The 57,442-nt window shown below is 60.7% G+C and carries 49 protein-coding genes (1 of these 49 cut by a window edge); 23 read left to right on the top strand and 26 right to left on the bottom strand.

Annotation, left to right across the window (positions count from 1 at the left end; all coding sequences use genetic code 11):
• Together ACN0SY_RS18600 and ACN0SY_RS18595 are read right to left on the bottom strand one after the other, a co-directional pair.
• A protein-coding gene (locus tag ACN0SY_RS18600) for an aldo/keto reductase (RefSeq protein WP_417689832.1) crosses the window boundary here: on the bottom strand, positions 1-886 show its 5' portion. The gene continues 119 nt to the left of window position 1, outside the view; the window shows 886 of its 1,005 coding nt (coding positions 1-886); its start codon is at positions 884-886; its stop codon lies off the left edge, out of view.
• Between the two features lie 169 nt (positions 887-1,055).
• Positions 1,056-2,003, bottom strand: a complete 948-nt coding sequence (locus ACN0SY_RS18595) for an AraC family transcriptional regulator (protein ID WP_417689830.1) — start codon at positions 2,001-2,003, stop codon at positions 1,056-1,058.
• A gap of 183 nt (positions 2,004-2,186) precedes the next feature.
• On the opposite strand from ACN0SY_RS18595, the gene ACN0SY_RS18590 reads away from it, so the two are divergent.
• Entirely contained in the window at positions 2,187-2,558 is a 372-nt protein-coding gene (locus ACN0SY_RS18590; RefSeq protein WP_417689828.1) for a hypothetical protein, read from the top strand.
• Between the two features lie 188 nt (positions 2,559-2,746).
• Positions 2,747-3,232 carry a YHS domain-containing (seleno)protein gene (locus ACN0SY_RS18585; protein ID WP_417689826.1) on the top strand — a complete coding sequence of 162 codons (486 nt, stop codon included), beginning with the start codon at positions 2,747-2,749 and terminating at the stop codon, positions 3,230-3,232.
• Between the two features lie 86 nt (positions 3,233-3,318).
• Here ACN0SY_RS18585 and ACN0SY_RS18580 read toward each other — a convergent pair whose 3' ends face one another.
• Entirely contained in the window at positions 3,319-4,191 is an 873-nt protein-coding gene (locus tag ACN0SY_RS18580) for a bifunctional helix-turn-helix transcriptional regulator/GNAT family N-acetyltransferase (protein ID WP_417689824.1), read from the bottom strand.
• Between the two features lie 1,668 nt (positions 4,192-5,859).
• On the opposite strand from ACN0SY_RS18580, the gene ACN0SY_RS18575 reads away from it, so the two are divergent.
• Positions 5,860-7,074 carry an NADP-dependent isocitrate dehydrogenase gene (locus tag ACN0SY_RS18575; RefSeq protein WP_417689822.1) on the top strand — a complete coding sequence of 405 codons (1,215 nt, stop codon included), beginning with the start codon at positions 5,860-5,862 and terminating at the stop codon, positions 7,072-7,074.
• A 104-nt stretch (positions 7,075-7,178) separates the two neighbouring features.
• Here the strand turns inward: ACN0SY_RS18575 and ACN0SY_RS18570 are convergent, their stop codons facing one another.
• From ACN0SY_RS18570 to recA, 4 genes are all read right to left on the bottom strand, one after another.
• Entirely contained in the window at positions 7,179-8,549 is a 1,371-nt protein-coding gene (locus ACN0SY_RS18570; RefSeq protein ID WP_417689820.1) for a cyclic nucleotide-gated ion channel, read from the bottom strand.
• Between the two features lie 94 nt (positions 8,550-8,643).
• On the bottom strand, positions 8,644-9,912 hold the full coding sequence (locus tag ACN0SY_RS18565) for a GGDEF domain-containing protein (protein ID WP_417689818.1): 1,269 nt from the start codon (positions 9,910-9,912) through the stop codon (positions 8,644-8,646).
• A 159-nt stretch (positions 9,913-10,071) separates the two neighbouring features.
• Entirely contained in the window at positions 10,072-12,732 is a 2,661-nt protein-coding gene (gene alaS, locus ACN0SY_RS18560; protein WP_417689816.1) for an alanine--tRNA ligase, read from the bottom strand.
• A gap of 344 nt (positions 12,733-13,076) precedes the next feature.
• Positions 13,077-14,153, bottom strand: a complete 1,077-nt coding sequence (gene recA / locus ACN0SY_RS18555; RefSeq protein WP_417689814.1) for a recombinase RecA — start codon at positions 14,151-14,153, stop codon at positions 13,077-13,079.
• Positions 14,154-14,486: 333 nt separating this feature from the next.
• Here recA and ACN0SY_RS18550 point away from each other — a divergent pair, with 333 nt between their 5' ends.
• From ACN0SY_RS18550 to ACN0SY_RS18525, 6 genes are all read left to right on the top strand, one after another.
• Positions 14,487-15,422, top strand: a complete 936-nt coding sequence (locus ACN0SY_RS18550) for a PfkB family carbohydrate kinase (RefSeq protein WP_417689812.1) — start codon at positions 14,487-14,489, stop codon at positions 15,420-15,422.
• Between the two features lie 34 nt (positions 15,423-15,456).
• Complete coding sequence (locus ACN0SY_RS18545; RefSeq protein ID WP_417690060.1) at positions 15,457-16,443, top strand: pseudouridine-5'-phosphate glycosidase; 987 nt, start codon at positions 15,457-15,459, stop codon at positions 16,441-16,443.
• Positions 16,444-16,632: 189 nt separating this feature from the next.
• Positions 16,633-17,847, top strand: coding sequence for a cell surface protein (locus ACN0SY_RS18540; RefSeq protein ID WP_417690058.1), 1,215 nt, complete (start codon positions 16,633-16,635; stop codon positions 17,845-17,847).
• A gap of 56 nt (positions 17,848-17,903) precedes the next feature.
• Positions 17,904-18,833: a DUF6384 family protein gene (locus ACN0SY_RS18535; protein ID WP_417689810.1), complete on the top strand. Its 930-nt coding sequence runs from the start codon at positions 17,904-17,906 to the stop codon at positions 18,831-18,833.
• A gap of 40 nt (positions 18,834-18,873) precedes the next feature.
• Positions 18,874-20,322, top strand: coding sequence for a hypothetical protein (locus ACN0SY_RS18530; protein ID WP_417689808.1), 1,449 nt, complete (start codon positions 18,874-18,876; stop codon positions 20,320-20,322).
• A gap of 190 nt (positions 20,323-20,512) precedes the next feature.
• On the top strand, positions 20,513-21,001 hold the full coding sequence (locus ACN0SY_RS18525; protein ID WP_417689806.1) for a hypothetical protein: 489 nt from the start codon (positions 20,513-20,515) through the stop codon (positions 20,999-21,001).
• A 6-nt stretch (positions 21,002-21,007) separates the two neighbouring features.
• Here ACN0SY_RS18525 and ACN0SY_RS18520 read toward each other — a convergent pair whose 3' ends face one another.
• From ACN0SY_RS18520 to ACN0SY_RS18505, 4 genes are all read right to left on the bottom strand, one after another.
• A complete protein-coding gene (locus ACN0SY_RS18520) occupies positions 21,008-24,427 on the bottom strand; it encodes an autotransporter domain-containing protein (protein ID WP_417689804.1) in 3,420 nt (1,139 codons plus the stop codon).
• Between the two features lie 469 nt (positions 24,428-24,896).
• Complete coding sequence (locus ACN0SY_RS18515) at positions 24,897-25,655, bottom strand: ABC transporter ATP-binding protein (protein WP_417689802.1); 759 nt, start codon at positions 25,653-25,655, stop codon at positions 24,897-24,899.
• The gene (locus tag ACN0SY_RS18510) at positions 25,649-26,713 is read right to left on the bottom strand and encodes a FecCD family ABC transporter permease (RefSeq protein ID WP_417689800.1); all 1,065 of its coding nucleotides are present in this window, start codon (positions 26,711-26,713) and stop codon (positions 25,649-25,651) included. Before ACN0SY_RS18510 ends, ACN0SY_RS18515 begins: the two co-directional genes overlap by 7 nt.
• 10 nt (positions 26,714-26,723) lie before the next feature.
• A complete protein-coding gene (locus tag ACN0SY_RS18505) occupies positions 26,724-27,824 on the bottom strand; it encodes an ABC transporter substrate-binding protein (RefSeq protein ID WP_417690056.1) in 1,101 nt (366 codons plus the stop codon).
• Positions 27,825-27,988: 164 nt separating this feature from the next.
• Here ACN0SY_RS18505 and ACN0SY_RS18500 point away from each other — a divergent pair, with 164 nt between their 5' ends.
• Positions 27,989-28,792, top strand: coding sequence for a class I SAM-dependent methyltransferase (locus ACN0SY_RS18500; protein WP_417689798.1), 804 nt, complete (start codon positions 27,989-27,991; stop codon positions 28,790-28,792).
• A gap of 40 nt (positions 28,793-28,832) precedes the next feature.
• Here ACN0SY_RS18500 and ACN0SY_RS18495 read toward each other — a convergent pair whose 3' ends face one another.
• From ACN0SY_RS18495 to flgB, 8 genes are all read right to left on the bottom strand, one after another.
• A complete protein-coding gene (locus tag ACN0SY_RS18495; protein ID WP_417689796.1) occupies positions 28,833-29,234 on the bottom strand; it encodes a cupin domain-containing protein in 402 nt (133 codons plus the stop codon).
• 38 nt (positions 29,235-29,272) lie between these two features.
• Positions 29,273-31,825: a cell cycle histidine kinase CckA gene (gene cckA, locus ACN0SY_RS18490; RefSeq protein ID WP_417689794.1), complete on the bottom strand. Its 2,553-nt coding sequence runs from the start codon at positions 31,823-31,825 to the stop codon at positions 29,273-29,275.
• 96 nt (positions 31,826-31,921) lie between these two features.
• Positions 31,922-33,001, bottom strand: coding sequence for a flagellar biosynthesis protein FlhB (flhB, locus tag ACN0SY_RS18485; RefSeq protein ID WP_417689792.1), 1,080 nt, complete (start codon positions 32,999-33,001; stop codon positions 31,922-31,924).
• Positions 33,002-33,010: 9 nt separating this feature from the next.
• Positions 33,011-33,784, bottom strand: coding sequence for a flagellar biosynthetic protein FliR (gene fliR / locus ACN0SY_RS18480; protein ID WP_417689790.1), 774 nt, complete (start codon positions 33,782-33,784; stop codon positions 33,011-33,013).
• 16 nt (positions 33,785-33,800) lie between these two features.
• Entirely contained in the window at positions 33,801-34,070 is a 270-nt protein-coding gene (fliQ, locus tag ACN0SY_RS18475; RefSeq protein WP_417689788.1) for a flagellar biosynthesis protein FliQ, read from the bottom strand.
• 21 nt (positions 34,071-34,091) lie between these two features.
• On the bottom strand, positions 34,092-34,406 hold the full coding sequence (locus ACN0SY_RS18470) for a flagellar hook-basal body complex protein FliE (RefSeq protein WP_417689786.1): 315 nt from the start codon (positions 34,404-34,406) through the stop codon (positions 34,092-34,094).
• A gap of 61 nt (positions 34,407-34,467) precedes the next feature.
• Positions 34,468-34,878, bottom strand: a complete 411-nt coding sequence (gene flgC / locus ACN0SY_RS18465; protein WP_417689784.1) for a flagellar basal body rod protein FlgC — start codon at positions 34,876-34,878, stop codon at positions 34,468-34,470.
• 42 nt (positions 34,879-34,920) lie between these two features.
• Complete coding sequence (flgB, locus tag ACN0SY_RS18460) at positions 34,921-35,325, bottom strand: flagellar basal body rod protein FlgB (RefSeq protein WP_417689782.1); 405 nt, start codon at positions 35,323-35,325, stop codon at positions 34,921-34,923.
• A 397-nt stretch (positions 35,326-35,722) separates the two neighbouring features.
• Between flgB and ACN0SY_RS18455 the strand changes: the two genes are divergently transcribed.
• From ACN0SY_RS18455 to ACN0SY_RS18445, 3 genes are all read left to right on the top strand, one after another.
• Entirely contained in the window at positions 35,723-37,117 is a 1,395-nt protein-coding gene (locus ACN0SY_RS18455) for a hypothetical protein (protein ID WP_417689780.1), read from the top strand.
• A gap of 119 nt (positions 37,118-37,236) precedes the next feature.
• The gene (gene fliP / locus ACN0SY_RS18450) at positions 37,237-37,911 is read left to right on the top strand and encodes a flagellar type III secretion system pore protein FliP (RefSeq protein ID WP_417690054.1); all 675 of its coding nucleotides are present in this window, start codon (positions 37,237-37,239) and stop codon (positions 37,909-37,911) included.
• A gap of 170 nt (positions 37,912-38,081) precedes the next feature.
• Positions 38,082-39,146 carry a DUF2336 domain-containing protein gene (locus tag ACN0SY_RS18445; protein ID WP_417689778.1) on the top strand — a complete coding sequence of 355 codons (1,065 nt, stop codon included), beginning with the start codon at positions 38,082-38,084 and terminating at the stop codon, positions 39,144-39,146.
• Positions 39,147-39,269: 123 nt separating this feature from the next.
• On the opposite strand, the gene ACN0SY_RS18440 is transcribed toward ACN0SY_RS18445, so the two are convergent.
• From ACN0SY_RS18440 to ACN0SY_RS18420, 5 genes are all read right to left on the bottom strand, one after another.
• The gene (locus ACN0SY_RS18440; protein WP_417689776.1) at positions 39,270-43,529 is read right to left on the bottom strand and encodes a hypothetical protein; all 4,260 of its coding nucleotides are present in this window, start codon (positions 43,527-43,529) and stop codon (positions 39,270-39,272) included.
• A gap of 94 nt (positions 43,530-43,623) precedes the next feature.
• Positions 43,624-44,331, bottom strand: coding sequence for a hypothetical protein (locus ACN0SY_RS18435; RefSeq protein WP_417689774.1), 708 nt, complete (start codon positions 44,329-44,331; stop codon positions 43,624-43,626).
• Positions 44,328-44,930 carry a DUF6468 domain-containing protein gene (locus tag ACN0SY_RS18430; protein WP_417689772.1) on the bottom strand — a complete coding sequence of 201 codons (603 nt, stop codon included), beginning with the start codon at positions 44,928-44,930 and terminating at the stop codon, positions 44,328-44,330. Before ACN0SY_RS18430 ends, ACN0SY_RS18435 begins: the two co-directional genes overlap by 4 nt.
• Positions 44,930-46,165 (bottom strand): flagellar motor switch protein FliM, encoded by a 1,236-nt coding sequence (gene fliM, locus ACN0SY_RS18425; RefSeq protein WP_417689770.1) that lies wholly within the window; start codon positions 46,163-46,165, stop codon positions 44,930-44,932. Before fliM ends, ACN0SY_RS18430 begins: the two co-directional genes overlap by 1 nt.
• 22 nt (positions 46,166-46,187) lie before the next feature.
• Positions 46,188-46,697, bottom strand: a complete 510-nt coding sequence (locus ACN0SY_RS18420) for a flagellar basal body-associated FliL family protein (RefSeq protein ID WP_417689768.1) — start codon at positions 46,695-46,697, stop codon at positions 46,188-46,190.
• A gap of 279 nt (positions 46,698-46,976) precedes the next feature.
• On the opposite strand from ACN0SY_RS18420, the gene flgF reads away from it, so the two are divergent.
• From flgF to flgH, 4 genes are read left to right on the top strand one after another with little or no spacing between them, the layout of a single operon-like run.
• Entirely contained in the window at positions 46,977-47,717 is a 741-nt protein-coding gene (gene flgF, locus ACN0SY_RS18415) for a flagellar basal-body rod protein FlgF (RefSeq protein WP_417689766.1), read from the top strand.
• A gap of 21 nt (positions 47,718-47,738) precedes the next feature.
• Positions 47,739-48,521 carry a flagellar basal-body rod protein FlgG gene (flgG, locus tag ACN0SY_RS18410; protein WP_417689764.1) on the top strand — a complete coding sequence of 261 codons (783 nt, stop codon included), beginning with the start codon at positions 47,739-47,741 and terminating at the stop codon, positions 48,519-48,521.
• A 12-nt stretch (positions 48,522-48,533) separates the two neighbouring features.
• On the top strand, positions 48,534-49,514 hold the full coding sequence (gene flgA, locus ACN0SY_RS18405) for a flagellar basal body P-ring formation chaperone FlgA (protein ID WP_417689762.1): 981 nt from the start codon (positions 48,534-48,536) through the stop codon (positions 49,512-49,514).
• Positions 49,511-50,263 (top strand): flagellar basal body L-ring protein FlgH, encoded by a 753-nt coding sequence (gene flgH / locus ACN0SY_RS18400; protein WP_417689760.1) that lies wholly within the window; start codon positions 49,511-49,513, stop codon positions 50,261-50,263. Before flgA ends, flgH begins: the two co-directional genes overlap by 4 nt.
• A 260-nt stretch (positions 50,264-50,523) precedes the next feature.
• Here the strand turns inward: flgH and dksA are convergent, their stop codons facing one another.
• Together dksA and ACN0SY_RS18390 are read right to left on the bottom strand one after the other, a co-directional pair.
• Positions 50,524-50,940, bottom strand: a complete 417-nt coding sequence (dksA, locus tag ACN0SY_RS18395) for an RNA polymerase-binding protein DksA (RefSeq protein ID WP_417689758.1) — start codon at positions 50,938-50,940, stop codon at positions 50,524-50,526.
• Between the two features lie 176 nt (positions 50,941-51,116).
• On the bottom strand, positions 51,117-51,536 hold the full coding sequence (locus ACN0SY_RS18390) for a flagellar assembly protein FliX (protein ID WP_417689756.1): 420 nt from the start codon (positions 51,534-51,536) through the stop codon (positions 51,117-51,119).
• Between the two features lie 263 nt (positions 51,537-51,799).
• Between ACN0SY_RS18390 and ACN0SY_RS18385 the strand changes: the two genes are divergently transcribed.
• The 6 genes from ACN0SY_RS18385 (at position 51,800) to ACN0SY_RS18360 (ending at position 57,429) form a co-directional block, all read left to right on the top strand.
• Positions 51,800-52,915, top strand: coding sequence for a flagellar basal body P-ring protein FlgI (locus ACN0SY_RS18385; RefSeq protein WP_417689754.1), 1,116 nt, complete (start codon positions 51,800-51,802; stop codon positions 52,913-52,915).
• A complete protein-coding gene (locus ACN0SY_RS18380) occupies positions 52,915-53,229 on the top strand; it encodes a rod-binding protein (protein WP_417689752.1) in 315 nt (104 codons plus the stop codon). The genes ACN0SY_RS18385 and ACN0SY_RS18380 overlap by 1 nt, the downstream gene beginning before the upstream one ends.
• Positions 53,226-53,714 carry a flagellar protein FlgN gene (locus tag ACN0SY_RS18375; protein ID WP_417689750.1) on the top strand — a complete coding sequence of 163 codons (489 nt, stop codon included), beginning with the start codon at positions 53,226-53,228 and terminating at the stop codon, positions 53,712-53,714. The genes ACN0SY_RS18380 and ACN0SY_RS18375 overlap by 4 nt, the downstream gene beginning before the upstream one ends.
• 384 nt (positions 53,715-54,098) lie before the next feature.
• Complete coding sequence (locus ACN0SY_RS18370) at positions 54,099-54,485, top strand: hypothetical protein (protein ID WP_417689748.1); 387 nt, start codon at positions 54,099-54,101, stop codon at positions 54,483-54,485.
• Positions 54,486-54,915: 430 nt separating this feature from the next.
• On the top strand, positions 54,916-56,076 hold the full coding sequence (locus ACN0SY_RS18365; RefSeq protein ID WP_417689746.1) for a flagellin: 1,161 nt from the start codon (positions 54,916-54,918) through the stop codon (positions 56,074-56,076).
• A gap of 189 nt (positions 56,077-56,265) precedes the next feature.
• Entirely contained in the window at positions 56,266-57,429 is a 1,164-nt protein-coding gene (locus ACN0SY_RS18360; protein WP_417689744.1) for a flagellin, read from the top strand.
• The last annotated feature ends 13 nt before the right edge of the window (positions 57,430-57,442 follow it).

The following is a 57,442-nucleotide window of genomic DNA, read 5'->3' as shown; positions in this document are numbered from 1 at the left end:
CCACATCCGCACCGCGGGCGTTCTCGGCTAGATGATCCAGACTGGTCGTGCCGGGAATGGCAACCACATGCTCGCCGCGCGACAGAACCCACGCCAACGCCAGCTCCGCCGGCGTGCATCCGACCTCCTCGGCAATGGCGTTATAGGCTGCAAGCAGCTCCAGGTTCCGGGCGTAATTCTCCGGCGCGAAACGGGGCATGACCTTGCGCATGTCACCTTCGTTCGGGTTGCGCACATCATCAAGGCCAAGTTTGCCGGTCAGGAACTTGCGGGCCAGCGGCGAGAAGGCGACGAACGCAATACCGAGTTCGCGGCAGGTCTCGAGCGTCGCGATCTCCGGGTTCCGGGTCCAGAGGGAATATTCGGACTGGAGCGCGGTCACCGGATGCACGGCATGGGCCCGCCGAACGGTATCCGCAGACATTTCCGACAGCCCGTAAGCCCTGATCTTGCCTTCCCTGATCAGGTCCGAAAAGGCTCCCGCGCTGTCCTCGATCGGCACGTTCCAGTCGATCCGATGCAGATAGTAGAGATCGATTACATCGGTCTTCAGGCGCCTGAGGCTGTCCTCGCAGGCCTGCTTGATCCGCTTCGGATCGCCATCGATATCGCGCGCCGCACCATTCTTGCCGGGATAGAGGCCGCACTTGCTGGCAAGGAAATAATCGTCGCGGCGGCCGGAAATCGCCTCGCCGATGATGCTCTCGCTGACGCCGCCACCATACATCGTCGCCGTGTCGAAATGGGTGTAGCCGAGATCGAGAGCTGCCCGGAGCAGCTTTACACTGTCGTCCCGGTTCAAACCGTTGCCATAGCCATGGGCATAGTTCATGCAGCCAAGGCCGATTGCGGACACGGAGGATGAACCGATCTTGCGTTGTTTCATCAAATGAATCTTCCAGAAGGGGCGAGCCATGAGCCGTCTCGGGCAGGCACTCAGTCAGATACTCAGGCAGGCACTCAGTCACCCACCTTTCATCCGGCACATCACCATCCCCGCGCCTGCGATGCAAGTGCACTCCCGGGCGATGTGCGGCCATGCCGGTTGGCATGCTTCAAGCGAAAGCCGGCACGCCGCTCCTTCGGATTTGCCCCGGAGTCACGTCGAAATGTCGTTTGAAAGCCCTGTTGAAAGCAGCTTCTGACGTATAGCCGACGGTTTCGGCGATATCGATCAGCGGCAGGTCGGTCTCGGCGATCTCCCGGCGCGCCCGTTCCATGCGCCAGTGGGTGACATAGGCGAGCGGCGTCATGCCGACCAGTGACGTAAAACGCTCGGCAAATACCGTTCGCGACATGCCAGCCTCCCGCGCCAGCGTTTCGACGGTCCAGGAGCGCTCGGGCGCCAGGTGGATTTTTGACATGCAGCGGCCGAACCGCGGATCCAGCACCGCAGCGAGACAGCCCGCCTTGTCGCCCTCACGATCCACGAAGGTCCGCACCACCTGGATGAAGATGATTTCCGTCAGCCGATGAATGACAGCATCCGACCCGGGCAGGGTCGCATGGACCTCGCTGGCTACGAAACGCATGACCGCGTCCAGCCAATGGGCGTTCATGGTCTGGGTATTGGGTACATGAATAACGGACGGCAGGGCATCCAATATGGGATGGACCGAGCCCTCTTCGAATTCGAAATGGCCGCAGAACAGCTTGCAGGCCTGGTCCTCCTCTGCTCCGCCGAAGTAGAGCGCGCCCTCGCCACTATATCCGGTTTGACGCACGACCTCGTCGACCGAGGAAACGGGACGGTCCAGCTCATCGCTCAATACATGCGCAGTCCCATGGGGGATGACGGCGAGGTCGCCGGTAGACAGGTGGATCGGCCGGTCCTGACCCTCGACCTGAAGCCAGCAGGAGCCGCGCATGGCCATATGGAAACGCGCGACGTTGCCAAAGGCAGGCACGCCGACACCGAAAGGGGCCGAAAAATTGGTGTGAAAGTAGACCGATCCGCGCAATTTGAGCGCATCGAGGATCTGGCTTAGCGCGTCGTGCTTCATGACTGTCCATCCTGGTGATCGACGGGAGGTCTTCAGGGACACCGTTTTGTCGCCACCGGCAAGGCTCCCGGACGATCGGTCAAGAATCCGGGACGTACGTGCATGGATCGAACGGCGACAGGGGCTCATCTTGTCCCCGGAACACAATCCCCGTCACTTCACATCCTCGAAAGGACTGACAAGATGAGCATACGTTTCGTGACAAAGACCATTCACGCCTATCTCGACTACCCGGTTGCCCTCGGACTCATGGCCGTGCCGATGGTTCTGGGATTGGGACAATCGAACCCGCTGGCCTTCTGGCTCTCGGTCTGTACCGGGGTCGCGGCTCTGGTGCTGACCATCCTCACAGATCATGTCACCGGCATCGTTCGGATCATCCCGTACCAGGTGCACCTGATGGTGGACGCGGCTGTCGGCGCTGTCTTTCTGGTCGCACCGTTCGTGCTCGGTTTTGCCGGACTGGACAAGGCCTACTACCTCATCAATGCGGCCGCCGTCCTGACTGTCGTCAGCCTGCACAAGGGTGAGGAAGGGTTGCCACAGCCTGCCTGACCTGGAGACCCGAAAACTCCTTCGCAAGACACCGGCCATTTGGCCGGTGTTTTCGTTTCGGCAAACCTCCGGACGATTGGCAAATCCTGAGGGACGCTGGAGCATGGAGAACCCGGCGGATCGGACGGATAGTCCAGTCACCGGACAACATCCGGCCCCAAAGCAAACACTGGCAACAGGAGCCAAACATGCAGACTATCAAGACGATTGCAGCCGCGACCCTTTTTGGGCTTGCCGCGCTGACGGGCACGGCCCACGCCGCCGACGAGTACAACACCTCCAGCGGTCTGACTGCCGCGGGCAAGCCTCTCGGTCTCCACGGCGTCGATCCTGTGGCCTTCGTCGATCTCCACAACCGCATTGACGGCGCTGCACGCTTCACTGCGGTTCACGATGGCGTCTCTTATTATTTCGCCTCCGAAGAAGCCAAGGCGAAGTTCGAGGCACACCCGGCCGACTACCTGCCGCAAAACGGCGGTTTTTGTACCTTCGGCGTCTCTGTCGGCAAGAAGTTCGACGGCAACCCGAAGTTCGCTGCCGTGGTCGACGACAAGCTGTACCTCTTCCTGAACGAGGCGATCTTCCACGAATTCCAGAAGGACCAGGCTGGAACCATCTCCAAGGCGGCAGCCAACTGGAAGAAAATCCGTTCGGTCGCAGCAGCCGAGCTCTGAGCCACATTGGTGAAAGCCGGAACGGTGTATCCCGATCCGGCATCCCCTGTACCAAGGGCAGCCACCCGGCTGCCCTTGTTCTGTGCCTAAAGCGCCTTTTCGAAGAAATGGTCCGGATAGGGATCATCGTTGAAGCGGTCGATCTCCGTCCATCCCGACGTCTGGTAGAGCTTCACGGCTTCGGGAAGCCTGGAATTGGTATCGAGCCGCAGGAGCGATATGCCGAGGCCTCGCGCACGAGCTTCCACATCCTCCATCAGGCGCTTGGCCATCCCGAGACCACGAGCGGCGGGAGACACCCAGAGCCGCTTGATCTCCGCATAGCCCTTGTCGGTTCCCTTGAGGCCAACGCAACCGATCGGAAGGCCATCCGAAAAGCAGACGAGAAAACAGCCTCGCGGCGCCAGCATGTCTTCCGCGTCCGGATCAGCGGACAGCGTGACGTCGAAACCGGTATCGAAACGGCTGTTCAGCTCGGCGTAATATTGTTCGAGGCAGTGCACGCTCGCCGGATCCCGAGGGTCCATTTCGCACATGTCCCACCCCTCCTTGCCAAGAGCCGAGGCGATCAGGTCCATGGCTGCCAGCAGGGCATCCGGCCGGGCATGGCGGGACAGGATTTCTCTCGCCCGCTCGTCTGAAAGACGTTCGTATTCGGCGAACTCTGCCTCACCCTTGCCGGTCAGACGCGCCCGGCGCCTGCGACCGTCCTCCTCGTCGGCATCGACCGTCACAAGGCCTTCCTCCTCAAGAGACCTGAGAAGGCGGCTCATCAATCCGGAATCAAGTCCGAGGTAGGCTCGGATTGCCGCCACATCGCCCCGGCCATGGCCGATGGCATTGACAACGCGGGCGGCGCCAAGCGGCCTGCCCCGCCCGAGGAAAGAGGTATCCAGGGCCCCGACCTCTGTGGTCACGGCCCGGCTGAAGCGTCGGAAGCGGAAGATATCGTCGATCATGATTTATCTGACTTAAGTCAGATAAATTCGCCTGTCAATTGGCCTCACCAGCACAAATAGCGCCGCGAGGCTTGCCTCCGGCGTTCCGGCAGTGTGTCTCCGCTCGATCCGAACGGGATGGCAGGCACCCGGCGCTTGCCGGGCGAATTGGGTTGGTTGGGTGAGTGGCAAGGCGTCCCGCCTGCCCGAAGGCCTGTCCCAGGCATCTCGCCGAGCGCTAAGGTTTCCATCCGCGTGCCACTGCGGACTGCGGGGAGGGCTGTCAATTCTCCCCGACCCGTCGCCTCTCTGACCGGGCTGCCCCACGTCTGTCACCCGTGGCGCCTTCGGCTTGAGCGATCCGCCGGAGCGCGCTACCGGTCCGTTATCCCGGATAGGTGCTCCTGACCTCCGGCTCCCGCCGCCCCGAACGGTCGGTCCACTCAGGGCCCCGTGACGGCGAGAACAGCACCAAGTGTAAGCCAGGTCAGAGGGGTGGGGGACAAAGGATTTCGGAGGCAATGATTTCAGAAGGTTGTGGGAAATCGAGGAGGCACAAGGGTGTTTCGGAGCTCTTGTGCTGCCTTGTCCTGAGTGAGGAAAAGCTGTGCCGCACTGCCCTTGCATCGATCCGCAAGTCTCTGCTCACTGTCAGCATGAGGCCGGCATTCGAATTTGCCCCCCATCCATTGTCATTCCAGCGAAGGCTGGAATCCAGTATCCGCTTTCGGTGGTTGATTGCATTGAGAGGTCTCCGCGTACTGGACCCCAGCCTTCGCTGGGGTGACAAGTCTGGGCTTGGGGCCTGCCCTTGCCAAAGATGCTTCCGTCACCCCGGACGACGGCGTAGCCGGAGATCCGGAAACCCTTACGCCGCAACCTTTCGTTTTGCGTGCCCCGCCGAATTTCCTGGTCCCGGATCATGTCCGGGACGGCACCTAGCGTGTGGCCGGGGCTGTACTCCGCATTATCACCGTCACCCCGGACGAAGGCCCAGCCGGAGATCCGGGGCCCACTCGCTTGCAGAGCGGATCAGGTGAGGAATTGTCGTACGGAAGGCCGTGTCACAACACGCCAGCGCTTCAGCACGCGGGCCTGCAAGTGGGTCCCGGATCTTCGCTTTGCTGCGTCCGGGATGGCGGCCGGGTTGGTGTCGTGGTTTTGCCACATGCTCACGTCATTCTCGGAGTTGAACCAATCGGGCGACCCGCCCTTGCGCATTCCCGGAGGAAGCGCAGCGGAGATCCGGGAACCCTTGCACCGCAAGGTCTCCTTAGCTCTGACCCCGTCAAACTCTCTGGTCCCGGATCAAGCCCGGGACGGCGTTTGGTGTGTGGACTGGGCTGTGCTCCGCCTCGCTGCGTCCGGGATGACGGCCGGGTTGGTGTCGTGGTTTTGCCACATGCTCACGTCATTCTCGGAGTTGAACCGATCGGGCGATCCGCCCTTGCGCCTTCCCGGAGGAAGCGGAGCTGAGATCCGGGAACCCTCGCACCGCAAGGTTTCCTTCGCTCTGACCCCGTCAAACTCTCTGGTCCCGGATCAAACCCGGGACGGCGTTTGGTGGGTGGACTGGGCTATGCTCCGCTTCGGGGCGTTGGGGACGATCGCACCAGGTGTTGCATCGCAAAAAATAAGATTGTATACCATCGCACACAATTATTGCCGAACCCAGAATGAGGCCCTCCCATGGCGAAGATCAAGGTAGCGAACCCGGTTGTCGATATCGATGGCGACGAGATGACCCGGATCATTTGGCAGTTCATCAAGGACAAGCTGATCCATCCGTACCTCGACATCGATCTGGACTATTACGACCTGTCGATCCAGAAGCGCGACGAGACCGACGACCAGATCACCGTTGATGCGGCAGAGGCAATCAAGAAGCACGGCGTCGGCGTGAAATGTGCGACGATCACCCCGGATGAGGCCCGTGTCGAAGAATTCGGCCTCAAGCGCATGTACCGCTCTCCGAACGGCACCATCCGCAATATTCTTGGCGGCGTGATCTTTCGCGAGCCGATCATCATGCAGAACGTACCGCGCCTGGTGCCGGGCTGGACCCAGCCGATCATCGTCGGCCGCCACGCCTATGGCGACCAGTACCGCGCCACCGACTTTACTTTCCCCGGCAAGGGCAAGCTGACCATCAAGTTCGTCGGAGAAGACGGCCAGACCATCGAACGCGATGTCTTCGACGCCCCCTCCTCCGGGGTCGCCATGGCCATGTATAACCTGGACGACTCGATCCGCGATTTCGCCCGGGCCTCGATGAACTATGCGCTGAACCGCAAGGTGCCCTGCTACCTGTCGACCAAGAACACGATTCTGAAAGCCTATGACGGCCGTTTCAAGGACCTGTTCCAGGAAATCTACGAGGCGGAGTTCAAGGACAGGTTCGCCGATGCCGGCATCTGGTACGAGCACCGCCTGATCGACGATATGGTCGCCAGCGCGCTGAAATGGTCGGGCGGTTATGTCTGGGCCTGCAAGAACTACGATGGCGATGTCCAGTCCGACACGGTGGCGCAAGGCTTCGGCTCCCTCGGCCTGATGACATCCGTTCTCATGTCTCCGGATGGCCGGACCGTGGAAGCGGAAGCGGCGCACGGCACGGTTACCCGCCACTACCGCCAGCACCAGAAGGGCGAGAGCACTTCGACCAACTCCATCGCCTCTATCTTCGCCTGGACCCGGGGGCTTGCCCACCGTGCCAAGCTCGATGGCAACGACCAGCTAGCACGCTTCGCCAAGACGCTCGAGACGGTCTGTATCGATACGGTTGAAAGCGGCTACATGACCAAGGATCTGGCGCTTCTGGTCGGACCGGATCAGGGCTGGATGACGACAACCGGCTTTCTCGACAAGATCGACGAAAACCTTGCCAGGGCGATGGGCGTCTGAAGCCTCGAATAACCTCCTCCCAAACACCTTGCAGGCGGCCTACGGGCCGCCTTTTTTCATGGCCGCTTCAGATCGGATCTCAAATGCAGACCGATCGGCCAGTCTTACGATGACCGGTTCCCGGTCTCTCGGGTCTCCGCACTGTCACCTGCGTCGCCGTCTCCCTGCGAGGCAGCGCCATCGAATTCTTCACCCGCGGTCCCGTCCGCGCGATCCTCCTTGCCGACAAAAAGCTCAGGCTCGTCAGACGAATTCTCGTCTTCCTGCACCACGTCGGCCTGGGCGATTTCCTCGGAAACAAGGTCGCCCATGGCGTTCAGGGTTTCCGCGTGGCGACGGCCGGCTTCGGCAAGGATCTTCGCCGCCAGATCCGGCTTCTTCTCCATGAGGTGGTGCAGGGACTGGGCCTCCAGAACCAGCAGTTCCGTGTCGTGGAACGCCTTGATTCGCGCCGTGCGGGGCCGTTGGTGGATCATCGACAGCTCCCCGAAGAAATCGCCTGCATCCAGATAGACAGTCTTGTGACCGAGCTCGATCTCGATATTGCCTTCGGAGATGAAGAACATCCTGTCCGCGACATCGCCCTTGTCGGCGATCACGGAGCCCGCCTTGACCTTCTGGGCGCGGAGCAGCTTGGCAACCTCGGCGATTTCGGCGGCCTTGAGATCCTCGAAGATCGGCACCCGCGCCACCATCGACCAGCTTACGACGAAGTCGCGGCTGTGCATTTCACGGGCAAATGCCGAGGCGATAATGCCCACCGGCAGCGCGATAAGTCCGTAACCGAGCAGCATGAAGAAGCTGCCGATCATCTTCCCAAGCCCGGTGACCGGTACGACGTCGCCATATCCCACCGTCGTCACCGTCGCAATTGCCCACCACATGGCATGGGGAATGCTCTGGAACTTGTCCGGCTGGGCCTCGCCTTCAACAAGATGCATGACGGTGGCGGCAAGCAGAATGACGCCCGAGACGATCAGCGTTGCACCCATGAGCGCCCAGCGTTCGCTGGCCAGCGCCTGCAACAACGAGCGGATCGCGGGCGAGTAGCGCGCGAGCTTCAGGAACCTCAGAAGCCGGAGGATGACGATGACGGTCACCGCGTTGGTCGGCAGCAGCAGCACCATCACCAGAGGCAGGGCCGCGATCAGGTCGATGATGGCATCGGGCTGGACCGCATAGCGCAGCCGGGCACCGAGCGGTCCGTAGCGCCGCAACGGCGGGTGCATGTCGGCAACATAGAGCCGGACCAAATACTCCAGAAGAAAGATTGTTCCCGAAACGATCTGGATCCGGGACATGAGGCCGCCATGGGCCTCTCTCACCGCGGGCAGCGTTTCAATCACGGCCAGCACGACGTTGACGACAATCAGCATCACCAGGGCCTGCTGGATGAACTGCGACGCCACCCGGTTGACGGCGGTTTCCTCGAACAGGTGATAGAGGTGGTATTTTAAGGTCTTGTCTGTGGTCAAACCCGGGCCCGTCCCATGCGTGCGTTCGCTCATCAATACATGATGAGAAAATGAGCGCAAAGGTGTCCGCGTTTACGCGGAACATCCGGCAGGGTCAGGCGATAAGGCGAAGGGCCTTGCGCATGGACGACTGGAAATCCTTGACCTTCAGGTCCGGCGAGTAGGCACAGCAGCCGTTCCCGCCCCGCCTGCGCGCTTCATGCAGGCCGCAATTGGCATGGGCGTACAGCGTGTCGAAGTCCCGGCCGGAGCGCTCCGTATCGGAAAAACCGATGCTGACCGAAAGGCTGAAAGGCTTTTCGTCCAGTTCCGGCTTCAGGAGGCATGTGCCAAGGCACAGTTGCTGCGCAAGCAGTTCGACCGGCTTTCCGGCAAGCCCCGGAATATAGAGCCCGAACTCGGCTTCTCCCAACCTTGCGCAGGTCATTGTCTCCCCCGCCACGGTTCTCAGGAAGCCGGCAAATGCTACCAGCACCAGATCTCCGTCCTTGCGGCCATGATTATCCGTGATCTCGCGGAAATCATCCACCTGCAGCACAAGGAAGGCGCCGGCGAAATGATCGTCGCGCTTCAGGTCGGCCTCGACGGCTTCTATGAAGGCATGGCGTGTATTCAGTCCTGTCAGCTCGTCTTCGGTCCGGAACACATGGAGGCGCAGATCAGCCCGTTCCCGCGCGAGCTGCAGCGCCACAAGCGGGGCAGCAACCAGATGAATCAGCACGAGAACCAGCCAGGCGAACAGCCAGACCGGGCCGCCATCGCCGAGCGCCCTCAGCGTCAGGGGTTGCCACACAGCGAAAGGCACCACCGCAACAAGCGTGAAGCTGAAGCTCTTGCAGACGAGGATGGCATCGCCGGCGCTTTTCAAGGGTTCGGTGCAGCGGCCGTTTTCCAGCTCGATGACGGCAAGATGAAGGAACAGCGCGGCCCCGAGCAGGAGATAGAGTTCACGCACCAGCGCTGCGCCATGGCCGCTCCCGCCGAAGACGGGTTGAAGCGCCAGCAGCGTTGCAATCAAGGCGCCGACCAGCCACCACCTTCCACTCTTGCCATAAAAGGCGCGGGTTCCGCGCCAGGCATATCCGAAACCGGCAAGGATCAGCATGTAGCCGGGTTCGTCCCCGCGCCAGCGATAGCCTGCGATCTCCAGCGCATTTCCATCGGCTCCCGTCCACCCGCTCACAAGCGCATGAACACCGATCACGAGAATGCCGAAAGCAGGAGCCCAGAACGCCAAAGCCCACGAGACAGCGGAGGTCGAGTTTTCGCCCGCCACCACACGGCGCCAGGTCGCGGCCAGCAAAAGGGCGAAGACGGCACCGAGGCAGACAAGCCCGGCAGGCACGGATAGCATCACGTCCATGAAAAAACGCCGCTTGCTGCGATAGCCGAAATCCTGTCCGTCTGGGCCATTCTACTCCGCACGAAAAACATAAGACCCCGCGGAGCCTATCCGCGGGGTCTTATTAATCCTTAAAGACGCAAAGTCAGTTTTTGCCGTTCATGGCGCGATGCCGGAAAATCAGAGAGCCGACAGATGGGCCTCGATCGCGGAGATCGCGGTGTCCGCCTTGTCTCCGTCCGGGCCGCCGGCCTGCGCCATGTCCGGACGTCCGCCGCCGCCCCGGCCGCCAAGAGCCTCCGAGCCGATACGAACCAGATCGACAGCACTTACCTTCTCGGTCAGATCCTTGGTCACCGCAGTCACGATGGCGGCCTTGCCGTCTTCGGCAACGTTGATCAGCACCACGACGCCGGAGCCGAGCTGGGTCTTGGCTTCATCGGCCATGCCCTTCAGGTCCTTCGGGTTGATGCCTTCCACGGTGCGGGCCATGAGCTTGAACGAACCGGCGTCCTTGACGGCTGCTCCGCCACCTTCGCCGCCGCCGCCCATGGCAAGCTTCTTCTTGGCGTCCGCCAGTTCCTTTTCCAGCCGCTTGCGGTCGTCCACAAGCTGGGCCACGCGGGCTGTGACATCACCTGCACCGACCTTGAGGAGGCTGGCGAGTTCGCGAACCCGCTTGTCCTGCTGGTCCAGGTATGCGCGCGCGGCCTGACCGGTCAGCGCCTCGATGCGGCGAACGCCTGCGGCAACGGCACCTTCATTGACCAGGGTGACAAGCCCGATATCGCCGGTGCGGCTGACGTGGGTGCCACCGCAAAGTTCGACCGAGTAGGCCTTGCCGGCCTTGTTGCCATGAAGCGCGGTGCCCATGGTCACAACGCGGACTTCATCGCCATATTTTTCGCCGAAAAGCGCCATGGCTCCGCTTTCGATGGCCTCGTCGACAGCCATCAGGCGGGTTTCGACGGGTGCGTTCTGGAGCACGATTTCGTTGGCGTAAGCCTCCACGATCGCAAGCTCGTCGCCTTCCATCGGCTTGGGATGCGAGAAATCGAAGCGCAGGCGGTCCGGGGTGACCATTGAGCCTTTCTGAGCCACGTGGCTGCCGAGCACTTCGCGCAGCGCCTCATGCAGAAGGTGAGTGGCCGAATGGTTCGACCGCACGGCGCCCCGGCGCGTATGATCCACCGTCAACTGGACCGCGCGGTTCAGGGTCAGCTTGCCTTCCTCGACACTCACCAGATGGACGAACAGCCCATCGGCCTTCTTCTGAACGTCGGTCACGCGCACCTTCAGGCCGTCCGCAATCGCGACGCCGGTGTCACCGACCTGACCGCCGGATTCGCCGTAGAACGGCGTCTGGTTGACGATCATGGCGCCGGATTGACCTGCCGTGATCTCGTTGACTTCGGCGCCATCGGCGACAAGCGCCGTGACGACGCCCTCGGCGCTTTCCGCGTCGTAGCCGAGGAATTCGGTCGCGCCGAGCTTTTCCTTGAGCGCAAACCATACGGTCTCGGTCGCAGCCTCGCCCGACCCGGACCAAGCGGCACGGGCCTCGGCCTTCTGCCGCTCCATCGCAGCGTCGAAACCGCCGGTGTCGACGGTGATGCCACGGGCACGCAGCGCGTCCTGGGTCAGATCGAGCGGGAAGCCGTAGGTGTCGTAAAGCTTGAAGGCTGTCTCGCCATCCAGTTCACCGCCTTCGGACAAGCCGTCGGTCGCCGTGTCGAGCAGGCCAAGGCCACGCTCAAGGGTCTTGCGGAAACGGGTCTCCTCAAGCTTCAGCGTCTCGGTGATCAGCGCTTCTGCCCGCACCAGTTCCGGATATGCCCGGCCCATTTCGCGGATCAAGGCCGGAACCAGCTTCCACATGAGCGGCTCGCTCGCACCGAGCAGATGGGCATGACGCATCCCGCGGCGCATGATGCGGCGCAGGACATAACCGCGCCCTTCGTTGGACGGCAGGACACCGTCCGCGATCAGGAAGCTGGTCGAACGAAGGTGATCGGCAATGACCCGGTGGCTGGCGCGCGCGGCACCTTCCGCTTCGACACCGGTCGCATGGACCGACGCGCCGATCAGCGCCTTGAACAGGTCGATGTCATAGTTGTCGTGAACGCCCTGCATGACGGCGGCGATACGCTCAAGGCCCATGCCGGTATCGATGGACGGCCGCGGCAGGTCGAGACGGGCTTCCTTGGTCTGCTCATACTGCATGAAGACCAGGTTCCAGATCTCGATGAAGCGGTCGCCGTCTTCTTCCGGCGATCCCGGAGGTCCGCCCCAGATGTGGTCGCCGTGGTCGTAGAAGATTTCCGAACACGGACCGCAGGGACCGGTATCGCCCATGGTCCAGAAGTTGTCGGAGGTCGGGATCTTGATGATCCGGTCTTCGCCAAGCCCGGCGATCTTCTTCCAGAGGTCCGCTGCTTCCTGGTCTTCCGAGTAGACCGTGACCAGCAACTTGTCCTTCGGCAGGCCGTACTCCTTGGTGATCAGGTTCCAGGCCAGCTCGATGGCCCGGTCCTTGAAGTAGTCACCAAAGGAGAAGTTGCCCAGCATCTCGAAGAACGTGTGGTGGCGGGCCGTGTAGCCGACGTTGTCCAGGTCGTTGTGCTTGCCGCCGGCGCGCACGACTTTCTGGGATGTGGTTGCGCGGGAATAATCGCGCTTTTCAAGGCCCGTGAACACGTTCTTGAACTGAACCATGCCCGCATTGGTGAACATGAGGGTTGGATCGTTGCGCGGAACCAGCGGTCCGGACTCGACGACCTGGTGGTCGTTCTTGGCAAAATAGTCCAGAAACGCGGATCTGATTTCATTCACGCCGGTCATGCGGTGGTCTGCCTCGGTCCTGCCTGCCCGTTGGGTCGGGGCGGTCAATCTTGGGGCCGGAACTGAGACTGTCTCCCGTCCCGGTCGAACCAGCCTTTTATCCGGCCCGATTGAACGTGTCCAGAACGGCAAAGGCGAAGAAACGCCGGTTTTCAAGGGATGTCGGCACCGGCAGCGCGCGACGCATGCGGGCAAGTCAAAAGCGACGTCGCAAAAGCGCTGCCGAAATGCAAAACCCCCTCGCCTCAGACAAGGCGAAGGGGTCGTAACCAGCTTGGTTCAAAGGGGTCAAAATCCGAAGTGACCGGGCACAAATGCCCGGACAGAGGCAGAGTGCAGGACGATCAGGCGTCCATGTCGCCCTCGTCCTCGCTGCCGTCAGGATCGATGATCTTGTCGGCGATGAGGCCGGCGTTCTGGCGGATGGCCAGTTCGATCTCATCAGCGATTTCCGGGTTTTCCCGCAGGAACTGCTTTGAGTTTTCGCGGCCCTGTCCGAGGCGTTGGCTGTTGTAGGAGAACCACGCGCCGGACTTCTCCACGATGCCACCCTTGACGCCAAGGTCGATGAGCTCGCCCATCTTGGAGACCCCTTCGCCGTAAATGATGTCGAATTCGACCTGACGGAACGGAGGAGCGAGCTTGTTCTTCACCACCTTGACGCGGGTCTGGTTGCCGACGACCTCGTCACGGTCCTTGATCGCACCGATACGGCGGATATCGAGGCGCACGGACGCATAGAACTTGAGAGCATTACCGCCCGTGGTGGTCTCGGGAGAACCGAACATCACGCCGATCTTCATGCGAATCTGGTTGATGAAGATCACCATGCAGTTCGACTTGGAGATCGAGGCGGTCAGTTTGCGCAGCGCCTGGCTCATCAGACGTGCCTGCATGCCTGGCAGGCTGTCGCCCATTTCACCTTCCAGCTCGGCCTTCGGCGTCAGGGCGGCGACCGAGTCGATCACCAGAACGTCGATCGCGCCGGACCGCACCAGCGTGTCGGCAATCTCAAGCGCCTGCTCACCTGCATCCGGCTGGGAGATCAGGAGATCATCAATGTTGACGCCGAGCTTGCGGGCATAGATCGGGTCGAGCGCATGTTCCGCATCGACAAAGGCGCAAATGCCGCCCTTCTTCTGGGCTTCCGCAACCGTGTGAAGCGCAAGGGTCGTCTTGCCCGAGGATTCCGGACCGTAGACCTCGACGATGCGGCCACGCGGAAGGCCGCCGATGCCAAGGGCGATATCGAGCCCGAGCGACCCGGTGGAAACCGACTGGACCTCCACGGCCTGACCCTGGCCCATTTTCATGATGGAGCCCTTACCGAAGGCCCGTTCGATTTGCGACAGCGCTGCGTCGAGCGCCTTGGTCTTATCCATCTGGCTGCTTTCTACGAGACGAAGTGAACTTTGCGACATGGCTTGCGCTCCTTATTCCACGATGGACCCGCCATTTCAAACTGCGCATTTGTACCTTTTTTGTTCTCATTTGACAAGATCCTCTGCAGCATTGTTTTTTAACGTTTATTTTCAACATGTTCGAAATATGTTCTCACTTGCCCACGACAAATATGACGTAGCGTTATTTTCTCGCCTCGAAAAGTTATACCCAGAATCACTCGCCGCCCGGATGCGCTTGTATCGGGCACTCAGCTTGCCCGGCGCAGCGCGGGCTGATAGGCACGCTCCTTCGGCGCTCGTTCTGGCGAACCGCCTCTCCCTCTCCATGAATATCGGTTCGGCAAGGACAGCATGACCGTTTCAGGCCAAATTGATCAGGATTTGCTTGCATCGCCCCGTGCAGTCACGGCATTCGGTGCAGTTCACTGGGATACGATTGCCCATGCGGGACGCGTGATCCGGCGCGAAACGTCCACTCCGGCCGAGCTTTCCCAAAAGCCCGGCGGCGTCGCCACCAACGTTGCGCGGGCGCTTGTAAGGCTTGGAATCACGACCGGACTGAACGGCGTTATCGGCAACGATCCGGCCGGCCGCGTGGTGCGCGATCTGCTGCGGGACGAAGGCATCACGACCAACCTGCTTGCGCGCGAGGGCTTCTCGACGGGCCAGTATCTTGCCCTTCACGATCCCGACGGCAGCCTCGCCGCCGCCTGCATCAACGACCTGGTCCTGACCACGGCAGACCCGGCCTTCTTCAACGAGGCCGTGGGGAAGGCCGACCGCAATGCGCTCTGGTTCGTGGATGCCAACCTGCCCGGCGAGGTCCTGACGGCGATCGCCGACCAGGCCCCGGCCGGACAACTCGTCGCCGACGCGGTCTCCATCGCCAAGGCGCAGCGCCTCTCGGCCATACTTCCGAAGATTTCGCTGCTCATCCTGAACCGCGCGGAAGCGGCTTCCATTGCAGGCGCTGGAGAGGATACCCCTCCGGCGGAGCTTGCTTCGAAGCTCCATGCGAACGGCGTCAGCGCTGTTGTCGTCACCGATGGTGCGAACCCGGTGCATATCCGATCAGACGAGCTGAACTGCGCGCTCCAGCCGCCCAGCGCAGACATAATAGACGTGACCGGTGCCGGCGACGCCCTGATTGCCGGCACCCTCTGCGCCCTGGCGCATGGCCACGACCTGAGATCCAGCGTCGGCGCAGGCCTCCAGGCCGCGCGGCTGACCCTTGGAAGTCCCGGCGCCGTGGCCGACACCTTGTGCTGGGATTCAATCTCACCCTGATCTCCCTGGCATTATGCCTCCTTCCTCTTTTCCCATGCGCCCCGGCCCACTATTTCTGGTTTGCCCCGGTCCGCCTGCCTCCCCTTCCCGATCTGAAAGGCCACCTGTGACCCACACCGATTTCATCCTCCCGACCGAAGAAGTCCGCGCAGCCCTTGCCGATGGCAAGCCGGTCGTTGCGCTGGAATCCACCATCATCACCCATGGCATGCCCTTTCCCGACAATGTCGAGACGGCTCGCCTGGTTGAAGCGGACATCAGGGGCGAAGGCGCGATCCCGGCGACCATCGCCGTGCTCGACGGCAAGATCCGCATCGGCCTGGACGACGACGATCTGGACAGGCTGGCGAAGGCCGACAATGTGATGAAATGCTCGCGAGCCGATCTGGCCTTTGCCGTCTCCAGCGGACGGCCCGGCTCGACGACGGTTGCTGCGACGATGATGGCGGCCCATGCCGCAGGCATCAAGGTCTTCGCCACCGGCGGCATTGGCGGCGTTCACAAGGGCGCCGAGGAAACCTTTGACGTTTCGGCCGATCTGGATGAACTCGGCCGCACCCCCGTTTTGGTCGTTTGCGCCGGCGCCAAGGCCCTGCTCGACATTCCGAAGACCCTGGAAGTGTTGGAAACCCGCGGCGTTCCGGTCATTGCCCATGGCACAGACGAGCTGCCGGCCTTCTGGTCACGGGAAAGCGGCATCAAGGCACCGTACCGTCTCGACGATACCGGCGAAATCGCCAGGCTCCTTGTCACCCGTGCAGCCTTCGGCGATCACGGCGGTGTTTTGATCGCCAACCCGGTGCCCGCCGAGAATGAGATCCCGCAGGCGGAAATGGCCGGCTATATCGATACGTCCATTGCAAATGCGGTCAAGCAGGGCGTCAAGGGCAAGGATGTCACCCCCTTCGTCCTGGGCGATATCCTGAAACTTACCGGCGGGCGCTCGCTCGTCACCAACATCGCGCTTGTGCGCAACAATGCACGCCTTGCCGCGAGGATCGCGGTCGCCGCGGCCGCATAGGCCACGGCGATCCGGTAACGGAAGGTGTCGCAGGCGGGTCACAACGCCTGTGCTTTTCTGTCCCTCGCTGCTCGCCGGGCGGATAAGCCGTTGACTCCATGGCGGCACCCTGAACTAGATGATGCGCTGCGGGATGAACGTCCGGCGTCAAGGACTGCCGCTACGAAGGAAGAATCGGGAGACATGTCGATGGTGGATGGGACATCACAGGAAACCGCCGGGGCCGTCGCGCCAGCCGCGCCGACCGGGATCAGCCCCTTGCAGTATCTTGACCGGGCCCTGGGCAAGCTGCGCGAGATCGGCATTGCTCCGGAAACGGAAACCGATGCACCGATCAACGCGCTCCTGGAGCAGATTTCCGACCTGTCGCCGGACAAGATCCTGATCATCACCCGGACCCTCGGTCAGGCCTCCCAGTTCAACGAGGTCGTGCGTTCGCAGGTCCAGCAGATGGATATCGGCCAGCGCTACGAGGAAATCACCGACGCGTTCAACACCATTCGCGACGACGCCAAGGCCCTGGTTGATCAGCTGGCCGATGGCAAGATCTCCTTCACCGAGACCCTGTCGAACAAGTGGCGCGACCTGCGCCGCGGCACGATTTCCGACCGCTTCGACGACATTCGCGGCACCTACAAGGAAGTCGCCCGGGCAACGAAAGACCAGATCGAGCGCGAACAGACGATCCTGGAAGCCTACCGCGATTTCCGCGGCGCCCTGAAACAGGCTGAAGTCCATGCACTGGAGGTGCTGAATGTCGCAACGGACAAGCTGAACGGCGCCAAGGCAGCCCTCGAAGCAGCCTCGACCGACGTCGCAGGCTATGCGGGCGACGATCCGGCAGCCAAGGCCCGCCTCGAACTTGCCCGTGACGAGAAGCTTCGCGAGATGCAGGACGAGGAAAAGCGCTACCAGGTCGCCAAGGATCTCTCCGACAACCTGACAATCGGCTACAACACGTCGGAAGTCATCATGGCGCGCCTGATGCAGACGACCAATGCCAAGGAACGGGTCTATGCCCAGTCGGTCAGTTTCTTCTCGACAAACGAATCCGTACTGACCGCACTCAATGCCTCCTTCACCGGCCTGCAGGGCCTGCATGAGAGCACCGAAACGCTCAATGCCATGAAGGAAGGCGTCAACAAGAGCCTGGAAACCCTCGCCGAAATCGGCGACGCGGTTCAGAAGAAGGCTCTGGAAGCGGGCTATGGACCGACCGTTGCCGCAGCTTCGGTCAAGAAGCTTGTGGACTCGGTCGTCAACTTCCAGGTCCAGTCGCGTGAGATCATCAACGAGATGCGCGACATGTCGACCAAGAACTCTGAAGAGATCCGGACCGCGGTGGAAGACGGCAAGCGCCGCCTTGCCAAGCTCGCGGCCGAAGGCAACGCGCTTCGTAGCTGAAGACAAGCAGCCGCGCTGCATTGCGGATGCGCGGCTGCCAGCGGAGACTGAGCTTTATGGCGGAAAAGGCTGAAGCCCCGCTCGACGACCTGATGATGGCCATGGACGTGGTGGATACTCTCCGCCACGACGAAGTGCTTGTGCAAAAGGAACTCAGCGCGGACACCCGTGACGAGGGCATGATCAAGCGCCTGAAGGACCTCTATGCCGCACAGGGCATCGACGTCCCTGATCACATCCTGCAAGCCGGCGTCGAGGGCCTGAAACAGGATCGCTTCGTCTATGCGCCGCCCGCGTCCGGGTTTTCAAGATCCCTCGCCCTTCTCTATGTCACCCGCGGCTCCTGGTCGAAGTGGCTGGCCGGACTTCTCGTGGCGGCAATCATCGGGATTGCCGGATGGCAGTTCCTTGTGGTCGCACCGCGTGAGCGGGCCGCCGAAGCGCTCAGGATCGAGCTCACCCAGGACCTGCCCGCGCGGCTCGCCGAGCTAAGCGACCGGGTCAAGGGCCTGACGGACAACCAGGCCCTCCAGACAAGAGCCGATACCTTGCGAGCAGACGGCCTGAGCGCCGCTGCAGATGGCAAGGCGGAAGCAGCGCGCAAGGCGGCGAGTGACCTCCAGGCTCTCGCGGCCACATTGGCGCAGAGCTACGACGTTCAGATCGTGTCCCGGCCGGGTACGCCCACCGGCGTAACCCGCATCCCTGACGCAAACCGGAACGCCAAGAACTACTATCTCGTCGTTGAGGGAATCGATGCCGACGGCAAGGCAGTGCCCCTTCCTGTTGTCTCCGAAGAAGATGGCAAGTCGGAATTGGTGACCATCTGGGCCCAACGTGTCAGCAAGGCCGTCTTCGACCGCGTCCGGCGCGACAAGGAAGACGACGGAATCGTTCAGCAGACCCGGCTGGGAACGAAGAAGCGTGGGGAAACCGACATCGACTGGATTTCAGGCGTGGAGACGGGAGCAATCACGAAATGGTAGCCGCCCTTTTCCCGGAAAACGCTGACAAGGCAGGTTTGTCATGCTGAGCGGACGTCAGACCCTCTCGAGTATCGAGCAGGCCCTTGGCGACTTGCGGCGCGAGGAGACGGAGCTGAGCGGTCAGATCGACCGGGCAACCCGTTCCCTGACCGATATCCAGACACGGCAGAGCGAAGCCTACAAGGAGCTCGCGCGGTTCCGTCTCGACAATCATTCCGCGGAAACCCTGGACACGCGGCTCGACGAGGCAGCGCGCGAGGCGCGCCGCCTCATGGAAAAGCGCGCGCGCGACTACAAGACACTGTCGGACCAGCTTCGCGAGAAGGAAACCTCCTACGCCGACCTGAAGAAAAAGCGAGAAGCCCTGGCCGAGGAGGAGGAGGCTGCCGCGAGCCGCATGGACGACCTCATGGAAGAGGTAGACGGACGGCTGGAAAAGAATACGGACTATCAGGCCCAGCGCGAGCGCGCAGAGCGGGCAGCGAGCACCGCCGAGGCTGCAGACGGCAAGGCCCGGACGTCCCTCGCCGACCGGGAAGAGAAGGGCAAGGCCTACGAGTCCGACCGGCTTTTCATGTACCTTTGGGAGCGCGGTTTCGGGACACCCGACTACACGACCCGCGGCATCATCCGGTCCCTTGATCAGTGGGTCGCCGGACTGATCCGGTATCACGATGCCAGAGCCAACTACGCCATGCTGACCGGCATTCCGGAGCGCATGGCGCGGCATGCGGAACGTTGTGCGGAAATTGCTGCGCAGGAAGAAGCCCGCCTTGCACAGATGAGCCGTGACGCCCTGTCAGAAACCGCAGGCGAGGACATTGCCGGGCGCATCGACGCACTTGGGCAGGACATCGCCGAAACGGATCGCGAGATCGAGGCACTGGAACGCTCGACCGATACGCTGGCCGAAGCTCTGCAGGACTTCTCTCGCGGCGAAGATGAAGGCTTCGTCAAGGCCGAGGAACAACTCTCGGTCTCGCTCAAGGCTGACGATCTCAAGGATCTGTGGCGCGAAGCGCTCGACACCCCGTCACCCGAAGACGAAAAGATCGTGCGCCGTATCGAGGACCTGATCGAGCGCGGCGAGGATCTTGAGCGGGAAATCAGGCAGGATCGGGAGCTGCTGCGTGATATCTCCCGACGCCGCGCCGAACTGACCTCGGTCAGCCAGAACTTCCGCCGCAGCGGTTATGACACGTGGGATTCCACCTTCTCCGATACGTCCCTGACGACAATTCTGCTCGGCGAGCTGGTCAAGGGCGCGATTTCCGGCGCGGACTATTGGGCACGTGCGCAGCGCTCGCACAAGCGGCGCAAGCCAAAGGGTGGCCGCGTGGCCTTCCCGAAAGGCCGGGGCCTTCCCAGATCGATGGGCGGCGGCTTTGGCGGCGGTTTCGGAGGTGGCTCGTCCTCGTCCGGAGGCGGCGGTTTCCGCTCCGGAGGCGGTTTCGGCGGCGGCGGCTTCAAGACCGGCGACACGTTCTAGGGCGCGTAAGGCCAGCCTGGCCCGCATTTGTTGCCCGCATGCGCGGAACCGCCCTGCCGGCAGAGACGTTACTTCGGCAATGCCCGATCGATTACAAAGTGTTAACCTAGGCAATGGTTGCATGGGATGCTCGAACAACCCACGACCGCCAGAACAGATTGTCCGTTAACCGCGACATTCAAGGACCGTCATGCAAAAGCTGATCGCCATCGCCCTTCTCCTGACCCTGGCCGCCTGTCAGGGTTCAACAACGCGCCGGAGCGACTTGCCCCAGCAGCCGACACTCGACGTGCCGAGCGGCGCACAAAGCGTGGCGATTGCTGCGAGCCCGATTGCCGTTCGTGCCGCACTGGTTGCCAGCGCCATGGAAAAGGGCACTCCGGTCGTTCAGGATGAAGCGAACATGGTCGTGATGGAACGTACGATGACCGATGCCAATCCGGCACTCGATGCAGAGTTTGGCCCGTCCGACAATGGCAACCGGGTTATCCGCATCCGTGTGCGCTTCACCGGTGACCAGTGCCGCACGCTGGCGGTTCAGGACGTGGCGGTGATCAACAACGCGCGCACGGCCCTGGAACAGAGCTTCGTACTCCCTGGCAATGCCAATACGATGGAAAGCCTGCGCGGCCTGAAGTCCCGCGCCGAGCAGGGGAGCCCCTGCCCGCCGGTATCCTGATCGGCTTTAGAACCGGTAGCGGAAGCCAAGGCGGCCTGAATGGTCCTGGGAGGTCTCACCGATCTCTCCCAGATAGGTCACTTCCATGTCGAATGCGCTGTCCTTTTGCAGGGACAGCCCCGCCTCGAAGGACGCCGTGTTCTGATCGATCGGCGCACCTGCGACCGAGAACGCATCCCCGCCAGAGGCAAAGCGCATGGTCGAACTCGGGTTCACATCGCCCAGCGCATGCCGCCACGCCAGCGAGCCGACAAGCGATGCAGTGACGCCGTGGACTTCGCCGAGGATTGTTTGTGCGCGCACCCCGACCGTTGTAACTCCGAGAAGGTTGTCGGTGCTCTGCGACGTCAGTGCCGAAGCCCCGCCGGTTTCGGTAAATCCATCGGTGTGCTGGTTTACCAGCGCAATCCCGGCAAACGGTTCCATGACAGCCGATGAGATGCCGACAGCAAAGCCAAGTTCCGCAAAGGCCTGAGACGTGGAGGCGTTGTAATTGGCAGTCACGCGGTCCGAGAAGCCGGTGAAGGCCACGGTGCGCGCGGTATCGAGAGAATGCAGCGTGTAGCTTGTCCCGACACGGAGGCCGAGAGCACCTCCGGACAGATCCCAGCTCGTGCCGGCGTAAGCGCCCAGATGGTAGCCGTCGGCCGATCCACCGGAACTGTTGGACGGGGAATCGAACTGGCTTCGGGAATAGCCAGCCATTACGCCGATGCGCCAATCCGGTACGATCTCCGCGTCGAATCCTACCAGGAAGCCGCCGCCATAGCTCGTAACACCCTTGGTGTTGGACGTAGCTGCCGTTTCGGCCCAGCCGCCATAGGCGCGGCCCCACATCTGCGCGCCGATCTGCTCCAGCAGAGGCACTTCCCCGTCGCCATGGAACGCGACAGCAACCTGTCCCCCGCCGCCGCCACTGCCAGCGCCGCCCATTACATTCATCAGGCGCTGGTTGACGGTCGAGCGGTTTATCCCGGCTCCCTGCATGAAGGCGCCCTGCATGGTCGAATGGCTCTCCCCCGAGAGCGCGTTGAAGGCCTGCTCCGGTTCACCCGCCGGCAGACTGCGAACGGCATTGTAGAGCGCATTGCCCGAACCAAGGCTGGTGACCGCGCTGGCTGCCCCCTTCTGGTTCACGGTCTTCGCAAGCGTCGAAAAATTGACGTCGTTGCGTTCCAGCTTCAACGTCGCCTGCGTTCCCGTGTAGGCGACCGAGGCATCCAGATAGGCGAAGTTGTCCGTTACCGTTCCAAATGTACCGGTCAGCGTACCTGCCGTCAGGATCGTATAGTCGGTCCTGTCGCCATAGGTCTTGCCGTCATCGGTGCCGTTCTCCGCAACCACGGAAAGACTTGCGCCGCTGTCGATGGTGATGGACCCGGTGGCTGCGATCCGGTCGGCGTTGCCATTCTTGTCCACCTCGACCTGATAGACAGAGCCGGAGACGAGGCCAAGGTTCCCGGAAACGTTCAACGTGCCGATGGAATTACCCGGCGCAATCTTGCTCCCTGAGGCCAGTGTTACATTGGACACCGTCCCGGATCCGCCCAGCGTTCCGCCGCTCTTGACGGAGATCGCGTTATTGGCAGATCCGTTGACGGAAAGGACGCCGCTGTAGATATCAATTGCACCGGTATAGCTGGAGGTGAGGTCCAGTGTGCCGCCCCGCATCTCCGCTGTGCCGGTGAACGACGAATAATCACCACTGAGTTTCGTCGTCCCGGCGTGAAGTGCGATTGTTCCCGAGCCTGAAACCTTGCGGTCGAAATCGTAGGCGGAATTGGTATGGTTGAACACCAACGTACCGGAACCCGCTCCGAACTTGATGCTGTCGGCACCGATTGTCCCTGCGGCCGCTGCCGCCTGCCCCACTCCGGCTCCAACGTTGAGCGTTCCCGTGCTGCCGGCATTTTGCCCGATGAAGACGTCATCTCCTATGTCCAGCGATGCGCCATCGGCGAGGGTCAGGGTGCCCGTCCCGCTTTCCCCGACGACCAGGTCGTATTCGTCTATCCATCGGGACCCGCTGCCGGTTACCAGGGCTGTGCCGGTCGAACCAGCGTATCGGCCGATTTGCGAGTTGGTACTATCCACCTTGCCGCCGTTTGAAACGGTAATCGACCCGTCCGCATTCCGGCCGACGGTCATGTCGCCACCAACCGTCAGGGACGACGTGCTTCCCGAGACCTCGAGCACGCCATCACTTCCTGCCCCGTCACCCACAAAGACCTGATTGACCGAGAAGGTGCCGCCGTCAGTGAGCTTCAGCGCGCCCCCGTCTGCAATCATCTTGGCGGAGTTGCCGCCGGAAAAATCGGCTGTACCCGTAAGCGACGTGGTTCCGGACACGTTCCGGATGGTCAAGTCTCCGGACGTGTCGATGCTCATGTTCTGACTGAACGTATAGTCGCTGTTCGTATGGTTGAACACGAGGGCCGTTGTGCCTTGACCGAAGGCAATGCTGGCTGCACTCAAGGATCCGGACGCCGCGGCGCTCTTGGACGCATCCGCCCCGATATTCAGGGTGCCGGTCGAACCGATGGCACGGCCGACATACAAGGTGCCCGTACCCGAGGACACGTCAACCGACCCGCCATCTGCAATGGTCAGGCTTCCCGTTCCCGAATTCCCGACATACATGTCGTACGGCCCAGCCGAAAGCGAAGACCCGGCGCCAGTCACGAGAGCTGTCCCGTTGGAGAATGCGTTCTCGCCGATTCGCAAATAGTTCTGGAAGTAGGCAGCGGCTCCATCGGAGAGAATGAACTTTCCGGATCCTGAGTAGCCTATGGACGTATCGTCATATGCCCGCCAGGAGGATCCGCTTCCGGTCACGGTGAGCGTTGATGCTGGTACGCCGGACGAATAGCCGATTTTCGTGTCGAAACGGCTTCTCAGACTGCCACCGTTCTCCACGGTCACGGAGGCTCTCCCCCCCTGCCCCATCCGGAAGCTGTTGGTCGCGGTCAATCTCGACCCTGTGCCATCTACCGTAACCGTGCCTGACGAGCCTGACATCGCCCCGACATTGAAGTCGGAAATTGTAGTGGTGGCACCGTTTTCAAGAATGAGTGTGCCTGTGCCGTGGTTGCCGACGGTGATCCCGCTACCGTTCGACCACATGGACGGGCCACCGTTGATACGGACCGTACCGTCCGACCCCGAGATATTTCCAATAATGCCGCTATCGCTGGTAACCACCCCGCCTTGGGAAATCGTCAGCGTGGACGTGGCCGTGTCGCCGACATACAGCCCGCCACTGACAGTCCAACTGGCGCCTTTCGTGCCGCCGCCGGTTCCAATTACGGTTTCGTTGGTCCCGTCAATGATCTCGTCGGCAAGAGAGAATGCCGGGACCAGCGCAGCTGCTCCAACCAGAGCAGTTCCGGACAGCAGGCCGGCACGGAAAAAAGACTTCGCACTCATCGATGCTCCCGCAACCGAATTTTCGGCAGCCCCCTACATGACGTTGCGAAACTTTCAAAAAGACGGAAATAATCAAGAGGAAACAACTACATAAGCCAGGAAGCGCAAATTCTTTAGATTCAGCGAGCTTTTTGCAAGTGCATGTTGCAGTTATTTCCGGCGAGCGGGAAATACCTCAGGAAATCGAGGCCTTGGCAGGGCATAAGAGACAATTCCCACGCTCCGGAAAGCACGCAGGAGACCTAAAGGGACCAGGCTCAACCCGTCGGGCAGCGAATCAGATATCCACCGGCGCCCAATGTCGCACGCTGGCGTCTCAGGACGCCGCACTGATCAACACCGCGCGCATGGCTCTGGAACAGCGCTTCGTGCTGCCCGGCAACCCCGGCCTGCCGGTTTCCTGAACCAGCCACAATTGACGAAATAGCGGAACGCCCGGAGAGATCCGGGCGTCATTGGAACAGATCGCTCAAGCGGCTGATCGGTCGATGATGATGTGCCGCTCACCGCGAGAACAGGCTTCGATCCTGGCTTCAACCTTGTAGATTTCGCGCATGAGCTCGGGCGTGATGACGTCACCGGAGCGCCCCGCCGCCGCCAGGCGGCCGCCCGCAATCACGATCGTGTTGGCGCAGTATCGCAAGGCATGATTGAGATCGTGCAGGGCGATCAGAACCAGCATTCCCTTCTGCCGTGCGAGATCCTGCATGAACGTCAGCACTTCGACTTGGCGATAGAGATCCAGCGCGGAAGTCGGCTCGTCCATCAGCAGAACTTCCGGATCGCGCACGAGCGCCTGGGCAATCGAAACGAGCTGACGCTGGCCTCCCGACAATTCCCCGAGGTTGCGGAATGCAAGATCTGAGATCTGCAGGGCCTGCAGCAGCCGGTCGATTTCCTGAAGTTCGTGGTTCTGCACCCGCCATCCGCCGCCCTGCTTTGCTGCGAGAAGCACGGATTCATAGACCGTCAGGACCGCGTTGGCGTTGGTATCCTGAGGCATGTAACGGATGGCGTCTGCCGCCGGAACCTGCGCCTCTTCGAGAACCACCGTCCCCGGGCCCTTGAGAAGACCGGCGACACGCTTGAACAGTGTCGACTTGCCGGCAGCATTGGGCCCGATGACTGCGGTCAGTTCACCGCCCTTCAGGAGTGGTGTCGAGACCCCCTCCACGGTCAGGCCTGCTCCATAGCGGGCGCCGAGATCATTCAGCGTAATTGCTACCATGAGTTTCTCCGGTCGGCGAAGATGAGAGCAAAGAAGAACGGCACGCCGACGAGGGCGGTGATGACCCCGATGGGCAGGACCGCGCCAGGCAGCAGGATCTTCGATACGACGGAGGTGGCCGACAGCATCAGCGCTCCACACAGGATAGCCGCCGGAAGGAAGAAGCGTTGGTCCTCACCGACCAGCATCCGGGCGACATGCGGCCCGACCAGTCCGACGAACCCGATGGTACCGACGAACGAGACCGGTATGGCAGCAAGAAAACTCACGCCAATCAGCGTCTTCAGGCGCAAGGAACGGATATTCACCCCGAAACTCTGAGCCTTGACGTCGCCAAGACGCAGCGCCGTCAGAGCCCAGGAGTTCCGCACGAAGAACGGGATGCAAACAATCAGGACGGCAAAGGTCGCGTAGACCTTTCCCCAGGTCGCCTTGGTCAGTGATCCCATCGTCCAGAAGACAACAGCAGCAAGCGCCTGTTCCGACGCAAGGTACTCCATCAGCGACAGAAGGGCGTTGAAAGTGAAGACCAGCGCAATGCCGAGCAGAACGATTGTCTGAACCGTCACGCCCCGGAAGGTCGAGAAGAAATAGATGAACAGGGACGCAGCCATCGCCATGACAAACGCATTGAGCGGGATCATGTAGTGAACGGCGGCCGGAATGATGGCGACCCCGAGGACAAGGCCAAGAGCCGCTCCGAAACCTGCGGCTGCCGAAATGCCCAGGGTAAACGGGCTCGCCAGAGGGTTGGCCAGTATTGTTTGCATCTGGGCTCCGGCAAGAGACAGGCAGGCCCCAACGGAAATCGCCATCAAAGCGACGGGCATGCGGATATCCCAGATGACGACCCGAATCTGTAACTCGGCGGCATCGGGAAACAGCAGAGCGGAGATCACGTCCGCAAGCGGATAGTTGGCCGGTCCGAGCGCCAGGTCCACGGCGAAGGACAACGCCAAAGCAGCCAGGAGAGCGGTAAGCAAGAGGATTCGCCTAAGCGCAAGGGCGCGGTACAGACCGCGCCCCGTTGTGCCTTGGACCGCATCGGTTGCGGACATCTCGATCATCCTATTTCAATGAAACGAAATAGCCGGGCCGGTAGTCGACCGGCAGGAAGCGGTTATGCAGCTCCTGGAAGCTCGCCTCCGGATCAAGATCCGCAAACAGATCCGGATGAAGCCACTTTGCGATCTGCTGAACCGCAATGAACTGGTAGGGGCTGTTGTAGAACTGGTGCCAGATCGCGTGAACGTTCTTGTCGGCAACCGCCTTGACGCCGGTGAAGCCCGGACGCTCCATGAGCTTCGCCAGTTTCTGGCCCGTCACTTCAGGATCCGCGCCACTGCCGACCCCGACCCAGTTGCCGCCCGGAACATAAAGCTCCCAGTTTGCGCCGGTCACGATGATCTGGTCCGGATTGGCAGCAATGATCTGCTCCGGGTTGACCGTTCCGAAGGTCCCCGGAATGATCTCGCTTGCCATGTTCACCCCACCGGCAATCTCGACCATCTTGCCGAAATTCTCGTTGCCGAAGGACATGCAGCAATCATCTGAGTAGCCGCCTGCGCGCTCAATGAAGACGACCGGACGCTTCAGATCGCTTTGGGCTGCCAGTTTGTCTGTAACGGCCTTGATCGCATCGGCGCGGAACTTGATGAATTCCTCGGCCTTTTCTTCCTTCCCGAACAGCTTGCCGATCAGACGCATGGACGGCTCGGTATTGACCATCGGCTTTTCGCGGAAGTCGACATAGACGATCGGAATGCCGACCTTGGCGAGCTTCTCCGTGTAGCCGCTGTCTTCCGTCGCCGCCTTGGCGTCGAGGTTCAGGATGATGACGTCAGGATCGAGCGCAACAGCCTGTTCGACATCGAACGTACCGTCCTTCATACCGCCGAAGGTCGGCAGCTCTTCCATCTGCGGAAAGCTTTCAAGGTACTGGTGATACCCGTCATTGTCGGCCTTCTTGAAGTCATCGCGCCAACCGACGACGCGCTTGAACGGGTCTTCGCTGTCGAGCGTCGCGGTAAAATAGATCTGGCGTCCTTCTCCAAGGATGACCTTTTCCACCGGCACCTGAACCTCGACATTGCGTCCGGTGATATCCGTCACCGTCACGGTTTCGGCGGCATTGGCGCCCACAGGCAAAAAGCCGACGGCCAACAGCATGGCTCCTGCCCAAACCCTGATTTTCATCCCGATCATCCCGAATTGAAGAATTGATAAAAGTGGAGTATTTGACTCCTAAATTTGAGCTATATTTCTTGAGTTATTTGGTCAAGAAATATCTTTTAGAGCCCTTCTAACCAGCTCGTCAGCCCGGCGTGAACCCCATGGAAACACTTGCGAATTTTAACCTGAAAGACGAGATCAGAGATTACTGGAGTCAGCGTGCAGAGACGTTCGACAGCCAGCCTGGTCACGAGATCTTTTCGGAAGACGAGAGAGCAGCCTGGCATGCTTTGTTTCATCGTCATCTCGGTTCGGGGAAGCAGCGGACTGCTCTCGACCTTGCATCAGGCACCGGAGTGATTTCGCATCTCCTCGACGATCTCGGCTTCCATGTCACAGGCCTCGACTGGGCCGAGCCAATGCTCGAGCGGGCACGCGAAAAGGCCAAAATCCGCAAGCGCGATATCCGATTCGTCATGGGAGATGCGGAGCGCACACTGGAGAATCCGGACAGCTACGATGTGGTCACCTGCCGGCACCTAGTCTGGACCCTCGTCGATCCACTGGCGGCCTTCCACGAGTGGTTCCGGATTCTCAAGCCAGGCGGCCAGGTTCTCATCATCGATGGAGACTTCGTCAATCCGGGTCTTTTCAACCGGATCATCGCGCGCATTTCGGCCATACTGGGCATGGCCTCAAGATCAAGCGCCCGTGGAGACGGCCACAAGCCGGCGAACATGATGGAAACCCACCGGAGCATTGTGTCCCGGGTCTATTTTTCAAAGGGCGCTCGCGCACAAGATGTAGCTGCCCTGCTGGAACAAGCCGGCTTCACCGGCATCGCAATCGACACCAACATGCGCCGGATCCATCGCACGCAGGCCCGCAACTTCAGCCTGCTGAAAGGACTGGAACGGGCGACACAGCACCGCTACGCAATTTGCGCAAGAAAGCCGGCGACTTAGGAGGTCGGGGGCACTGCCCCAGCTCGCCGGAACAAACCATTCAGACGGAGCGCAGATAGTCCTCGTCCGAGACAGGCTCAGCCCAGTCGACCACGGAACCGTTTTCGGCTTCGGCGATGGCGACATGGGCCATCGAGGTGCGATCGGTCGCACCATGCCAGTGCCGCTCACCGGGTTCGAACCAGACCACGTCGCCGGGACGGATTTCATGAATCTCGCCACCGTCGCTCTGAGCCCAGCCAAGCCCGCTCGTCACGATGATCAACTGACCTTTCGGATGGGTGTGCCAGTTGGTACGCGCACCGGCAGTGAAGCTGACCACTGCGCCGCTGAATCCCGCCGGTTCTCCTGCGGCAAACGGAGTATCCAGGGACACCATGCCGGTGAACCAGTCGGCCGGACCTGTGCGTGTCGGGTTGGTTCCGTTAGGCGTGATCTTCATCATTTCCTCCGCAGGCAGGCCGCCTTTGACGTGCCGTCCTAGCTGTTCAGGACTTCCTTCACCGTCGTTGCCAGCTGCTTCAGCGTGAACGGCTTGGGCAGGAAGAAGAACTTCTCGTTGGCCGGAAGGTTTTCCTCGAAGGCGTCCTCAGCGTAGCCGGAAACAAAGATGATCTTGAGATCAGGGCGGGTCTTGCGCAGCTCGACAAGGAGCGTCGGACCATCCATTTCCGGCATGACCACGTCGGAGACGACAAGGTCAATATTCCCGCCCGTTTCCTCCATGACCTCAAGCGCTTCGGTGCCTGATCCTGCTTCGTGCACGGTGTATCCGCGCGACGCCAGCGCTCGTGCACCGAAGGCCCGTACCGCCTCCTCGTCTTCGACAAGGAGAATGGAAGCAGACCCGGTCAGATCCGCGACCTTTTCCGGTTCGGCTTTCACTTCCTTGACCGGCTCGTCGACGACAGCGGGAATATGGCGCGGCAGGAACAGACGGAACGTGGTTCCAACGTCCACTTCCGAGGTGCAGAAGATGAAGCCACCCGTCTGCTTGACGATGCCGTAGACGGTCGACAGGCCGAGACCGGTTCCCTTGCCCACTTCCTTGGTCGAGAAGAACGGATCGAAGATCTTTTCCATGATCTCCGGCGGCATGCCATGACCGGTATCCGTGACTTCGATCAGCGTGTACTCCCCGGGAGGCATCCCGCGGGTGTTCTCGAACTGGGTCGACTCGGCCTCGGTCACGTTGCCCGTGCGAATCGTCAGCTTGCCGCCGTCGGCCATCGCATCGCCAGCGTTGACCGCCAGGTTGACTATCACCTGCTCAAGCTGGTTGAGATCGGCCATCACCGGCCACAGGTCGCGGCCATGGACGACCTTCAGCTCGACCTTCTCGCCCAGAAGCCGGTCGAGCAGGATCGACAGATCGGCCAGAACATCATTCAGCGCCAGCTGCTGCGGGCGCAGGGTCTGACGCCGCGAGAAGGCCAGAAGCTGACGGACCAGCCCCGCCGCACGGTTGGCGTTCTGCTTGATGTTCATGATGTCCTGGAAGGACGGGTCGGTCGGGCGATGGCTCGCAAGCAACAGGTCGGAGAAACCGATGATGGCGGTCAGCACGTTGTTGAAGTCATGGGCAACGCCACCGGCGAGCTGCCCGATCGCCTGCATCTTCTGGCTCTGGGCGAACTGGGCCTCGAGCGCACGCTGCTGCGTCGTCTCCAGAGCATAGACGATGGCGGCTTCACCGTCGCCCTCGCCTTCCTGCACGGCCGAGACATAGAAGGTCGCAGAACGCGGGTCGGGACCGGTCTCGTTGAGCGGGATGTCGATCGGAGCGATCTCGCCGATGCCGTTGGCCGCCGCCGAGAGCGCCCTGCCAAGTTCTTCCCGTCCGCTGGCGGCGATGAAGTCCTCAAGCTTGGGCGGCTCCCCAGACAGGTCGACCGGTCCGAACAGGCGTAGGAACGGTGCGTTGGTGCGAAGAACCCGGCCCTCCGTATCGAGCGAAGCGATGGCAATCGGCGTGTTGTTGAAGAAGCGGGCAAAGCGCACTTCCGCCGCTCGCAGCGCTTCCGACGCTTCTTCTCCGCGCGAACGGTTGAGAACGAGGGTACGGCTGTCGCCTGCATGCCCGCTTTCGCCGAACGGTACGCGGTGGAGCAGCCGAACCGGGAAACTGCGGCCACTCTTTGCCACGAAATCGAGATCGAAGGTCTCGCTCTTGACCTCGCCGGCCTGTCCCTTGACGGAGCGGATCAGCTCGGTTCCGTCCCCCTGGACAATCTCGCCGAGGCCGAGTTCTCCGGCTTCGAACTGGGCAAGGTCGTAACCTAGCCAATCTGCAAGTGTCGCATTCAGATAGACGATCCGACCCGCACCATCGCAGGAGAAGAAACCGGCAGGGGCGTGGTCGAGGAAATTGATGACCCTTTGAAGTTCCTGGAACGAGTTTTCCTGCTCGGCCCTGTCGCGGGTGATATCAGCCAGTTGCCAGACCGCCAGACGTTTTCCGCTGCCGCCGTCCTGCCGCTTGAGCACCAGTGGCCGGATCGATACGCGGTACCAGCGCGCCCCGCCCTCGGAGCGCCCAAGCGGTACCGGCATGCGGATTTCTTCCTGCGCTCTCAGGCCGTCGCGCATAGCCTGTGACAGACGGAAGATCGCATCGGCAGCGTCCGGATCGCTGGAGAAAACGCGCTCAAGGACACGAATGTCGGCTTCGGTTTCCGCACCGGTCAGATCGCCGTAGGACTGGTTGGCGTAAACCAGGCGTCCCTCGGTATCGGTGATCAGCGCACCGTCATCGAGAGAATTGAGAAAGGCGGCCGCGATCGGACTGCCACCGCGTCCGGTTCCGAAGCGCAGGAACCCGATGGCACCGGCGAACAGGCAGAAAACGCCGACGACCGCAAGAATGCCGAGGAGGCCGAGGACGAACGGCTGAGACTGGTCCTTGCCCAGCACCGCAAATGCAGCCGCAGCGACCACCAGCGCCAAGGCCAGACCGATCAGCAGCCAGATATTTCCGGTCCTTTCCGGCCGGTCGATCATCGGCTCAAGAGCTGCGCCGTCCAGATCATTCATACCCCAAAACTCCCTGACCCGAATCGACACGCCGGGTCCACGCCAAGCATTCTGTGCAATGCCCGGAAATTCAACCAATCCAAGCCCAATTCGCGCCTAATTCGCGCGCCATCCAGAGCGTTTGCGCATTTTGAAGACGAAGCCGATGACCTCGGCGACCGCCTTGTAGTGTTCTTCCGGAATTTCCTGGTCGATTTCGACAGTCGCATAGAGTGCACGCGCCAGCGGCGGGTTCTCGATAATTGGAATGTCGTGACCCTTGGCGACTTCCCTGATCTTCAACGCAACGGCATCCGTTCCCTTGGCCAGACACATGGGCGCCCCCATGCCGTCCTCGTATTTCAGCGCCACAGCATAGTGGGTCGGGTTGGTAACCACCACGGTTGCCTGGGGAACGGCCGACATCATGCGCTTGCGGCTACGCTCCATACGCAATTGGCGGATTTTGCCCTTGACGTGCGGGTCACCCTCGGTCTGCTTGTATTCTTCCTTGACCTCCTGCAGCGACATCTTCTGCTTTTCCCACCACTTGTGCCGCTGGTAGAGAAAATCGAGGCCTGCAACAACGGTCATGACCGACAGGATCGCCGCCAGCACCTGCAGAACGAGCATGCGCGACTCGTCCAGAAGCACCACGGTTTCGGCGAAGATGATCGTATCGGCCTCGTCGCGGTGCGGCCATAGGACAGCCACCATAATGGCACCGACGACCGTTATCTTGACGAGCCCCTTGGCGAAGTTGACGAGGCTTTCGGAGGAGAACAGGCGCTTGAACCCGGACAGGGGAGAGATCTTGGATAGCTTCGGCTTGATGGTCTCTGTCGTGAAGACCATCTGGTGCTGCACCATGTTGCCCGCGACCGCCATCAGGACCAGCGCCAGAAGCGGCAGCCCCACGATCAAGGCGATCGATTGACCGGTATCGCGCCACAGGGCGCGCAGGGCCAGACCATCGGCAGGTATCTGGTGGGCATGCTCCAGGAACCCCTTGAGGAGCCCGGCCAGAGAGGATGCCATTGTCGGCGCGAAAATGGCGATCAACAATGCCGAACCGGCAAGCGTGAACCAGGTGCTGACCTCCTGGGATTTGGGAACGTCCCCCTTGTCGTGCGCATCTTTCAAGCGCTTGTGTGTGGGGTCCTCGGTTTTCTCCGAATCGTCGGAACCTTCTGCCATCTAGCCCCCCTAGCCCAGCACGAACATGCCCAGCGCTTCTCTCAGATGGTCCATGTAGAACGTCATCATGGTCGTCATCAGCACCAGGAGGAGACCAAGCCCGATCGCGATGTTCACGGGCATGGCAATAAAGAAGATCTGCATCTGGGGCATCAGCTTGTTGAGCAAGCCGAGGCCGAAATAGAACACGATGCCGACCACGAGGAACGGCGCGCTCATGCGCACCGCGATGGAAAAGACGTTTGCGACCGTCTGGGTCGCCATTTCCGCAAAGTCTGACACCGGCATCCAGCCGCCCGGCGGGAACATGGTGAAGCTGTCATGCATTGCGGCAATGATCAGGTAGTGGGTGTCGGTCACGAAAATCAGCGTCACGCCGAGGATCGAAAGGTAGTTGGACACCAGCGCGCCCTGCTGGCCGGAATTGGTCACGTCCGTTCCGAGCGCCATGGCAAGGCTCGACTGGCTGGCAATGATCACGCCTGCGGTCTGCAGGGCGAAAGTGATCATCTTGGCACTAAGCCCGATGACGAAACCGAGGACGAACTCTCCGCCCATGAGAAGCAGAAGGCGCAGCGGGTTGGCCAAGAGCTCATCAGGGTAGGTCGAGACGCCGATCGGGTACATGACGAGGGTCAGCAGCAGCGCGATCGACAGGCGAATTCGCATGGGGACAGCTGTTTCACCCAACGCCGGCATCAGCATGATCATGGTGCCGAGGCGTGCAAACATCAGCATGTAGACCGCAGCAATCTCAGGCAGGAAGTTGAGCTGCAGCGTCATGCGCCTCTCCGGCCCGTCAAGCTGGCGACGCGAGGATCAGCTCGCCGATTCTCGCGGTAAATGATGCCAGAACCTGGCCCATGAACGGCATGGTGATCAGCAAGGTAATGAAGATGGCAAGGATCTTCGGGACGAAGACGAGGGTCATTTCCTGGATCTGGGTCAAAGCCTGGAACAGGGCGATGACGACACCCACAACAAGCCCGACAACCATGGTCGGACCGGCCACGAGTATCATGGTCCAAACGCCTTCACGGGCGATATCGAGTACCTCGCCACCGGTCATCGCAAGCTCCGGCCTCCAGGATCAGATCGGCATTCTCATGATCTCCTCATATGCGGAGATCACCCGGTCACGAACTGTGACCATGGTTTCCAGAGCCATTTCCGTTTCGGCAATCGCCGTCACGACATCAACGACGTCCGTCCGTCCCTCTATAAGGCCGATCGACTTCGCGTCCATGTCACGCCCCTTGTCGACGACGCTTTCCACTGATTCCTGGACCAGTTTCCCAAAGTCGACATTTTCTCGCCCGGACGGAAGCTCGTCAGGCGTAGATGCCTGTCGTGCGAGGCGAGCGGCCGTCTGATAGGCGTTGTTCGCAACCGAATAAGTGGACATGACCTTGTCGCCTCTGGATGTCTGGTTCTGTGACTAGTTTTCAGCGTGTTCCGTGAGCCCGTCAGGCCCGCAGAATGTCGATCGTTCGCTGCACCATCCGGCGCGTTGCCTCGATCACGTTGAGGTTGGCTTCGTAGGACCGCTGCGCCTCGCGCATGTCGACCGTCTCGATCAGCGTATTGACGTTCGGTGTCTTGACGTAGCCATCGGCATCCGCCGCCGGGTGACCCGGCTCGTACCGCGTTTCGAAAGGCGCCTTGTCTTCCGCCAGGCGCCCCAATTCCACGACCTGCGCACCGATCTCCTTGTCGAAGTGGCTCTTGAAGGTCGGAATCTTGCGACGATACGGGTCCTCGCCCGGCGTTCGACCGGTGGAGTCCGCATTGGCGATGTTTTCCGCGATCACCCGCATGCGGCCGTTCTGGGCCTTGAGGCCCGTCGCCGATACGAACAATGACTTGATCAGATCCATTTCATTTCTCCTGCCGCGTCGCCGCTGCCGTCAATTTCTCGTTCAGGCAGTCTTCGACAGGGCTGTCCGGATCAGGCCGAGGCTCTTCGAGTAGATCGACGTGGCCGCCTGGAAATCCATCTGGTTCTCCGTGACCTTCATCATCTGCTCTTCAAGCACCACGTTGTTGCCGCTCGGCGTGACTTCGAACATGTCCCTCTTTTCCGCCTTCGCATCCGAAGCTGCAGAAAGCGTGCCGGATATGTGTCCGCTCTTCGTCACCGTCGTTTGCACACCAGCGCTGGACCGACCGATGCGATCGGAAAACTTATAGTCTTTCAGTTCCTTGGCCTGGTAACGAGGGGTATCCGCATTGGCGATATTTTCCGCAAGAACCCGCTGCCGGACCTGATGCCACTGCATTTTTGACTTCAAGGCCTGAAAGACGGGTAGATTGGTCAGCGCCATCCGATTCACCATTCGTTAACGTTCTAGGCAAACATTGCCGACCCAAAGGTTAACGAATGGTTAACGCCCCACAAGGACTATCAGGTTTTGCCTGACGAATTCGGTGGATGACCCGATTGCAAAATGCAATTTCCAAGATTTCCTTCGCCTGAAGCAGGCAGAATTTGCCCAGTTCTGTTAACTTTGCCTCAGTTGAGGATTCGTCTGGTCCCACGAAGGTCAGTGCGAAGGTTGGCTCGAAGCCAAGCGTCCTACGCTGGCACCTAACAAATGGCACATGATTCCGTCAGCGGTGCGGCAGTCATGCAGCCCAAAAGCATCGATGAAGAAGGTGCGCCGCCACACAGGCAGAGCGCACCCCGTATGCGCGACCTGTGCGGGACTTTATGAGGTAGGCATGTACACTTGGATTGCAGAGACATTTGGCATTGGAGACGGCATCGCCCGGGGTCTCGCCTTTGCCATCGCTCTGGGTATCGTTCTGATTCTCATCGCACTTTTCACCATGATCCTGAAGCGGCTGACAGGAACCCGACTTTCCTCGGGCCGGAGCCGGCAGCCGCGTATCACCGTCATGGACGCCACAAATGTAGATGCGCGCCGACGCCTTCTCCTGATCCGTCGCGACAATGTCGAACACCTCATTCTGATCGGCGGCCCTACCGACATCGTCATCGAGCAGAACATCATCAAGAGCGCGCCGCTCGGGTCGACCAATGGCCGTAGCCAGATCGCCCCATCGGGCTACACAGTTCCGCCTCAGGCGGAAACTATTGCCGAACCGATGGCGGTTTCTGCCGAGCAGGCTCCGCGACCTGCTCCGGTGATGCCGGCCCCTGTTGCGGCCACTCCCGCTCCCCCGAGCCCGGTTGAACCTGCCGCGCAGGCGCCGAAACAGGTCAGCAGCGACAATGCGCAACCGCGATCAAGCCTCAATCCGGCGCGGTCCCTTCTGCAGGCGGCCGCCTCTGGCCGCATTACACCTCCGTCCCTGACCAAAACCGACAGTCCCTCATCCTCCGTTTCAGGCCGCAGCGATCCGGCGAACGGGGGACAGGCCGCTCGCCCGCAAGCCTCGGCGCCCTCGCAGCAGGCCCAAATGGCAAGGGGACTCCCGGCAGGTCCGCAGCCACCCCGTCAGGCGGAACGGCCGCAGACCGGAGCGGGTGTTACTCAATCCCGGGCACCCTCGGTGAGTATCGACTCCACCGCAAGGCCTGACGCCCAAACCCGCACCTCAGGGCAACCGGCAACGCTTTCGTCCTACCTCGCCGCGGCGCGCCCCAACGCGTTGTCATCGCATCAGGTGTCTCCGCCGTCCTCCGGCCCGGCCGCCCGTGCCCTTACTGCCGTTCAACGATCGGCAAACGGCAGCGCGACCGCCCCCGTAGCAACCTCCGCCGCTCCCACCGTGAAGCCGGAACCGAAGCAGGAGCCCAGGCAAGACCTGGACGCCACTGTGCCAGTTCCGGCAGCGGCTCAGACTGCTGACCTGACGAAAGAGACAGCTTCGGTCGCTGGCAATGTATCGCCCGAGACAGCCGCTCCATCAGCTGCGCCCGGCAAGCCTGAGGCAGATGAGGCATCAAGCGACAAAGCCACGACGCCCCCCAGCTCCAGTGCCCAAGAAGGAACAGGCGCTCACCTCGACGTGGTGCCTGAAAAAGTCGGCGATGCCGATGCCGCGGAAGTGAAAAAGCAAACAAAAGACGGCGTCAACGAACTGCCCAACCCCATCGAAGACGAGATGGCCAAGCTTCTCGACGAAATACACGGACCACAAAAACAATGACACTGTCCATCGGCGGCCACGCACGGCCGCTGAACCGCATCGGGTTTACCGGAGGCGCGAGAGCTGCCGCGAGGCTATGTGCCGTTGCTGCTGCGCTCGCCCTGATCGCCTCGCCTGCGATGGCGCAGGAGATCTCGCTTGGCTTTGGCGAAGATGCCACTATCACCGAACGGGCAGTCCAGCTTGTTGCCCTGCTGACCGTTCTCTCACTCGCCCCATCCATCCTTGTGATGGTGACGAGCTTTACCCGCATCGTGGTGGTGCTTTCCCTGCTTCGGTCCGCGATCGGCTTGCAGACGGCCCCGCCTAATACCGTGATGATAAGCCTTGCGCTGTTCCTGAGCGCCTTCATCATGGCCCCGACGATACAGACCGCCTACAATGAAGGTGTCCAGCCCCTCGTCAATGGTGACATTGAGGTCACGCAGGCATTCGAGCGGGCATCCGATCCGTTCCGCACCTTCATGCTGTCCCAGGTCAGGGAGAAGGATCTGGCGCTGTTCCAGGAGCTCTCCGGACGCGAGGCACCCGAAACGCCGGACGACCTGTCTCTGAGCACGCTGGTTCCAGCGTTCATGATCAGTGAGCTGCGGCGCGCCTTCGAAATCGGCTTTCTCTTGTACCTTCCCTTCCTGATCATCGACCTGGTTATCGCCTCCGTCCTCATGTCCATGGGTATGATGATGTTGCCGCCGGTGGTGATTTCGCTGCCATTCAAGCTGATTTTCTTCGTGCTCGTGGATGGCTGGAACATGGTTGCCGGCAGCCTGGTCAAAAGCTTCGGGGGCGGCTGACGTACGTATGCCCTGCGGTTGCGCCTCGCGGGAGCGCAGGGTTGCCCATACGGCACCGGAAAAAATAACGACGAATTTTGCGAAAAGTCGGCAAAAATTAATTCGATTGCGTATACAAAGAACCCTGCAGCTGCACCTTGCGGATGCAGCAGGTAGTCGGGGAAATCAAATTGCTGCGCGATAGTCTTGAGGAACTGGCCAAGATCAGGGAGCCTGAAGCTCGCTCTCGGCTCATTCGCGCGCTTGTGGCTGAATACGCCAAGTCCGAAGACCACGAGCCGACGCCGGTTGAAAAAGAACTGTTCTGCAAGATCGTGCTCACCGTGTTCGAACAACTGGACCGTGGCGCACGTTATGAACTCGTCGTCAGGCTCGCAAGGACCGACCGCATCACGTCAGAACTCGCGGACCGGCTGGCACAGGAAGAATTTGAGCTTTCGGAACCTGTAATCGAGACTTCGCCCATGGTGAGTCAGGAAGCTCTTCTTTTGCTGTCCCGAAGCGGCTCTGCCAGGCACAAGGCGACTGTTGCAAAACGGCCGGACCTGTCTGAGCAGATGATCGACACCCTGATTGCCCGCAGCCCGCGCAACGTCGTGCACACGCTTCTGGCCAACACGAAGGCAACAATTTCCGTTCGTGCCGTATTGGCCCTTCTCATTTTCGCCAACAGCGAAGCAGAGGTTCTGGGCGGCCTCGCCAAACGGGCGCTCGACGACGAGGATTTCCATGAAACGCTCGGTTTCGTCATCGGCAACGACTGCCCCCTCGTGCCAGCGCCTCTCAAGCGAGCTTACGAAAACGGCGAACTCGAAAGCCTGGCATCGACAATCAACAGCCGGACTGACGGAGACGAAATCGTCATCGACGGCCATGTCTACTCGCGGCACGAAGCCAGCGTTCACATCGCGAGCGGCGAACTGTCCTTCGATTCCATGCTGCTAACACTCTTCGAGCAGGATCGGGTCGATGCTGCTGTCTGGCTGATCGCGCGCAAGGTGAACCTTGAAAGCGAAGTGGTGCTGGACACGTTCAAGTCGGATTCCGACGCTGCCGTCATGATGCTGATGCTCAGAACCGGCATAAGCGACGCCACATATCGGGATTTCCTGAAAGCGCGCTGTGCCTGGCTCGATCGCAGCACCCGCAACATTCATAACCTCGTCATGCGCTACAAGACGGAATTGCTGAAGTATCGGCGCATGGCCCCTATGCCCGAAAAGGTCCCCGTCTGAGGCAGCTGGCCGTCAGGCCGATGCCTTCGTGACAGATGGCAACCGGCCTCATGCCGAGGGCCATCGACCAGGACAATCCAGAGAACCGAAAAAGCAGGTGCTTTCGTACGAGCAGGGCTTCTATCAGCCGTTCTCGACTGTTCCATCCTGCTCGTTGGCCGCCTGTCCCGGCGTGTCGCGCGGGGTCATGTACTGGCGGCGATACTCGTCCATGAAGGTCTCGAGTTCATCCGTATTCGCAAGACGGTTCGCAACTTCAAGGAACTCGACACCCTGCGCCTCGATTGGCCGGGTCACCACCTCAAAGGCGAGCGATTCCGGACTATCGGTCATCTTCGGCGTATATTTGGTCTGCAAGCGGTTCAGGCTCAGTTGGTCACCAGCAAGCGAATAGGCGATTCCGGCGCGCAGGATATCCCTGCGCTCAAGCGGATCGAGCGGAATGTTGTCCGACCAGCGTGAACCATGCATGGCTTCAAGCTGTTCCCCTGCCTCACGCCAGCTCTGCGCAGCCCAGAAGGTATCGGCACGCAGGCGATCCACGTCGCTGCCACGCATGTTGCGCACGAGTTCCAGCGCAAGGTCAGGACGTCCGCTGGCAGTCAGGGCACGGGCCTCGACGATGTTGCGCTGACGTTCGAGCGTCGACGGCAGGCTGGCCTGGCGCGTCAGGTTCAGAACCCGCAACGCTTCCTCAGGCTTTCGGTCGATAAGATAGATGGCACCAAGATCTGCTGCGATCTGTGCACGAGCCGCGCCTTTCAACCTGTTGTCGACCTGGTGCCGCAACAGCTCGGCCGCCTGATCGAGTAGATCCACTTCGACCAGTCGCTGGGCAAGCCCGCGTACCATTTCGTCGCCACGGCGGCCGATTGGCGTCAGCTCTCGGAAATCATAGTAGAGCGACAGAGCACGGACCGGCGGCAGTTCGTCGGCCTTGCCATCGAGGAAAAGGGACGCGAACAGGGCGTTCATTTCCTCTTGCAGCAATCGGGTCGTATCTGCTTCCGGATTGGCCTGAACGGCAGACTTCATCGCCTCGAAGGCTTCCCGGTATCCACCAGACTCTGCATGGAGCTGCGCAAGGAACCTGAGTGTCTTCAGTTCGATCTCGTCACCGCGCCAGGAGGTTGCAAGCCCCGAAAGCTTGTCGATGGTTTCCTCGGTGCTAAGATCACCGTCACGGTAGCGGATGCGAAGGCTACGGTACTCGGCCTCCGCGGCCCGCGGACGGTCACCGGACTTGGCGACCAGATCGAAGGCGGTCAGGGCTTCCTGAGAGCGGCCGGACGCGTCGGCCACGCGGCCACGCAAGATATCGTAGCGGGCCGCCTGCGAGGCGGAAATTTCACTCGGCTCAATCTCGGACAGAATGCTGTTGGCGACGCCGAAGTCATTCGCCTCGACCATCGCCTGTGCCGCCGCGAGATTGAATTCGGTCTGGATCGACTTCGGATAGTTTCCGACCACCGCCCGGCCGCGGGGCATCGCTATGCGCGCTGCCGTCCAGTTGCCAAGCGACACATCGACGATCGTATGCCAGACGGCGGCATCAGGACTGCTCTTGAGTTCCGGGATATTGAGGTGATCGAAGGCCTCATCCGGGCGATTTGCGAGGGTCTTCGCCGCGCCCATCATCAGGTTGTAGGAGCTGTCGGTCGCGATGGCCGGGTCTTCCTCGACCGCAAGCGTCATCAGGCCCATGGCTTCCTGGGCGAACTGATGGGCGAGATAGAAACGGGCAAGGTCCATCAGCTGTTTGCGCCGCCGCCCCTCGGGCGCTCGGCTGAGAGCGTCCTGAAGCTTGTGCAGCCGCTCGCGATAGCTGCTTGGCCCTTCCGTCGCAAGCGAGACGAACTCCACGTACCCCGGCTCATTGGGGTCAACGATGGAGTTGAAGGCCCCGGTGCCGCCACGCAGGTGCCGGTTCGACAGTGCCAGTCCGCCGATCTTCTCGATGATCACATCGTCGCCGAGCAGCTTCACAGTCACGCCGTCGGACTTCATGGCAACGGCAATACCCTGCGCTGAACTGAGCGCTTCCAGATCGACGAATTTCTGTTGCTTCAGAAGACCGCGCGGCGGCCCGAAGCCGGTTACCAGCGCTATACGGTCCCCAACGAACGGGTCGGTTATCTCGCGGATATTCTGCGGATCCTTGTAAAGAACGCGCAGGACCGAACCGCCGTCACCGCGCACGTTGCGCTCCAGCTTCAGCGGGATCGACGGCTCAAGGATCATGTCGCCGATCACAAGGCTCCACGAGTTTCCGTCGAGGCCCACAGTCGCGAGCACGGGGTCGTTCAGATCCAGCCGCAGGACCTGGTAACCGTCCATTTCCTCCACCACGATGGTGTCGGCGGTCTCCGACAGAGCCGATGCCATGCCGCGCGTGTCAATGGTGGCATCGGTATCGAAGACCATCCAGATGCTGTCGTTGCGGCGGAACACGGCACTGGAAACCGGCTCAAGGAAAGGAAACACGATCCGCACGGTCTTGCCGATACGCCGGGCCTCAGCCGAAACGAAATTCCGGATCTCCTGCGCGAAGTCGGCAGGCGGCTGTTCCGGCGAATTGGCGATCTCCGGAGCAGGCGCACCGCCATTCGCGCGCCAGCCAGCCTCGCCGCCGTCGGTCTTTCCGAGCGTCAGCGGCGGCGGCACGGAGCCTCCGGTGTTCGTGCCCTGTGGTTCGACCACGACAGGAGCCGGTTCGGATACCGCATCTATAGGCTTAGCCATCGGAGCCGGGGATTCGGCAGGCATCGCCTGGGCAACCTCTTGCGCGAGAGGTGCGGGCTCACCGGTCTCAGGCGAGGAAGGTGCCTGAGAGGACGAGGCCTCAGCAGATGGGGCCTCGGCAGATGGGGCCTCGGCAGATGGGGTCGGCAAGTTGACATTTTCCGGCATGACTTGGTCGGCCGGTGGGATCATGGAGGTCAGAACCTGGGCGTTTCCATCGCTATTCGCCACGTCACCGCCCATGACTTCGGGGGCCGGAACCGCTTCAACACCTTCGTCTGCCGGCACCACGGCTTCTGCAGAGACAGACGCCCCGGGCTTGGCGCGCGGCAACTCGCTATTGGCATCAGGACCGGCTTGCGTCACGACCGCCGTTTCCGGCGCCACATCTGCCACCTGTTCCGGCTGCGCCTCCTCGCTGGGAGTTGCGGCAGTGGGAATCGCGGCAGGGTTTGCTCCGGCCTCCTGATCGCTCGCTGCCGGTGCATCCGGCTGCATTACAGGCTCGGCAGGAGCGGCAGCTGGCACACTACCGTCGAACGGGACCATTCCAAACGCCGCAGCCTCGTCCGGAACTCCGGGTGCTGCCTGGCTGACAGGAACGGGCTGGACGTTGCTTTCATCGGGAGAAGGTGCGGACTCGGGCACGGGCTCCGCTTCCGGCTGCGGATCGAGATTGCGCACACCCGGCGCAATGATAACGCCCTCCCGAGCGTCTCCGCGCGCAGTGTCAAACTCTTCGTTGATCATCGCATTGGCAGAATCAAGCGGTTCCTTGTTCTCCGGCGTGATGTCGATGACGTAGGTCTGGTTTTCACGGAACGCCCGAATATCCACGTCCGGGTCGATGCGCATCAGGAACTTCAGCTTGCCCTTGTCGAGGAACGACGTGGCATCGACCACGCCCTGCGGCAGATGCGCACGCAAATGCGAAATGTCGAGCTGGGCAGGATGGTTGAACGTGACCTTGATGATGTCGTCTTCGCGGACGAATGCGGTATCGAAGCGGATCGACCAATCGAAAACCAGTCGGGTAAAGGTCGGATGCTCGCCGATATGAAGCTCGACCGACGGCCCCTCCTTCGCCTTCAGGCGCGCCTGTTCAAGGGCGCGCACCTTGCGCATTGCCTCCTCGGCGCGCTTGGCAAGTTCACGCACGACATCGTCAGGTAGCCCCGGCGGCAGGCCTTGCCAGTTGGGCGGCAAAATATCGACGAACAGCTTTTCACCAGCCTCAAGCGTATTGATCTTGAACTGATTCTTCAGCGCGAAGCGGATTGCGCTGCCATCGGGGTCGCGGCGGGCAATCGCGATATACTCGCCAAGATCAAGCGGCACGTCATCGACTGCGATGTCGATCGGTTCCTCGAAGGAGATGCGCAGAACCCCGCCGGTCACAACTGCGTCGTAATAGGGCAAGAGCGTCCGTTCGGAGAAGGTCAGCACCATTCGGCCGTACCCCTCGGAAGGCATGACTTTCAACTCGACCGGTTCGAGCTGTTGTGCCGTCACAGGCAGGGCGAAGAACGCAGTGACGATCGAGGCACACAAAACCCCGGCCGTGCGGCGCAGTCCCTTGCGCAGCGCGGCAATCGGAGAGAAGACACATGTCTTCACGTGATGCCTGATGTGCTTCAGCACGCTATTCGTCCCTTGGAAGCCGCCTAACGCCTCAGTTTTAGTTAAGCGGTCTTAACGCGTCCTTACACTACGTCTGTAAATGCCGGCCTATCTGTCAGTTTGAATTGATTTTCGGAAGGTCGTTTGTGGTCGGCTGCCCTACGGGCTCCTCCCCGCTCGCCGAGTTGGCAATCGCCACGGTCAGACGCTCGGCGGCCTCCGGGTCCATCTTGCCGAGCACATCCGCCATCTTGCGGGGCTTCATCTGCCGAACGACCTTCAGAAGGACCGGCATATCCAGTCGATTGAAGATACGGGCGGCATCTTTCGGCTTCATGCTCTCGTACATCAGCACGAGGCCGGCGATCTCGCCCTCCTCCTGCTTGCGCTTCTCCTCGACCGCTCCCTCGATCCGCTGCTCGAGGTTCTTCAATTCATCGACACGGCGCTGGATACGATCTTCGGTTGCCTGCAGGAGCTTTTCACGCAAGTCGAGTTGCCCCTCCTGCTGCTCAAGCGCCTGCCGGCGCTTGCCGAGACTTTCCAGAACGGCACGCTCGGCGGCGGATCCACCGATCTCGAGACTGTCCGGCAATGGCGGCGGGCCATCGCTGGCCGGCGGCTCGTCACTTGCTGCATCCCCGGGGGGCATGTCGCCCGCAGGTGGTATGTCGGCACTGGCCGATTCACCCGGAGTTTCCTGGGCGATCGCCTGCTTGATCGGCGTGACTGCGTTCTCCCCTCCGACAAGGAAGCCGAGCAGCTTCAGCGCCAAAAGGGCGCTGGCTGAAATGGCTAACAATGGGAGGAGACGCAAATTCATGCAGCGGCACCCTCAGAGCGCTTGCGAAACCGTTCGAGCCGGGCCGTTGCCTCGGCAGCGGCACTGCGAATGTCGTCGGCGCGAGCCGAACGGCGCGGCGCAGGAGCGGCCGCCGGCTCGGGAGCATAGGCTCCGTAACCGGGTGCGGGATCGTAGACCGGAGCCTGATGTGCGTGCTCGTAGCGTGGCGCGTGAGCCGGGGCGGAACGCTCCGCATAGGCGCGCGGCGCTGGTGCAGCCTGGGCAGTGTCACGGTGGGTAGCGGCGGTGCGTGCCGCTTCCGCGATCTGGCTGATGCGATTGAAGATTTTCTCGCCTTCGCCGACCTGAGCGGCAAGCTCTGCAGACATTTCCTGGGCGTCCGCAAGACGGGCGCCCAAGGTCTTGTCGGCTTCATTCGCGGTAGCCTTGAGGCCGAGGATCGCACGCTCGGCGATCTCCGTCGCCGTCATCAGCTCGGAGATGGTGGCACGAAGAGTTTCCTCATCCGCGCGAAGTCGCTGCAATCGCTTGTTCAGGGTAAAGCAGTATCCGATGGTGACCAGAAGCAAAACCGCAACCAGCCCCTCGATAATCATTCCGATGGGCAAAGGGCTCATCAATTCGCCTCCATTTCGCTTTGCATGGCGCGCTCGAATGCAGCCAGCGTCATCTTCGGTTTACGCAAGTTCTTGGCAACGCGGATCGCGATCGAATCGTCCACCTTTCCAAGCGTTCCCTCGGTCAGGGGAATGTTGCCGCATTTTAGCAAGACGGGATCCGCCGGGTCGACGTCGAAAACCAATGTTTGCCCAACATCAAGGCTCAGGATGCGGCTGAGCGGCAGATGGGTCTCGTAAAGAACCGCATCAACCATGACTTCCGCTGCGTGAATCTCGGTTGCCAGGTGGCCTTCCCAGATCGGGTCACGGCCGAACTTCTCGCCCATGAACATCTGGAGCAGCAGATCGCGAATCGGCTCCAGCGTTGCATAGGGCATCATGATCTCGACGGTGCCGCCGCGATCTTCCATGTCGATCCGCAGTTCCACGAGGATGGCCGCGTTGGCCGGACGTGAAATTGCCGCGAACCGCGGATTGGTTTCCAGACGTTCAAGATTGAAATGAACCGGCGAGAGCGGCGCAAACGCATGCTCCGCATCCTGCAGGATCAGCGACACCATCTGCTGCACGAGACCCGTTTCGATCGTCGTGTAGGGCCGGCCCTCGACGCGGACCGCAGTCGTGCCGCGTCCGCCACCCAGGAGCACGTCGATGATCGAGTAGATCAGGCTCGACTCGACCGTGATCAGGCCAAAACCATCCCACTCCTCAGCCTTGAACACGCCAAGGATCGCAGGCAGGGGAATCGAGTTCAGGTAATCGCCGAAACGTACGGAGCTGATCGAATCCAGAGACACTTCAACGTTGTCGGACGTGAAGTTGCGCAAGGACGTGGTCGTCAGGCGGACAAGCCTGTCGAACACGATTTCAAGCATCGGCAGGCGCTCGTAGGAGACCATTGCCGAGTTGATCAGCGCCCGGATACCGCTCTGGTCACCGGCGATCGTGTCCTCGATGTTGAAGCCGAGAAGGTTGTCGATTTCCTCCTGGTTCAGGACACGGTCGGCGCCGCGCGTTGCGTTTTCAAGGTCCGGCTCGCTGTCATCGATCATCGCCGCCCACTGGGCAGCCATGTCGTCGGAGCTACCGGCACCCTGCTCCTCGAGCGCAGCACCCCAGGCCGCGGCTAGATCATCGTCTTCGCCGTCGCCCGCGCCTTGCTCTGCCAGGGCAGCACCCCAGGCATCAGCCATATCCTCTTCGGACAGATCGTCGTCGTCATCGTCAGCCATGTCGCACCATCAGGTACTGGCACTACTGGACGAGAATTTCCTTGAACAGGACACCCTCGACTCGTGCCGGATAGACAGAGAGATTGATGCGCCTGAGCAATTCTTCCTTCAGACGAAACAGACCAGCAGACCCTTCTAGGTCCGCAGGGCGAAGCTCTCTCAGATAGATCTGGAAAGCATCGAGAATTCGCGGCAGATACGGCGAGATCTGGTCGATCATTGCCCGGTCCTGAACCTCCAGCGCGATGCGCACCTTGAGGTAGGTTGTCCGGCCTTCTGTAGCCAGGTTTACCGTCATCTCCGGCAGGTCGTAAAACACGACCGGTTTCTGTTCTTCCTGGACCGGTTGCGTGCCGTCAGGCGCTGGCGGAGGCGGGGTTCCTCCCATCAGGAAGAAATAGGCCCCTCCTCCGGCCGCCAGCAGAACGACAAGGCCGATGCCGCCAAAGAGGATCAGCTTCTTCTTGCCGCCACCGCCGCCTTCAGCACCTTCTTCGCCATCGGCGCCAGCAGCAGCGTCTTCGTCCGCCATCGTCCACTCCAGATCCGTTGCGCGATTGCGCGCGCGTATATGTTTCTAAAGCCAGAAATGGTTAACGAATGGTTACCAAATCGTTAACTGGCGCGAGTCGGCAAAAATTGCCAAGTGGTTAATATGTGCCGGAAACCTTTTCCCATCGCACCACCCTTGTCTCGGTTTTACCCATTTTTTTCAAAGATTTAGATTTTGGCACGGGTCCTGCAATTAACCATGCGAGGCGCCGTTCTGGGGAGTTCGGCGGCTCACCGGGGAGCAAAGGGATTTGTTAATATGGAGAACGCACAGCTCATAACCTTGTCGCGTCAGATGTCCTTACGGAATCAGATGGACATGGTGGCCAACAACATGGCCAACATAACCACGACAGGTTACAAGACGCAGCGTATGGTGTTCGAGGAAGTCCTGATGCCGCTGGCGGAAGCCACGGAATTCATGCAGGGCGACAAGAACCTTTCCTATGTCCAGGACTATGGCGCAGGCCTGAATTTCAACCAGGGCAGCATCAAGCTGACCGGCAATGATTTCGACATTGCCGTCGACGGCGAAGGCTGGATGGTTGTTCAGCGGGAAGACGGCACCGAGGCCTTCACCCGCAATGGCGCGTTCCACCTGTCGCCGACCGGCGTCCTTGTGACTGCCGAGGGGCAACCTGTCCTGACCGACGGTGGTCCGGTCATCTTTACCCGTGAAGACGGGAAGGTCGACATCGCGGAGGACGGCACGATCGTCTCCGAGCTGGGCATTCGCGGCCAGCTTCGCATCGTTACCTTCGAGGACCCGGAAAACCTCAAGGCTCTTGGTGAGAACACCTACTTCCACGAAAACCCGGTCGACTTCGCTCAGGCCCGCGTAATCCAGGGCGGCCTTGAGCAGTCGAATGTGCAAGGCGTCATCGAAATCGCTCACATGGTTCGCATCACGCGCGCCTACGAGACCGTCAGCAAGCTGATGGCCGACACCGACGACCTGCGCAAGCAGGCAATCCAGACACTTGGCCGGCTTGAAGCCTGATCGCAACGAAGGACCTGAACAATGAAAGCACTCCATATCGCTGCGACCGGGATGAAGGCACAGGAGTTGAACGTCGAAGTCATCTCCAACAACGTCGCCAACATGCGCACCACCGGCTTCAAGAAGCAGCGCGCAGACTTCCAGGATCTGCTCTACCAGAACCTGCGCCGTATGGGCGCCCAGACATCCAACGCCGGCACCATCGTTCCGACCGGTGTCCAGATCGGTTCCGGTGTGAAGACGGCTGCAACGGCCCGCATCATGTCCCAGGGCGTTCTGGAGCAGACCAGCAAGGAGCTGGATATCGCGATCCGCGGTGAAGGTTTCTTCCAGATCCAGCTGCCCGACGGCGCCACCGCCTATAGCCGCGACGGTTCATTCGAACGCGACGCCAACGGTACCCTGGTGACCATTGACGGCTATGCCGTCGATCCGGGCATCGTCATCCCGGAAGATTCCCGTGACATCACGATTTCGGGTGACGGAACGGTTCAGGTCATCGACGGTGCCGGCAACCAGGCCAATCTTGGCCAGATCCAGCTGGCGCGCTTCGTCAACAAGTCCGGTCTCGAAGCCATCGGTGACAACCTCTACCTGGAAACGGACGCAAGTGGCGCCGCCCAGATCGACAATCCCGGGAATAACGGTTTTGGCGACCTGCAACAGGGTTACCTCGAGATGTCCAACGTCGACGCGGTGACCGAGATCGCAGATCTCATTTCCGCCCAGCGCGCCTACGAGATGAACTCACGCATCATCCAGGCCGCCGACGAAATGTACTCCACCACCACCAACATCCGGTAAGGAGGCAGCATCATGAAACGCCTGATCGCTCTTGCCGGAATTGTCGCCGGTCTTGTCTGGACGAGCTCGACAGTATCGGCCGAAACACGCCCGGTCCTGCGCTCGCAGGTCAGCACGCTCTCGGAAATCGTCACCGTCGGCGATTTCTACACCAGTGCCGGCGCCTTTGCCGATGTCCCGCTGTTCCGTTCGCCCGACCTTGGCACCTCGGGCGATGTCCCGGCCGAGACGGTCGCAAAACGTGCTCGGGCAGCTGGCCTGGTGATGGCCGGAACCGACGGCCTGTCTCGGGTAACGGTTCATCGCCGTGCGGAAATCTACGACCTGCCGCGCCTGCAACAACTGGCGGCAGAGGCTCTTGCGCGCCGCGACGCATCGCTGGTCCCGCAGGATCTCGAGATCACCTTCCACCGCAATCCGGGACCGATCCAGGCCAACCCAGCCGCTGTCCAGCCCATCAGTGTCGAGCGCGTGCTCTGGTCACGAACCGATGGGCGTTTCACGCTGTTCCTCGGCATCGAGGGACCGCGCGGCCGCCAGCAGTTGAACCTGACGGGCTATGCCCGCGAGATGATGGAAGTCGTGGCCCTGTCGCAGCCCCTGACACGCGGCGCGATCCTGAAGGAAGGAAGCCTGACCACCGTGCGCCTTGCACGCCAGCAGGTTCCGGCCGATGCACTTTTGAGCGCTGATGCCGTCATCGGTCTTGCAGCGCGGCAGAACCTGCGCGCCAACAGCCCGATCGCCCGGAACGATTTCGAACGTCCCGTCCTCGTCGCCCGTGGCGACAAGGTGACTGTAACGTTCGAACTGCCAGGCATGAAGCTGACCACGCGCGGGCAGGCCATCGATGAAGGCGCCGAAGGCGACGTCATCGACGTGATGAACCTCCAGTCCCGCCGAATTATTCCTGCGACCGTAACCTCCCGCGGGCAGGTCCGCATTGCTCCATCCAACCCGATTGTCGCCAGCCTCGAAGGGGGCAAGCAATGACCACGTCGTCCTTCACCAAAACGCTCCTTGTCAGCATTTCCCTTGCCAGCATGGTTGCGGCCTGCGGAACCCCTGACCGCCTGGCCCAGATCGGACAACAGCCTCCGCTCAACGCCATCCAGGATCCGACCACCACTGCGGGGTACCGCCCGGTCCAGATGCCCATGCCCGAGCCGCAAAAGGCCCATTACAGCCCCAACTCGCTCTGGCGCTCCGGCAACCGCGCCTTCTTCGAGGACCAGCGGGCAAAGCAGGTCGGTGATATCCTGACCGTTGTCGTGACGATTTCGGACAAGGCCGAATTCGACAACAGTACACAGCGCTCACGCTCCGACAGCAACGGCGCTGGTACGGGCGGCGCGCTCGGAACGGCAATCGACACGCTGCTGCTGCCAGCCGGCGTTTCGGCGAGCAACCTCGGCTCCGTAAACAGCAATTCGAACTTCTCCGGACAAGGCAGCGTCGACCGCGAGGAAAAACTCGAGACGACAGTTGCCGCGGTCGTTCTGCAGGTATTGCCGAACGGCAACCTCGTTATCGAAGGCCGCCAGGAAGTGCGCGTGAACTTCGAGGTCCGCGAGATGATCGTCGCCGGCATCGTCCGCCCGGAAGACATCAGTTCCGACAACAGGATTGCCAGCGAAAAGATCGCCGAGGCCCGCATCGGGTATGGCGGGCGCGGCCAGATCACCGAAGTGCAGCAACCGCGCTACGGCAACCAGGTTCTCGACATCCTGCTCCCCTTCTAAGGACGAGAGAACAACTCAAAGCTCCCCCGGCACCCCTGGAAGGTGTTCTAGAAGCCTTCCACGGGGTGCTGACAACGGGTCCGATGTCTCGCTCCCCGAACATCGGACCCGTTTTCATTTCCGCGGAGGGCTACCGCAGCCACCGGATTATCCACTTGGGAAATGAAAGCGCAGCCGCCCCATTCCGTCTGCAAACAACAAAAAACCCTCCCGGCGACCGGGAGGGTCATACTTCAGCAACCCGCTCTCAGACGGAAAGGTCAATCGTCCCGATAGACTTTCTCGCGGCGCTCATGGGCTTCCTGCGCTTCGATCGACAACGTTGCGATCGGTCTGGCTTCGAGGCGGCGGACCGAGATCGGTTCACCGGTCTCTTCGCAATACCCGTAACTGCCATCGGAGATTCGCTCGAGGGCGGCATCGATCTTAGCAATCAGCTTTCTCTGCCGATCGCGCGCACGCAACTCGATGGAACGATCCGTCTCAGACGAGGCGCGGTCGGCAAAGTCAGGATGGTTCTGGCTTTCTTCCTGCAGGTTGGCGAGGGTCTCCTTGCTTTCCTTCAGGATGTCTTCCTTCCAGGCCAGCAGCTTGTTCTTGAAGTACTCGCGCTGCCGGTCGTTCATGAACGGCTCGTCTTCGGTGGGTCGATATGCAGACTCAAGTTCAACCGTCATCGATAGCTCCGAATTACCGTAAGGCCGCGGGCAATATATAGGCCAAGCCAACAGCCGACAACGGTCGTTTTGGTAAAAATCGCGTTATAAAAAACATAGTTAATTCAATTGGATAAGCCGATCGGCGTGTATTTGACCAAATTACGGGCCATCGCATCACCGTCCGTTGGGGAAGTTCAGTCACTGAATCGGCCAAGCTTCGCGAGCTCCACCTTGACCCTCAATTCGATCTCGCGAAGCACTGCGTCAACCTCGGGATCGCCGCTTTCAACCTGGCCGGAAACTTCCCTCGCCAATGCCTCCAGACGGTCCTCCGACACCTCTCCACCGAGCAGATCCGTCCTGATACTCTCAAGACCGTCAAGAAGTGCATGGCCGTAGCGGGCGGCCTTCCGCTTGCGCCCCGGATCTTCCCCCACTTCCTGCAAGGCGAGGAGTGCATCCATACCGTGAATGCCGGACGACATGGATGTTGCAGGTGCCGAGGCCGCCTCGCTGCCCATGTCGGGCGCAAAACTGCTGTCATCGCTTCCGGTACGCTTCTTGGAGCTTTTTCCCTGCACACCGGAGACCGGGTTTTGTCCGGTAATTCTCATGACGCTTCCATTCTTCGTCCGCCCGAACTCGCAGGCATTAGATTCTTCCCAGAGGGTAAATGAGTCCGGGTCCACTCGGCAATATTTGCCGGAAAGCTTCACACCGCTCATTTGCCTTGGCGGAACAATAACACGAAACCCTTGGATTTCCGCCATTCAGCCAGCGACCTGAGCAACTGGCACGCTGCTCGCATAATGCAATCGGAGAAAACAGGCCCAACACGGGCTGACACTAGGCAACGTCCGTCAAACAGGTTGAGCGCATGACCAACGGCATCACACTCAGGTTCTTCGCAGTCGTTCTTTGCATGACGCTGCTGACGACTGCCGCACTGTCAGCCTCGCGGATCAAGGACATTGCCGACTTCGAGGGCATCCGCGAAAATCAGCTCATCGGTTACGGCCTCGTGGTTGGCCTGAACGGAACCGGCGACAGCCTTAGAAACGCGCCCTTCACCCGCCAGAGCCTGCAAGCCATGCTGGAACGTCTCGGCGTGAACACACGCGATGTCGACCTGAACACCAACACTGTCGCGGCCGTGATGGTCACCGCCAATCTTCCACCCTTTGCCACCCAGGGCACGCGCATCGACGTCTCGGTCAGCGCGCTCGGCAACGCGGCTTCGCTGCAGGGCGGTACCTTGCTGGTCACGCCGCTGGTCGGTGCCGATGGCGAAGTCTATGCCATCGCGCAGGGCTCGGTCGCCATCGCGGGCTTTTCGGCTCAGGCCGACGCTGCATCCGTCGTGCGAGGCGTACCCACCGCCGGCCGGATCTCGAACGGCGGCCTCGTCGAGCGTGAAGTCGAATTCAAGCTCGCCTCCCTGACCACGCTTCGCCTCGCGCTGCGCAATCCGGACCTGACCACGGCCCGGCGCGTCGCGCTTTCGGTCAACGAATTGATCGGAATGCCCACGGCGGAACCGCTGGACCCGGGAACCGTACGCATCGACCTTCCCCGCCAGTATGACGGCAACATTGTCGACCTTCTGACCGATATCGAGCAGCTGATCGTCGAACCGGACCTGGCCGCCCGCGTCGTAATCGATGAGAACTCCGGGATCATCGTCATGGGACAGGACGTGAAGGTCTCAACCGTGGCAGTCGCACAAGGCAACCTGACAGTCACAATCGCCGAGACGCCGCAGGTTTCGCAGCCCCTGCCCTTCGCCAACGGACAGACGACTGTCGTTCCGCGCTCGGAGCTGCTGGTCAACGACGACCCCGATGCCAAGTTGGCCATCGTTCCCGAAGCCGTCACGCTCAAGCAACTTGTCGACGGCCTCAATGCCCTCGGGATCGGGCCTCGTGACATGATTTCTATTCTCCAGGCCATCAAGGCTTCCGGAGCCCTTCAAGCCGAGATCGAGGTGCTGTGATGAACTTCAACGCCTCCCAGCCAGTTATCAGCCAACCGAGCCCGCACGCCGCGCTTGAAGGTGTCGACCGCACCAGCAAAACCGCCGTCAAGGATGCCGCGCTCGAGTTCGAGGCAGTGTTCCTGAAGAACATGCTGGAAACCATGTTCACAGGCCTTGAAGAAGGCGGAACCTGGGGCAGCGGCCACGGAGCCGAAGCCTGGCAGGGGATGATGATCGACGAATACGCAAAGGCGATTTCGGACGCCGGTGGCATTGGACTGGCCGCATCCGTTGAACGCCAGTTGCTAGAAATCCAGGAGAGCGCACAATGACGGTTCAGATGGAAACCCCGCAGATGCCGTTCTCGCTTGAACGACCGACCAGCCCGTCGGAGGCGGCCCAGTTTTGCACGGCGCTGTGCCAGACGATGGAGCAATTGCTGTCACTCATCGAGAGCGAAACCCAGCTCGTAAGATCAGGCAAGCTGAAGGAAGCCGGAACGCTGCAGCCCGACAAATCCCGGCTCATCCATGAGTACACGCGCGGAATGATGTGCGCCAAGGAGCATGCGGTCGCCCTCGGCAATCTTTCTCCATCCGCAGCGCAAGCGCTCAAGCGCCAGCACGCAGAGTTTCAGCCGGTCCTTCGCATCAACCTCGCGGTCCTCTCGACTGCCCGGGAAGTCGCAAACAATATTGTCTCGAGTGTCGCAAAGGCCGTCGGCGCACAGCAAAAGAGCACCACCTATGGCCCCGGTGGCATGAGCCCTCAGGCTCCGCGAGCTGCTAGCGGCATCGCGGTCAACCAGTCGCTCTGACCGGAACCGACATGTCGGCATAAGCAGGCGTAGCGCTCGCCAAGACCACGCTGATGGTCGAGCGGGCGCTCCAGGTTAGATCTGCCTTGATCCAAAGCCATCTCTCTTCCCAGGTGATGCGACCAGACCCTAACCCTGCGTTTACCAAAGACCTTGGAGACCCGCAGCACGCGATTGCCTGCCCCAAGGGAAGATATTAGGATACTGTTCAATAGTCCGGTGTTTGGCAGAGCCTTTCGGCCTTTCCTATCGGCCCCAAGCCCGAATCACCGCAAGATTTCCGATCATTAAAAGTCTAAGCTTTCCGTTAACTCAGGATTCATTCCCTTACGTTATCCTCATAAGGATCACGGGTCTAAATGGTGTAACCCGGAGGGAAAGACGATGGATTCGGCACTTGTCCGGCCGCCTTTGCCGTCATACACGGCGATCACGCCGGTAACCCGCGCTCCCGAGCGCGTACAACCTGCAACCAAGACGGAGCTTGCTCCGGAAAATACGGTGAAACCGTCAGCCGGGGCGAACGAAGCGCGCCGGTCGGCAGAAAACAACGTCACCAAGGAACCGCTCAACCAGGCCGTCCAGCTTGAACGCAAGAACGTGCGCGATCCGGAGAGCGAAAGTCTCATCTTCATCGCCATGGACAGCGATACCGGTGAGGTTGTCAGACAGGTGCCCAGCGAAACGCTTCGGCGGCTTCGCGCCTATGCCAAGACCATCTCAGACCAGGCAAACGAAGCCAGGGCGCAGAACACCGTACGCACGGCATAGCCTCTACCCGCCTCGAACCTTCCCGATAAGGACGAAGGTCTGAGCGCATCTTGCTTTCATCAATCCGGTAAAGATCTGGGCCGTCACCTTCTGGTGCACGGCTTTTCGCATTTGGTCTAAGCCCAATCTTCCCGACCGCCGACGCCCCCCCATGGCTCATCCATCAATGGACCACCACCAGAAACCAAGCTCAGAGGCCCAACCCTGAGGCGCTCTCGATCACGGTAAACAAAAGTAAAACAGCATTGGTAAATGCTGCATAAATGAATCAAAAAGATCATTAACCAAATAATTTAACCGTATTGCTTCAGATTCGCTTAAAGTTAAATTCTGATAACCAAGTTAATTAGTATTCGATACAATTTTTCGCGACAGAGTTCACTCGTCATTCAGGAAGAATGATTGGGGAATAAACAGAAGGAACTCTGTAATGGGTGGTATTACTCTTTCAAGTGCAGTACGCACGAACCTCAACTCTCTTCAGGCGACTTCAGCCCTGATGAGCTCCGTCCAGGAAAAGCTGTCGACTGGCAAGAAGGTCAACTCGGCGCTGGACAACCCGAACTCCTTCTTCACCGCAAAGGGCCTGGAAAATCGCGCAAGCGACCTTTCCACCCTGCTCGACGATATGGGGCAGTCGATCCAGACCCTGAAAGCTGCGGACAAGGGTATTTCGGCAATTTCCGATCTCGTCGACTCTGCGAAGGCGAAAGCCAACCAGGCTCAGCAAACCTCCAGCCAGTCGGAGCGCGCTCAGTATTCCAAGGAATACAACGAGCTGATGACACAGATCGAGGACCTGGCCAAGGACAGCGGCTACAAGGGCAAGAACCTGCTCGGCGGCACCGGTAACGACCTCTCGGTCACCTTCAACGAAGACGGCACGTCTTCTCTTTCGATCTCGTCCGTCGACTACACCGACACCACGTCCTCGACCGGCCTGAACCTTTCGGACCTGGCCGAAGCGACCTCTGGTACGTCAACGATCGCCCTCAACACGACCGCAACCGGCAGCGCCGCGCTTACGGGCGGCAACCTGCTGACGGACGACGCGGAATTCACCGCCGGTGATACGCTGACCTTCACCGATACCAACGGTACTGAAATCGCGTCGCTGGAAATCACCGACACGACCACCGTTGCGGATCTGGAAGCCGTCATCGACGGCATCGACGGTGCGAGCGCGGCTCTGGCAGGCGGCGTCCTGACGACGACCTCTGACTTCCAGCTGACGATCTCGTCCGACAACGCTGCATTCAACAGCGCTGCGGACCTGACCACCAACGGCACCGACTCAGGCTTCGCTTCCGATGCGGACATCGATGCCACCCTGAGCAAACTGAAAAGCGCCCAGGACTCCCTGCGCTCGCAGGCATCGACCTTCGGTACCAACCTGTCCATCGTGGAAGGCCGTCAGGACTTCACCAAGGCGATGATCAACACGCTGGAAGAAGGTGCCGGCAAGCTGACCCTGGCTGACACGAACGAGGAAGGCGCGAACCTGCTGGCTCTGCAGACCCAGCAGACCCTGGCCTCCACGTCGCTGTCCCTGGCAGCGCAGGCCGACCAGAACGTTCTGCGCCTCTTCTAAGAGCAACGCAGTAAAGACAAGTAGATGGCGGGGAATACCCCGCCATTTATTTATTCGAGTTAATATATTCTTATGGTTATATCCACGCTAACCATATTCATTAACGCCTGTTTACATTTGGCAATGCCATTTTCGGCGCGTCGGCCCCAGGAAGGGATCCGTGTTGCGTAATCCTAGAAAGGATAGAAAATGGCTGAAAACGTCACCCTGTCGAGCGCAGTGCGCTCGAACCTGAATGCTCTCCAGAACACTTCCCGTCTTCTCAGCAGCGTTCAGGAAAAACTGTCGACCGGTAAGAAAGTAAATTCCGCGCTCGATAACCCGAACTCGTTCTTCACCGCAAAGGGCCTGGAAAACCGTGCAAACGACCTTTCCACCCTGCTCGACGACATGGGCCAGTCGGTCCAGACCCTGAAGGCAGCGGACAAGGGCATTTCGGCTATCAGCGATCTGGTCGATGCAGCCAAGGCGAAAGCAAACCAGGCAGCTCAAACCTCGAGCCAGACCGAACGCAATCAGTATGCCAAGGAGTACAACGAACTCCTGACGCAGATTGAGGACATTGCCAAGGACAGCGGCTACAAGGGCAAAAACCTGCTTGGCGGTAATGGTAACGACCTGTCGGTTACGTTCAACGAAGACGGTTCGTCTTCGCTGGCAATCTCCGCAGTCGATTTCACGGACACCACGTCCTCAACCGGTCTGAACCTTTCGGATCTGGCCGAAGCGACTTCTGGCACGTCCACCATCTCCCTCAACTCGGCAGCAACCGGCAGCGCAGCGCTGACCGGCGGCAACCTCCTGACGGATGATGCGGAATTCACTGCAGGCGATACGCTGACATTCACCGACTCCAATGGCACGGAAATCGGCTCCCTGGAAATCACCGACACGACCACCGTGGCGGACCTGGAAGCGGCCATTGACGACATCGACGGCGCAAGCGCCGACCTGTCCGGTGGCACGTTGACCATCACCTCGGAATTCAATTTGTCGGTTTCGTCGGACAACGCGGCCTTTAACAGCGGCGCTTCTTTGACGACCAACGGAACGGATTCCACCTTCGGTCTGGACTCCAACATCGACAAGACCCTGAGCTCCCTCAAGAAGGCTCAGGACACTCTTCGTTCACAGGCGTCCACCTTCGGTACCAACCTCTCCATCGTGCAGACCCGTCAGGACTTCACCACGTCCCTGATCAACACGCTGGAAGAAGGTGCCGGCAAGCTGACCCTGGCCGACACGAACGAGGAAGGTGCAAACCTGCTGGCTCTGCAGACCCAGCAGTCGCTCGCTTCCACGTCGCTGTCCCTGGCAGCACAGGCTGACCAGAACGTCCTGCGTCTCTTCTAAGACAAGGCACGAT

The sequence above is a fragment of the Roseibium sp. genome (genome assembly GCF_048261595.1).
GTDB lineage: Bacteria > Pseudomonadota > Alphaproteobacteria > Rhizobiales > Stappiaceae > Roseibium.
This window is presented reverse-complemented; position numbering and strand designations above follow the sequence as displayed.

Coding starts and splice junctions, on each gene's coding strand:
- flgH (WP_417689760.1), top strand. CDS start 49,511: ATGACCACGTCGTCCTTCACCAAAACGCTCCTTGTCAGCATTTCCCTT.
- ACN0SY_RS18390 (WP_417689756.1), bottom strand. CDS start 51,536: ATGAGAATTACCGGACAAAACCCGGTCTCCGGTGTGCAGGGAAAAAGC.
- recA (WP_417689814.1), bottom strand. CDS start 14,153: ATGTCGCAAAGTTCACTTCGTCTCGTAGAAAGCAGCCAGATGGATAAG.
- ACN0SY_RS18420 (WP_417689768.1), bottom strand. CDS start 46,697: ATGGCGGACGAAGACGCTGCTGCTGGCGCCGATGGCGAAGAAGGTGCT.
- ACN0SY_RS18590 (WP_417689828.1), top strand. CDS start 2,187: ATGAGCATACGTTTCGTGACAAAGACCATTCACGCCTATCTCGACTAC.
- ACN0SY_RS18430 (WP_417689772.1), bottom strand. CDS start 44,930: ATGAGCCCTTTGCCCATCGGAATGATTATCGAGGGGCTGGTTGCGGTT.
- ACN0SY_RS18385 (WP_417689754.1), top strand. CDS start 51,800: ATGACCAACGGCATCACACTCAGGTTCTTCGCAGTCGTTCTTTGCATG.
- ACN0SY_RS18360 (WP_417689744.1), top strand. CDS start 56,266: ATGGCTGAAAACGTCACCCTGTCGAGCGCAGTGCGCTCGAACCTGAAT.
- flgB (WP_417689782.1), bottom strand. CDS start 35,325: ATGGCGCTGACCAATCTACCCGTCTTTCAGGCCTTGAAGTCAAAAATG.
- flgA (WP_417689762.1), top strand. CDS start 48,534: ATGAAACGCCTGATCGCTCTTGCCGGAATTGTCGCCGGTCTTGTCTGG.
- ACN0SY_RS18530 (WP_417689808.1), top strand. CDS start 18,874: ATGCTGAGCGGACGTCAGACCCTCTCGAGTATCGAGCAGGCCCTTGGC.
- ACN0SY_RS18540 (WP_417690058.1), top strand. CDS start 16,633: ATGGTGGATGGGACATCACAGGAAACCGCCGGGGCCGTCGCGCCAGCC.
- flgG (WP_417689764.1), top strand. CDS start 47,739: ATGAAAGCACTCCATATCGCTGCGACCGGGATGAAGGCACAGGAGTTG.
- ACN0SY_RS18510 (WP_417689800.1), bottom strand. CDS start 26,713: ATGTCCGCAACCGATGCGGTCCAAGGCACAACGGGGCGCGGTCTGTAC.
- flhB (WP_417689792.1), bottom strand. CDS start 33,001: ATGGCAGAAGGTTCCGACGATTCGGAGAAAACCGAGGACCCCACACAC.
- ACN0SY_RS18515 (WP_417689802.1), bottom strand. CDS start 25,655: ATGGTAGCAATTACGCTGAATGATCTCGGCGCCCGCTATGGAGCAGGC.
- ACN0SY_RS18585 (WP_417689826.1), top strand. CDS start 2,747: ATGCAGACTATCAAGACGATTGCAGCCGCGACCCTTTTTGGGCTTGCC.
- ACN0SY_RS18495 (WP_417689796.1), bottom strand. CDS start 29,234: ATGAAGATCACGCCTAACGGAACCAACCCGACACGCACAGGTCCGGCC.
- flgF (WP_417689766.1), top strand. CDS start 46,977: ATGGAGAACGCACAGCTCATAACCTTGTCGCGTCAGATGTCCTTACGG.
- ACN0SY_RS18565 (WP_417689818.1), bottom strand. CDS start 9,912: ATGGACGTGATGCTATCCGTGCCTGCCGGGCTTGTCTGCCTCGGTGCC.
- ACN0SY_RS18375 (WP_417689750.1), top strand. CDS start 53,226: ATGACGGTTCAGATGGAAACCCCGCAGATGCCGTTCTCGCTTGAACGA.
- dksA (WP_417689758.1), bottom strand. CDS start 50,940: ATGACGGTTGAACTTGAGTCTGCATATCGACCCACCGAAGACGAGCCG.
- ACN0SY_RS18365 (WP_417689746.1), top strand. CDS start 54,916: ATGGGTGGTATTACTCTTTCAAGTGCAGTACGCACGAACCTCAACTCT.
- ACN0SY_RS18505 (WP_417690056.1), bottom strand. CDS start 27,824: ATGCTGTTGGCCGTCGGCTTTTTGCCTGTGGGCGCCAATGCCGCCGAA.
- ACN0SY_RS18370 (WP_417689748.1), top strand. CDS start 54,099: ATGGATTCGGCACTTGTCCGGCCGCCTTTGCCGTCATACACGGCGATC.
- cckA (WP_417689794.1), bottom strand. CDS start 31,825: ATGAATGATCTGGACGGCGCAGCTCTTGAGCCGATGATCGACCGGCCG.
- ACN0SY_RS18575 (WP_417689822.1), top strand. CDS start 5,860: ATGGCGAAGATCAAGGTAGCGAACCCGGTTGTCGATATCGATGGCGAC.
- fliP (WP_417690054.1), top strand. CDS start 37,237: ATGGCGCAGGAGATCTCGCTTGGCTTTGGCGAAGATGCCACTATCACC.
- fliR (WP_417689790.1), bottom strand. CDS start 33,784: ATGACGCTGCAGCTCAACTTCCTGCCTGAGATTGCTGCGGTCTACATG.
- ACN0SY_RS18380 (WP_417689752.1), top strand. CDS start 52,915: ATGAACTTCAACGCCTCCCAGCCAGTTATCAGCCAACCGAGCCCGCAC.
- ACN0SY_RS18545 (WP_417690060.1), top strand. CDS start 15,457: ATGCGCCCCGGCCCACTATTTCTGGTTTGCCCCGGTCCGCCTGCCTCC.
- fliM (WP_417689770.1), bottom strand. CDS start 46,165: ATGGCTGACGATGACGACGACGATCTGTCCGAAGAGGATATGGCTGAT.
- ACN0SY_RS18535 (WP_417689810.1), top strand. CDS start 17,904: ATGGCGGAAAAGGCTGAAGCCCCGCTCGACGACCTGATGATGGCCATG.
- ACN0SY_RS18550 (WP_417689812.1), top strand. CDS start 14,487: ATGACCGTTTCAGGCCAAATTGATCAGGATTTGCTTGCATCGCCCCGT.
- ACN0SY_RS18525 (WP_417689806.1), top strand. CDS start 20,513: ATGCAAAAGCTGATCGCCATCGCCCTTCTCCTGACCCTGGCCGCCTGT.
- ACN0SY_RS18580 (WP_417689824.1), bottom strand. CDS start 4,191: ATGATCGACGATATCTTCCGCTTCCGACGCTTCAGCCGGGCCGTGACC.
- ACN0SY_RS18470 (WP_417689786.1), bottom strand. CDS start 34,406: ATGTCCACTTATTCGGTTGCGAACAACGCCTATCAGACGGCCGCTCGC.
- fliQ (WP_417689788.1), bottom strand. CDS start 34,070: ATGACCGGTGGCGAGGTACTCGATATCGCCCGTGAAGGCGTTTGGACC.
- ACN0SY_RS18595 (WP_417689830.1), bottom strand. CDS start 2,003: ATGAAGCACGACGCGCTAAGCCAGATCCTCGATGCGCTCAAATTGCGC.
- ACN0SY_RS18435 (WP_417689774.1), bottom strand. CDS start 44,331: ATGAATTTGCGTCTCCTCCCATTGTTAGCCATTTCAGCCAGCGCCCTT.
- alaS (WP_417689816.1), bottom strand. CDS start 12,732: ATGACCGGCGTGAATGAAATCAGATCCGCGTTTCTGGACTATTTTGCC.
- ACN0SY_RS18500 (WP_417689798.1), top strand. CDS start 27,989: ATGGAAACACTTGCGAATTTTAACCTGAAAGACGAGATCAGAGATTAC.
- flgC (WP_417689784.1), bottom strand. CDS start 34,878: ATGGATCTGATCAAGTCATTGTTCGTATCGGCGACGGGCCTCAAGGCC.
- ACN0SY_RS18520 (WP_417689804.1), bottom strand. CDS start 24,427: ATGAGTGCGAAGTCTTTTTTCCGTGCCGGCCTGCTGTCCGGAACTGCT.
- ACN0SY_RS18455 (WP_417689780.1), top strand. CDS start 35,723: ATGTACACTTGGATTGCAGAGACATTTGGCATTGGAGACGGCATCGCC.